The following is a 57,671-nucleotide window of genomic DNA, read 5'->3' on the forward strand; positions in this document are numbered from 1 at the left end:
AAGACCCCTTGAAGACGACGAGGTTGATAGGTTCGGGGTGGAAGCACAGCAATGTGTGGAGCTGACGAATACTAATCGGTCGAGGGCTTATCCTAAAACAACCCCCAAAAAGTGAAGTTAAGCGTTGCAGCTTATTCCGATTACTTTTCGGGGACCCCGCAAGAAACTTAAGGGATTCAAACTTTCGCATCCAGTTTTCAAGGCGCAAGGCCACGTACATATTAAACCTGCCTGTTCTAGGCAGGTTTTTTTGTTGTTTACAGATAAATGTTTGTAAACATTTGTATGGATATATACCGACCATAACTGCAATATATTTTCGAATTAATATAGAGTAATGAGTAATTAGCCATAAATTATGATGAATAATGAGAGTAATATTAGAACGAATGAGAAATTTCTATGAATACCCAATTATTCAGGATAGTTATGGTAAACTCAAAAAACGCGAGTCTAAAGACAAGCAAGCATACATACTGGAGGGATCGCATACATGAAACGAAAGCTTGGCACACTCGTCTTGTTGATGCTGATAGCATCTATCCTCTGCCTGCCTTTGGAGGCGTCGGCTGCATCGTTAAAGGTAGGCAGCAAAGGGACTGAGGTTAAGGATTTGCAGGAAAGACTTTATATGTTGGATTACTATAAAGGCAATATAACGAGTTATTTTAGCATATCAACGAAGTCTGCTGTAGCAGCCTTTCAGAAGGGCGCTGGCTTGAAGCCCGATGGCGTTGCCGGCTCCGCAACGCTGCACGCTCTGCACAAAGTAACCGTAGACCGCTCTGACTTGTCCCGTATGGCGAGAGTCGTTAACGCAGAGGCGGGAGGCGAGAGCTATAAAGGGAAGATTGCCGTAGCGGCCGTTATTTTAAACCGTACAAAAACGAGCGGTTTCCCAAGTACAATTCGAGGAGTTATTTTTGCTCCAAGCGCATTTAGCGTCGTTAGCAACGGGCAGTTCTGGAAGATGCCGACGGTCAGCGCATTGGATGCTGCCAAGGATGCAGCAAAGCGGATTGATCCTACGCATGGCGCCTTGTATTTCTACAATCCCAAAATTACGAATTCCCAATGGATGAAGTCGCGCCCGGTAACCGTAAAGATCGGGAACCACGTGTTCACCAAATAATAAAAAGAAGCCTGCCGTTTACGCATTCGTAAACGGCAGGCTTTTTTTAACCAAAGAAGGTTTTGTATAGCAGGAACACGTTAAGGACGATGATGACAACAGCTACAAACCAAGCGAGTATTTTCATCCATAGCGGATTAACGAAATTGCCCATTTTCTTTTTGTCGCTGGTGAATTGAATAAGGGGAACGACGGCAAAGGACAATTGGAACGACAGAATAATCTGACTGAGAATCAAGAGCTGTGCCGTGCCGCTTTCACCGGAAATCGCGGTAACAATAACGGCCGGAATGATGGCGATCAGCCGCGTAATCAGGCGGCGAAGCCAAGGTTTAAGCCGGATGTTCAGGAAGCCCTCCATGACGATCTGACCGGCAAGCGTGCCTGTCAGCGTCGAGTTTTGCCCCGAAGCAAGAAGCGCTACACCAAATAGAACGGAACCAACCGCCGTACCGAGAAGCGGTGTTAATAAATCATACGCTTGACTGATTTCTGAAACTTCGGTCATACCTGCTTCATGGAACGTAGCGGCTGAGATGATCAGTATTGCGGCATTTATGAATAAAGCGAAGAACAGAGCTATGGTTGAGTCCCATGTCGCGTATTTGATGGCCTCGCGTTTGCCAAGCTCCGTCTGATCGTAACGTCTGGTTTGCACGATGGAAGAATGCAGATACAGGTTGTGCGGCATTACGGTAGCGCCAAGGATACCAATGGCAATGTACAGCATCATTGGGTTAGTGACAATGTGTTGGCTGGGGATTAAGCCAGAGAACAGAGCCGGTGCATCCGGTTTTGCCAGAAAAATCTCGGTAATAAAGCAAGCTCCGATTGTAAAAATTAGAACAATAACAAGTCTTTCGATATACTTGAAACCTTTATTCTGCAGAAGAAGAACAATAAAGACGTCGAGCACGGTTATGATTACTCCGTAAATCAAAGGTACGCCAAACAATAAATTCAGCGCGATCGCTGAGCCGATAACCTCGGCCAAATCGCAAGCGGCGATAGCCAGCTCGCATAGCAGCCATAACGTAAAGACAACCGGCTTACTGTAATGGTCCCGACATGCCTGCGCAAGGTCTCTCCCTGTGACTATACCCAATTTTCCTGCCAATGCTTGCAGGAGAATTGCCATCAGATTTGAGATCAGAATAACCGAAAGCAGCGTGTAACCAAACATGGCGCCTCCGGCTATATCCGTTGCCCAGTTTCCCGGGTCCATATAACCTACGGCTACAAGGTAGCCGGGTCCGGCAAACGCCATAAACTTTTTCAACCAGGAGCCCTTTGTTGGAATGCGGAGCGAACGGTGTACTTCCGGCAAGGAAGGCTGCGTACCTTGCGTACGCCAAGCTTCATCCTGCGACTGCGTAACGGATGTCTCCATCATGAAAATCACCTCTTGTCTTTTCCTTAGCTAATATTGTTGCATCAGTGCAACTTTTCTGTCTAAAAAAACCACATACTTAGGAGTATGCAGAGCGGATTTTTTTGTTTCTTAATTTTATTGTACTCGTGCAACTTTTTTTGTCAATGACAACTTTCAGCCTGTTAGATCGAATACCACATGGTATGGATTCATTTTGCGATGGGTGAAGAGAAAATGCAAAGGGTCGTTCCTTGGAGAGAACAACCCTTTACCAATCTAATCCTCATCATAATGATCACGATGCTCAGTATGTCCGTCGAAAGCATGCTGGACATTCTCCATGAATTCTTCGACGGCTTCGCTGATCATGTCGATTGGACCGGAGCTCTCGTGATCCTTCGGCGTATTGATTCCGGCTACTGTATTCGAGGTTTCGTTATAGAACTCATCATATTCATCATTATGCTTATCTCGTCTGCTCATGAATCAACAACCTCCTCGGCTAACATTCCATGTCTTAAGGTAGTTTACCCAATCTAAATGAAATGAATCAGGCCTTCCACGAGCACGATAAAAATGATTACCCCATACTGTACATGCACACTTAGGCCTATGCCCACATACAATGTAGAACTGACGTATTCGGAGGATGGCTTAGTACGGAGTCTTTCCATTACAGCATGGGGGTGTACAGTATGGGGTTGTTTGCAGCTATTGCGCTATTCATTAAGCAGTTGTCACTGCTTGTATCTTATGTGAAAAATAATGCTTTCCCGCAGCCGCTGCATGAAGAGGAAGAGATGAAGCATTTGCAATTGATGGCCGAAGGCAACGCACATTCGCGCAACTTACTTATTGAACATAACCTGCGCTTGGTCGCCCATATAGTGAAAAAATTCGATAATACAGGAGAAGATCTCGAGGATCTAATCTCGATCGGAACGATTGGTTTGATTAAAGCGATTGAGAGCTTCCAGACCGGAAAAGGCACCAAGCTGGCGACATTTGCCGCTCGTTGTATTGAAAACGAAATACTTATGCATTTGCGCTCTTTGAAGAAGACCCGCAAGGATGTGTCCCTGCATGACCCGATTGGCACGGACAAAGAGGGGAACGAGATTACGCTGATCGATATCCTCGGCACGGAGGCCGATGATGTCGTGGACCGGGTACAGCTGAAAATCGAGAAGAGCAAAATCTATCGCAATCTCGATATTCTCGACGAACGGGAGCAGGAAGTGATCCGCGGCCGGTTCGGCCTGGATCATGGCGGGGATGAACGGACGCAGCGGGAGATCGCGAAGGAGCTGGGGATTAGCCGCAGCTACGTGTCGCGGATTGAGAAGAGAGCACTTATGAAGCTGTATCATGAGTTTTATAAGGCGAAGAAGTGACTAGTAGTTAATCAATAAAATATTGTAATAAGCAAAGACAATCCCCTTGCGAGGTGGATTGTCTTTTTGATACGGACGGATTATGGCTTGCGCATTCGTGTTACAAAATTCTTAAAAAAGAGCACATAGTTCTATAAAAAACACATACCGCTCCCGGAAAGCGCGCTATAGAATGAACTTAATCTTATGCAGCAGTAATTGGGGGAACGCTTGGTGAAGGATCTATTCGATGTAAAAGAATTCGGGGCCGTAGGTGATGGCATTTCGATTGACACGCGCGCAATTCAGGAAGCTATTGATGCTTGTCATGAAGCTGGCGGTGGATATGTTGTACTTGCCGGAGGCACATTTGTTTCAGGAACGATTTTTCTCAGATCAAACGTCTATTTGCGGGTGAATCCCTCCGCAACTTTGCTTGCCAATCCGGATATCGGAGATTATCCGGACGGGACGCATTATAACCGTTACGTAAATGAGAAGGATATGGATAAATGCTTTATTTACGCAGAGGACGCGGAGAATATCGGCGTGGTTGGCCAAGGCGAGATTAACGGCAACGCCGAGAGTTTCCCGAACGTAGGAAGCATCTATCGTCCGATGATGATGCGCTTCCTTCGTTGCCGGAATATTCATGTCAAAGGTCTACGTCTATACAACTCAACGGCGTGGACGACAGCTTTTCTGGACAGCGAAAATATCTGGTGTGAAGGTCTCGATATCCGGAATGACAAACGGTATAACGGGGACGGATTGGATTATGACGGTTGTAAAAACGTGTTTATATCTAATTGCAAAATTCTCGGCACCGATGACAATCTTTGCCTACAGGCAAGCAGCAAGGATTTTCCGATGAAAAATGTCCATATCAGCAATTGCCATTTCACCTCGATATGCGCAGCTGTCCGAATCGGATTGAAGTCTGTCGGAGATATTTCGAATGTGGCTATTCATAATTGCACGTTTGAGAATGTATGGCGGGAAGGCATTAAAATCGAGTGTACGGAAGGCGGGAGTATTACAGACATCGTGGCGCAGGGACTCGTGATGAGAAATGTTTCGCGGCCGATCTTTATTATTCTGAACAACCGCTTGGATGTTATTGGCTCATCGATTGGTCTTGATGAAATGCCGGCGATCGGCACGCTGGAACGGATCACACTGACGGATATCATTGCGGTGGATGATGAAGAGATGCGAAAAACCCATTATCGATTCACCGACGACGTCATGGGCTGCCCGTCATTCAGCGGGATTCGGGTTGATGCGTGCAAACCTTATCCAATCCGTGATTTAACGATAAGGAATATGGCCTATACGTTTATCGGGGGAGTTAAAAAGGAAGATATTCCAAACGAATACCCGGAGGTATGGGATTTGCGTAATAACCATCCGGAGAAGGTATCCGAGAATTATTACCCGACTTGGAGCCGTGCAACGTTTATGGATATACGTTGTGTAGACCGGTTAGTATTGGACGGAATGAAGCTTCATGCGAAATACGAAGATACGCGGGAATCGTACCTGCTGGATAATTGCAATACGTTAAAGATGGATATACTAGAGTATTAACATAGAAGGGCATGCAGGGACGCGATCGAAAGTCGCGTCCCTGTTCCAGCATCGACATGGGCATGTAGTATTGAGCTATAATCTTAAACATAGAGCAAATGAAGGGGGAGGTCACGATGAACGTCACAGTCGTTCTAGCCGACGATGAGCCGCTTATCCTGAAGGGACTGAGCAAGCTGATTCCATGGGAAGAGCAAGGGATTGACATTATTGGATTCGCGTACGACGGGAAAGAGCTTCTTGAGATGATCGAGCAGCGTAAGCCTGATATCGTGATCAGCGATATCAGCATGCCGCATTTAAGCGGAATCGACATTATAAAGGAAGTGAAGCATCGCGAGCTGCCTTGCAAGGTTATTTTTGTCAGCGCCTATCAGGAATTCAAGTATGCCAGAGATGCCATTGCCTACGGTGCAGTCGATTATCTGGTTAAGCCTGTCAAAAAATCGGATCTCGAAGCGGTGCTGGCTAAAGCGCTCTCCCTTATTCTTGAAAAGGGTGAGGAGGACCGCCGGCGCAGCAAGTTGGACCTGCTCGAGCGAAAAAATCATGACGATGAGGTAGACGGATGGGTCGAGCAGCTTGCCGAGGGTACATTGTCGGAACAGTCCGAAGGCTACCGTTATTTGACAGAAAAGCTTTTGGGGCCGCTATATACCATAGGTGCTGCGAGAATTGATCCGGTCGGTAACGATAACGAAAGATGGCCGATGCAGACGCAGAAGCTGGTCCAATTCGCTATTCATAATATTGTGCAGGAAAGTATTGCGGGAATTGGACAAGGTTATTCCTACGAGAAAGCCGGCAGCTTCGTGTTTGCTTTGAGTTATGAGGAGCCCGGCTTGCCGGTTCGTCTGGCGGAAACCATTAAGGACAATATCTTTAAATATCTGAAGCTTAACGTATCCGTCGGAGTTGGGGAATCTGTAAAACAATTGTCTCAATTAAGCCAATCGCGCGAACAAGCAGAGCACGCGCTATCGATGACGTATTTTACAGGATTGCACCGGGTCATCCGATACCGGAAGCCTGAACAGCGCAAAGACAGGGAGAAGGAGCTGTTCATATTACAGTCTGAAATTATCCGCGTTATGACGGAAGGCTCCTGGGACATCGTTCTGCTTAAGGTGAAGGAGCTGCTTCAGGTTATTGAATCCGCCGCAATTGGCAACCGCCAGCTTGCGGTGTCGACCTGCTTCTCGGCACTGCTTTATATCGTGCAGGAAGTGAAAAAGTCCGATGCTCCCATGTCGGACTGGGGCTTTGATATTCAGCATTTGCAAAGCCGGCTGGGGAAATACGAGACTTTCGAAGAGATGTGCGAGGGGGTCTACGATATGATGCAGCTCTTATTCAATCGGATCGGCGATAATCCGGATCACAAGGAGCAGACGATGATTGCCCGAGTGGTTCAATATATCGAGCAGCATTATATGGAAGATATATCGCTGGAGTCTGTTGCGGCGGTTGCCTTTATGAACCCTTATTATTTCAGCAGCTTCTTTAAGAAGCAGATGAAACGGAATTTCAAGCAATATGTAACCGATTTGCGGATGGAGCATGCTCTATCTCTTCTCAAGCACACCGACATGATGGTCTATGAGATTGCGGAGAAAGTCGGCTATAACAATGCAAGGCATTTCAGCGACATGTTCAAGAAACAAACAGGCAGGCTGCCTCAAGAGTATAAGAACGCTCTGAGGGATTATGGCGGAGGGGATTAATCATTCGAAAATGGTGGAACAGCGTATTCGTTAAGTTTTCAGCAGCATTCCTAATGGTCGGACTCATTCCGCTTATCGCTCTTAGCGTTTTTTCGCTGCAGGCGTTCACGGGTCATGTTCAGCAATTCACGGTTAATAATCTGAAGCAGATGTCGCTTTATATGAGTTATAACGTGAATAACTTTTTCTCCGATTATGACGAGATTACCCGCCTTATGTATACGGGAAAGTACGAAGGATATTCGCATAACGAGTCGACGAACCAGACCGTTAATGTCAACCAGAACGAGCAGATCAACAATATTCCGATCGCCGCATTTCTAAGAACGGTCTTGTACAGCGATAAGCATATCAGGAGCGTGTTTTTCATTCGTTCCATGGACGAAAAGATCTACTATGAGACGAGGCAGAGCAAGCCGCTGCAGATAGAAAAGCTGCCGGTCGCAGAATGGCTGAAGCCGCTAGAGAAAGATCCGAACCATCTGTCTATTTATCCGACTCACAGCGAGACTTATTACAATTCGCAGAATCAGAAAGTCATTACATTCGGGCGTAATTTGATTGACATTTCAGGCACATTAACATCAGTGCCGAAGGTTGTGGGAAGCTTATTCATCGAAGTTGATGCCGGTGTGCTGGACAGCTTATTCCAGGAGTTGAATCTTAACAAGGATGACGAGCTGTATGTGCTGGATAGCAACGACCGATTGTATTATAGCAATAAACCGGCTCCGGTTGATTCGGAGCAGGCAGCATCCTTCAAAAGCGTCAATGATACGAGACTTCTTGTGTTTACCAGCGATATTCCTTACTTGGATGGACGTATTCTTATCAGAGTATCTAAGCAGGAATTGTTCAAGCAGCTCACATCCACCCAATCAACCGTATATATTGCGATTGCCGTCTGCGCGATCGTGCTTCTTGGCATGGGTACTTTATTCTCGAGAAGACTAGCTGCCCCCATCCGTCAGGTTCTGCAGCACATGAATAAAGTAGAGATGGGGAATCTGGATATTCAGATTCAGGATTATAAAAAGGATGAAATCGGACGCTTGGCAGTTGGTTTCAATCGGATGTTAGACAGGCTTAAAGTCTTCATTAATGATGCTTATGTTGCGGAAATCAAGCAAAAACAGGCAGAACTGAACGCGCTGAAGAGCCAGATTCGCCCCCATTATTTGTACAATACGCTCGAGGTTATCCGGATGAACGCGGTCTACAACGATGACAGTGAGGTAGCGGATATGATCCTGGCCTTGTCAAACCAATTAAAATACGTCATCGATTACGGGGAAGACTGGGTTTCTATTGAGGAAGAGCTGGATCATCTGAAGGATTATTTCTACATTATCCGGGTCCGGTATGAGAATCGGATCGATCTCAGGCTTCAGGTTGCTGATAATGTAAAACCAAATTACCAGTTACTTAAGCTGTCGTTGCAGCCTATTGTAGAAAATGCCATTCAGCATGGCATTCGCCCGAAGGGTGGCAAAGGAAGCGTGCTTGTTTCCGTCGAGCGGTTGGAGGACAAGCTTTGCGTTACGGTATATGACGATGGGGCGGGCATTAGCGGGGACAAGCTGCAAGAGCTGAATCAGCTCCTGTCGAAGCCGGAAGCGCCAAGCAAAAATGTAGGTCTGAAGAACGTGCACGACCGGATTAAGACGACCTGCGGAGAGCCGTATGGCCTCGAGATAAGCAGCATAGAGAATGTAGGCACCTCCATCCGGCTGCTATTTCCTATCATGGTGAAACATCTTAAATTACCTGCACATGAGGCTTAAAAAACTTCATTCATCGCAAATGCAGGCGATGATAAGCTTAATGGCAAGGAAGTCGACATCCTTGAAGAAGTGCTGATCCTAAAAGGGAGGTTACAGAAAGATGAAAAAGAAATCATTCCTTCAGCTATTTTCCTTGGTCCTGATCCTGTCGTTAGTGCTAACGGCATGCGGGGGTCAAAACAACAATTCAGGTTCAAACAGCGGCTCATCGTCCAACGAACCTCAAGGTTCGAACAATGGGGGAGAGAAGGCTAAGCCCGTAACGATCTCGATCGCTTATGCGACCGGCGATCCGGCGACTAAGCAGGCGATCGAAACAACGATCGATGCTTTCACGGAAGCTAATCCTAACATTACGATCAAGAACATTAGCGAAACAACCAGCGACTCTTATCTGGACTGGCTGAAAACAAAAGATGCCGTTGGCGAGTTTCCCGATCTGGTAGAAATGCGCGACACGAAGGTGTTCGCAGATGCAGGCAAGCTGGCTGAACTTCCGCAGGAGCTCCACGATCTGTTCACTTACCTGCCGGAATACAACGGTAAATATTACAATGCTCCGCTGACAGGCAACGCGCCGAACGGAATCATTTACAGTAAGAAAGCTTATGCAGATGCTGGTGTTACGGAATTGCCGAAGACGTACGACGAATTCCTTGCTATCCAGGAAAAGCTGGCAGCAACAGGCATCTCGCCAATTGTTGTAGGCGGTAAAGATTTGTTCCACATGGGCTTTTGGGTGAACTACTTCCTGATTAATAATGTGTACAATAACGATCCGGACTGGAACTCCAAGCGTACAGCAAAGTCAGCAAGCTTCACGGATGCTGCGGTTGTACAAGCGATAACGGATTACAAAGATTTGTTTACGAAATATGTAGACAAAGGCTGGCTTAGCACGGCTGATAACCAAACGGCATCGATGCTGATCTCCGGCAAAGCCGCTCAACTATACTCCGGTCCATGGATGTTTGGTCAAATTTCCGAAGCAGATCCAAACTTTGAATACGGTTTCTATGCGCTTCCTAACAAAGACGGTTCGGTTATTGTGAACGGATTGCCAACACTGGCGGGCTGGTCTCTCTCGGCTGAAGCAGCCAAAGATCCAGCAAAGGTAGAAGCGATTACAGCCTTTATTAAATTCTTCTTTGATGCGGCGCAATACAGTCCATATCTGGCGACGGTAAATGGTATTCCGACGACTAAAGCCGAAGTTACCTACGAAACAGGCGAGCAGATGAAGGAAGTGCTGAGGCTGATGGCTGATACTTCTGTTAAGAAATCGATGATGATTAACCAATGGTTCGGCGATAATGCGATTCCTCCGCAATTCCGCAACTGGTTCTATAAGTTGCTGCAGGATCTGGTTGTCAAAAATGCCGATGTTAACGAATACATGAAGCAGTCCGATACGGAATACGACAACAATGTGAAGGCCAATAGTCAATAACATCCTAGAAATAAACATGCGGGATAACCTCTGCTTACCCGGCAGAGGTTTTCTTTCTATAAGAGGCAGGAGGAGTGCGTTATGAGTGCCACAGCATTAACTAAGAAAAGAAAGCAATGGTGGCGGAGCTACGCGATATGGTTTATACTGCCGGCTTTTATCCTGTATAGTCTGTTCGTCATGCTTCCCACCTTAAGCAGTATTTATTTAAGTTTTACTTCATGGGACGGAATTAGTGAAAATGTCCGGTACATCGGTATAGACAACTTCAAGGAAATTTGGGAAAGTCCACGGGTTCATAATGCATTAAAAAACACAATCATTGTAGCTATTTCACTTGTAGTCTTGGAGAACGTTGTTGCATTGCTGCTAGCCATATTGGTAGACCAGGTGCGCTGGCTACGTCATTTCTTTCGCAGCATCTTTTATTTCCCGGTATTGATGAGCGGCATCATTATGGGCTTTATTTGGATGATTATTCTGAACTACAATTTTGGGGTCGTTAATCAGGTGCTTGATATGATTGGACTAGGTTCCATTAAAGCGGATTGGCTCGGCGATCCGGATTTTGCCTTGCTATCGATCATATTGTCAACGGTGTGGAAATCTTCAGGCTACTATATGATCATTTACCTTGCAGGTCTGCAAGGAGTTCCGCAGGAGCTGCTTGAAGCGGCAAGTATTGACGGGGCGGGTAAATGGAAGCAGTTCCGTCACGTGACTTTCCCGCTGCTTGCAGGTGCTACAACGGTATGTGTCATGCTGTCGATGATCAATTCCTTGAAGTTGTTTGATCAGATCGCAGTTATGACCAACGGTGGCCCCGGCTTCGCAACAGAGACGTTGACTTATATTATATACAAGGTGGCGTTTGGCGAAGGCAGACAAGGTTTCGGCACCGCACTTGCCATCGTGCTGTTCATTCTCATCCTGATCGTATCGCTGATTCAAATTCGCGTGCTTCGCAAGAGGGAGGTGCAGATGTAAATGAGTAAAAAAGCTAAAACACCAGTGACGGCAGGCAATATTCTTTTGTTCGTTGTCACAATTGTCATCGCTATTGTATTTGTCTTTCCGATCTTCTTCAACATTATGTCCGCCTTCAAATCGAACGCAGAAATTATGAAGGACGCGATAGCTTTTCCGAAAGGATTTTATGTTGAAAGCTTCAAGTATTTGGTGACGAAGACGGACTATCCGAAAGCGATGCTGAATAGTGCTATTCTAACACTTGGTTCTATTGCAGCCATGATTGTTATTATCCCTATGGCAGCTTACGCTATTGAACGGAATAACAAGAAGTGGACGAATGCTGTCTTTGTTTTCTTCCTGTTCGGTATGATGGTTCCGTTCCAGGTTTATATGATTCCGCTGTTCAAGGAATTAAATATAATGGGGCTGTTTGGCAATTTGGTTGGACCTATTATGATTTACATTGCCGGTTCGGTTGGATTCGGTGTCCTGCTGTACACCAGTTTCCTTAAAGGTGTTCCGCGCGAAATCGAGGAGTCGGCAGAAATTGACGGCTGTACCCGGATCGGAATTTTCTGGCGTATCGTATTCCCGCTTCTAGGACCGGTTACAGCGAGTATGGTCGTGCTGCAAGGCTTAGGGATTTGGAATGACTTCCTAATGCCGATGCTTGTTCTCCCCTCTGGGCAGACGAAGACGATGATCGTCGAGCTGTTCTATTATGTCGGCGAGTTCTCTTCCCGCTGGGACATGATCTTCGCGGGCACGACTATGTCACTTGTGCCAGTGCTGATTGCTTTCCTGTCCCTTCAGAAGTATTTTGTTAAAGGCGTCTCTTCCGGCGCAATCAAAGGATAGTAGTAGAGGAGATTCATTATGTTGAATGAGACGGATAAGGTATGGCTGCATGGCGTTATTGCTAAAATCTCCAATAAGATGGAATGGGTAAGCGAGAAGACAAAAGATAAGATTCCTTATACAACGATTAATGGCACATACGATGACCGTTCGGCGCACAATCCGACAGGCGATGCCGCAGACGGACTCTGCTGGTGGACCAACGGCTTCTGGGGCGGCATGATGTGGCTTATGTACCACGAGACTGGCAATGAAAAGTACAAGGGAATCGCCCAAATTTCGGAAGGTAAACTGGATCAATGCTTCCAGGACTACTATGGTCTGCATCATGATGTAGGGTTTATGTGGCTACCTACCAGTGTGGCCAATTACCGGGTAACGGGCAATCCGGAATCCCGTAAACGTGCGATGCATGCTGCGAATTTGCTGGCAGGACGATTTAATCTTGCCGGAGGTTTCATTCGGGCTTGGAATGATCTTGAGGGGCAGGATACAAGAGGCTGGGCAATTATCGATTGCATGTTTAATATTCCGCTTCTTTATTGGGCTTCGGAAGAGACGGGGGATCCTCGCTTTAAGCAAATCGCCATGAAGCATGCGGATACGACGATGTCAGCTTTCGTTAGAGCGGATGGTTCGGTGAATCACATCGTTGAGTTCGATCCGTTTAACGGCGGAGTGGTGAAGACGTATGGCGGTCAAGGCTATGAAGAAGGTTCGTCATGGACAAGGGGGCAAACCTGGGCGCTGTATGGCTTTATGATGAGCTATATTCATACCGGCAAAGAGGAGTACCTGCAGACAGCGAAACGTATTGCGCATTATTTTATTGCTAATATTCCGGATAGCGGAGTTATCCCGGTCGACTTCCGTCAGCCGGCTGAGCCGCGGCGGGAAGATGATACTGCTGCAGCGATTGCTGCCTGCGGCCTGATTGAAATCGCAAAGCGTGTCGGTCCTTACGAGAAGGATTTCTTCTTAAATGCAGCTATTAAATTACTCCGTACGCTCGACGAGTCCCGTAGCGATTGGACAGAATCCACGGATGCAATCCTGCAGAATGGAACCGGTGCCTATCATTCCAAAACACATCATCATGCTATTATTTACGGTGATTATTATTTCATCGAAGCCATTTTCAAGCTGAAGGGCAATGATCTTTATCTCTGGTAGTTAAAATGAATCAGCCTGTATAAATCAAGAAGCCGCCGATCGATCATCCATACGGCGGCTTTTTGTCGAAGGAGATAACCTAATGACCATTATTCATAATCCTGTATTGCGGGGCTTTAACCCTGATGCATCCATGCTTCGTGTTGGCGACGACTATTATATCGCCACTTCAACGTTCGAATGGTTCCCGGGCGTACAAATACATCATTCCCGTGATCTTATTAACTGGCACGTCATATCCCGCCCGCTTGACCAAGCGTCCGTGCTGGATCTGCGTGGTGTGCCAAGCTCCGGTGGTATCTGGGCACCAGCGCTGACTTACGACAATGGCATCTTTTATTTAATGATTACTACCGTTATGGCACGTCGCGGCGTTTTTAAAGATCTGCATAATTATCTGCTTACGGCAACGGATATTAACGGACCATGGTCCGAGCCTCTCTATTTGAACAGTAGCGGATTTGATCCGTTCCTGTTCCATGATGACGACGGGAGCAAATGGCTGCTTAATATGAGGTGGGACTTTCGCAAGGGGAAGAACCGTTTCGCTGGAGTTGTGATGCAACAATATTGTCCGGACCAAAGAAAACTGATTGGCGCGATAAAGACTGTTGCTACAGGGACATCAATTGGCGTAACGGAAGGTCCATTTCTGTTCAAGCGTGAAGGCTGGTACTATCTGCTGCTCGCTGAAGGTGGAACGGGCTGGAATCATGCGGCGACACTGGCGCGGTCACGCTATATTGACGGTCCGTATGAATACGATCCCGATTATCCGCTCATTACGACGGTGGACGTGCAGGATCATCCGCTTCAAAAGGCCGGTCATGGCGCGATTGTTGAAACGCAAAACGGGGAATGGTATTTATCCTACATTTGCGCACGTTCATTACCGGGAAGACGATTATCCCCGCTCGGACGCGAGACCGGTCTGGCAAAGGTCGTTTGGACGGAGGACGGATGGCTGCGTTTGGCAAGCGGAGGGAAAGCACCAGCTTTAATCATGGAGCCGCCGGATTTGCCGCTGCATCCGTTCCCTGTGTTGCCGGCAGTGGATCATTTCGATCATGATAAGCTTAGTGCTCAATTTTTTACGCTGAGAGTGCCTGCTGCTGAAGACTGGCTCAGCTTGACAGAACGTCCGGGATTTCTACGGCTTCGCGGCAGGGAATCGCTTTACTCTTGGTTCCGTCAAAGCATGGTGGCAAGAAGGCTGGAGGAATTCTGCTGCGAAGCGGAGACCTGCCTAGAATTCGAGCCTGAGCATTTTAATCAAATGGCCGGATTGACACTATACTACGATGAATCCGATCATTTCTATTTGCGAATGAGCCGAGATGAAGAGAGAGGCCGGCATGTAGCACTGATCACAACCCGGTTAGGCCAATACGATGAACCAGACGATGCGTATGTATCCGTCGAAGGCTGGAATCGCTGCTATATGAAGATAAGAATCGATTACGAACGCGTACAATTTTATTGCTCTCCAGATGGATTGGCGTGGCAAGCGGTTGGTCCGGTTTTGGATTTGGGACAGTTATCCGATGAATATGAAGGAAAACTTGGCTTTACCGGCACGTTTGTCGGTCTCTGTGCGCAGGACTTGTCAGGGACGATGAAGCATGCGGACTTCGACTATTTCAAATACGTGAACCATGAAGGGACTAGCGTGGAAAGTCTTAATTGAAGTATTAGAAACAAATCCCCTATCCAAGTGCTTGATTGGAAAGGGGATTTGTTATTCCGCACAGTGTAGTTTATGAAGCCGGTAAGCTGCAGGAACCGCTTCAGCATTACAACCGCTTCAGATCAGCGCGACTCTTGTAATCGCCTCCAAATAATGAACTGTTAGTTTCACCACCAAGGAGAAAATAGCACAGCTCTCGTCTTGTTTTCTTAACATCTTCATAATTTAAACCCCTGTCTTTACGCTCAAAATTTTTGCTGAAGATTTCGTTGTGATTATTGTTACTTTTCAACCCTATCATTAAAATTGCAGACTTACCCGTTGTACGCAGGCATGGGAGAATCGGGGAATCTATTATAGGGGAAAGGTGATGTAATGATGCTCAGAACAGAATATCGGGAGAAGCTGGAGGCCTTAGTGAATCGGGCTAAGGAAATTTTGGAGTCCAGAGGAGAGTACTACACAGATGGAGCCAAGTTAGCTTTGGAGGATATGTTGCAGGCAGCCCAACAAGCTCTTGACGGAACAACTAACCTTCCTTTTTCTCGAAGTCGAGAGTTTTATGTACCACGCGAAGATGAGGCCATTCCATTTGCAGCCAAAAGATTTACGATGGTACCTCCCTTTAAGGAAGAGGGGGATGTATATACCCATTACGGTCTTGAGACTGCTATTGAATGGTTTGAAAAGCAGGAATTGCTCGGTAGCGAGGATATGCTCCTGAGTAAGGCAGAATTAGCGATAACAAAGGCTAATGAATTGCTATCGGGAATAAGGTACGGAGATGAAATAGGATTTTATAATAAGGCAGCTGGCAATAAGCTCTTAGATTCTTTACAAGTGTTAGTAAAGAAGAAGGAGTGCTATAGTTCCGGAAATCCCATGCAGGAATTGGCACGGGCTGTCGTAGATTGCTTCAACCGGATTCGGGAGCTCCGTCATTCCCGTGTACTTCGTACGGATGTCGAGCCTACCTCTACCCTTTACTTGGACCAGGAAGGGTTACGTCGGGTGAAATCGATGATCGAGTCGGATGTTCTTATCCGGAAGCAGTATGAAGAAATTAGCCGAATTTCGGACCACTATAGCTTGAATTATATCGAGAATGCCGTTTCCATGCTGATCAACGGTGCATCAAACTACGAAGAGTTAAACCGACATTTTTACTTGTGGAGCTCTACGGATAAAATCGTAAACTTTCGTACGCCAGAAGGTGCAGTTCAAGCTACGTTGTCGTTTATCCTCCCTTCCGAAGACAATGAGCAGGATGGTCTTGGACATGTCTGGATTGATAATCTCGATATCTTATCAGCGAGCGGAGGCAGTCTGACGATCGGTAACCGGGGTTTTGATGCAGGTGCTGGCAAGCCAGACGATTGGGTGCCGGAAGCAAGAAAAGGAAGGCCCATCATGAAGTGGGAAGACAAGTATCCCTATTGTGGCGGAGGTGACCGATACCGGTTGGAGCCTGCCAATACGTCTTCACAAGCTAATCCACGTTATAGGGAAGGGGACTCAAGACGTTCGCTGTATATTTGCAACCCCACGAAGGAGGATGAAGGCTCCTGGCACTACGAAGGAACCTTTATTGTGGAGGGCGATGCCGGATATACCTTAACCTTTGAGGCGAAGCTGGACGGTAAGCTCAAGAAGGGGCTGAAGACCGTCATTACATTCCTGGATGTTGAAGGTAAAGCCATAGGGACATTTGATTATGCGTTTAACAGAAAATCCCATCTTCCCGGTGGGCGTTTCCAAATGGCTATGCAATGCGACGCTATTCGTTACGCGGTGACAGGAGAGTCTGTATACGCTCAAAAAGTTAAACATGCACTTCTGTACATTCTAAATGATTTTTGTCAAGGAGCCGAGCATTGGCTTGTTACGAATCTTCGTCCGGAGGGCAGCGACAGCTACGGTGCTGTGCAAGGGGGAAGACTTCTAAGCAGCGCCGCGGTAAGTTACTCCTTCATTAAGCAGGCAGAGGTCTTCTCCGATGCGGAGAAGAAGCGCTTTTACGGAATGGTCGAATACTTGCTGCGTTATATGCTTGACCTAAGGGACAGGACCGAATGGACAGCTTACGATGCGCAGGCAGGCTGCACAAACTGGCAGACGGACATGTGTGCCGGAACGGGTTTTATGATGATGGTATTAAACGACTTTCCGAATCGGCATACATGGCTGTATAACGCTAACACCATACTGAAAGCACAACTGGAGCTAAACATAAACCCGGATTCGTCCTGGCCGGAGTCGATCCGGTATCATCATGCCGCTCTTGAACGTTTTGCCGGCTATGCCAAGGTACTGCAAAATGTGCAAGGGGAGAATTGGTTTGAAATAACGCCACTAACCCGGATGTTTGGTTTCAGCATAGAGATGCAGACACCTGCATACGAGTATTTCTCCGGACGGATCGGTACGCCGCCTTTCGGCGATCATGCGCTTGGCGGCGGAGAAGAGTTCGGTAGCTTCGCGGTATATTTAGAGGATGTAGAAAAGGTTGACCGCCGTTTAGCGGATCGGATGTACCATACCTGGGTGGCTGCGGGCAAACCTTATAAGAAACTATGGGGCGAGGGCATAGCATTGGAGAATATCATGGGCCCAGGTGATCTATACGTACCTACACGCTCGCTGGAGCTGAGCTCTACGGACCAATTCCCTCAAGCTGGTATTTATATATTCCGCAACCGGTTCGGAGAACGAAATCAAAGCTACTTCGCCATCATGTCGAGTCCGGAACCAATCGGTCACGGACATTTGGATCAAGGCTCATTCATCTTGTACAAAAACTCGATTCCTCTTGTTATGGATTCGGGAATCGAGGGTTACTTCGACAGCAGTACGAGTTGGCATATCAGCTCTTATTCCCATTCCTGTTTGCAATTCGCTACAAAGTTTACGAATATTCCAAAGCAAGGCACAGGCGCAATCAACCTTTCGGCCGGAACCTATAGTCTGGAGCGCGGATGGGCAGATGTACCAAGAACTAGTCGTGTGCTGGAGGTAACAAGGAACGATTCCGTGGAGAGCATTACCATTGAGATTCTTAATCCGGAAGGGAAAGGGCGTCATATCCGGCATGTTTCGTTTGTGAAATCTCCTGAACTCTATGTCATAAGGGACACGGTGGAGGATTTTGATAACCAGGTGTTATTTACATTGCCTGTAGCGTCCAAGCGCTCCGTTCTTAATGGCAACAGGATATATTCACACGGGGTATACGGATTGGATCTAGAGACTGCATTTCTAACTCCGCTTCATACGATCAGGCTGGAGAAAGGACGGTCTACGCCGTTCTTTGACAGCGGGGAAGAGGAAACTTGCATGATGGACTATATCCGGGCAGTCGCCGATGCAAAGGATGGCTTCCTGACTTTACTGCATCCGAAGAAGCAAGGACAGCCGGAAATGCAAGTCGATATTTTGCGGGATGGTACAGTTACTATTCAAGCACAAGACAAGACAATTCGCTTAGTAAGGGACCATTACGGAGTACGTTTGATTGATTCGGCGTTGGAAGGAGTGGTTACGCAATGATCGTGCAGATTGATTTATTGAAGGAGTGGAAGACAGAAGGGACTATTACCGCTAATGGCTTCAACCTGCAAGATAATCTGCTGCTTCGTTTTCCTGCAGCTGCGGATGCCGTAGGCTGGTATCCGATTGGATTCGAGCGGGGAAACGATTCTGCGCTGGATGTGATGGATTGGTACGGTATTCTTTTAAATGTTTTTACGGTCGAAGATTCAGCGGAGATTAGCATTCATGCTCATTTCGCGGATAACCGAACCCTGCAAGCCAAATTATCAATAGCTGGCGCAGGCCATCATGAGGTAAGAGTAAGGCTTGGAGATTTCGATGTGGAAGCAGCTCAGGCTAATATTTGGCGCTTCTTAGACGGCCTGGAGTTTCAAGGGAATGCCGAGCTCCGATCGGCGAAGATGGTTCGGGGTGAGAAGCTATTCGTTCATGCGGACATTAGAGGCAAGTCCGGGGAGGCCGGGGAGTCCGTTGTTTACACAATGACCGTCTATAATTGCACGGATTCGCACCAGCTAGTCTCGGTCAAACAGAAATACAACGGCTGGGAGTCCCTGCATCCACAGCTGTCATCCAAGGAGTTCGTGCTTGAGCCGTTTGGCTGCAAAGAGGTAACAGCCGATATTCAGGTGCACGAGACCATGGTGCCAGGCGGTCATGAAACGACTGTTTTGGCTTTTGTCCCGAACGGGGATGGAGGAAGCGCTAGCCAAATAGAGCTGAAGACGATGCGTTGCCTTCCTCATCCTTATATTTACTGGAACAAAGAGCAGTGGGCGGAACGCAGGTTGATGATCGACCGGCATGATGAGTTCAAGCCTGGGTATGAGCGTATTCTCGCAGATGCTGACGCATGGGTAGCCAGACCGCCAGTTCCCGTAGAGGAGAGGGATTACTGTTACGATACCTATGAAGAGCACTATATTATGTCAGCCGCTTATGCTTATGCGCTCACTAGAGAGAAGCGGTACGCCGAGAAGGTTGCCCAGTTCCTCCGTTATTTCATCGATGAGGAGAACGGTTATCCGAGGAAAAAGAAGGGCTGCAGCCAAAGCTATGTGCAGGAGGGGCATTTTTTTCAACATCTAGCCATCCCGTATGACATTATCTATAATGCCGGGGTTCTGACACCTGAAGAGCACAGAGGGGTGGAAAAAAGCTTCCGGATCTACATGGACATTCTTGATCATCACATCCGGAGAGGACATATCTCCAATTGGCTGATTTCCGAGATTACGGGTGCTTTCTATTGTGCACTGGCTATTCAGGATATGGAGAGAGCACTTCGGTTCGTGTTTGGTCCGGGAGGCTCTATTGAACAGCTGAGATACGGTTTGTTCAACGACGGTTGGTGGCATGAATGCTCTGTTAGTTATAATACCTGGGTATCGTCGATGTATATTCATACGGCACATGCGCTGCTGCCTTTTGGCATGAATCTCCTGCATACGCATTTCCAGATTCCGTTTAATCATGAAGTGAACAGCACTTATGGCGGCCGCGATGCCGAATTGCGCTTTGGAATGTATAACAAGAAGTGGGGCGGCAACCGTAAGAGCTACATTTGTATAAAGGATATGTTTGATGCTACGCTTCCTTTTCTGGATGACAGAGGGGTGCTCTTCGGTATGAATGATTCCAATGAAAGAAAACTGGAGGGCGTGCATTTCGGAGCGACCTACAATTTGGCCTATAAGTACTATAAGGATTCTGAGTACATCCCTGTGATGAGAATGGATCAGGAGACAGATCCGATCTTTGGTTATGCCGATCTTCCGGAGTCGGAATCCTCTTATGCGAGGAAAAATGCTTACGCCGATAATGTTGGAATTGCTATGCTGAGGAGCCAAACGCCGGGAAGAGAGCAAAGGCAGCAGATTCAGGCGGTGCTCAGGTACGGCTCGCATGGTTATGCCCATGGACATTTCGACCGGACTGAGCTTCTCTCCGTCATGCGTTATGGGCGAAGCTTCTACAATCCCGAGCATGTATGGTGGGGCTACGGCCATTTCATGTACAAATTTTACGTGCAAAATTCCATGACGAAAAATATGATCGTGGTCGACGGCAAAGTACAGGTGCCTGCTGATTCCGTAAGAAGCTTGTTCTATAGCGGCAAGGCGATTCAAGCTGCTGCGGTGGAAACGACGGCAACCTGGGCTTATCCTCCGTATGGCGGGATGATATATCGGGACAACGAGACGTTGGAGGAACGATGCGCTATGAACGCAAGTTCGCTGCCAGAGGCGCCGGATGGCGCCAAGTATGGCGAACTGTCGGCGTTTACGGAACCTGTCCGGCAGAAACGGGTTATGGGTGTAACCGATGATTATATCGTCCTGTTTGATTTTGTACGGGGGGAGCAGGAGCATCAATATGACTGTCTGTTCCAAATAAAAGGGTTTAAAGAGCTGAAAGCGGATCAATTGGTTGAGAGAAAGCATACGAGTCAATGGTCGGATAATCCGCTTTCGGATGCCCAATTTATTACGGATTGCCGATGGTACGAAGCAGAAGGAACAAGCGTAGCCCGATTCGAGACGATCTTCGGCGCAGACGAGGATTTGAGAGGGACACGGTCTGCCTATAATATACCAGGCTCGCTCAAGATGGATATTCATACCGCTTGGCCGCGGCATACGGAGCAGATTCTCGGGCGGGCTGCCGAGAATCATGGCATAACCATACCGATGGATTATGCGATTGAAGTAGATGGCAAGGTTATGGCGGAAGGCGGCTTCGGGGCATGGATACTAGGCGAGGGCAAGGTCGAGATTGAGCTTGGTGAACACGTCAACACGTTGACACTGCGGGTGAAGAATCATCCTGTCTACAACGAGCAGAAATATCCGGAACGGACGAAGCAAGGGTTGTTCTGGGGAGAGGCGTATATGATTACCGAGGATGGCGCCAAGCTATGGATAAGTGAATTGTCCCCAGAGTATGAAAACGTTGATGCCGGCTGCGGAATCGGCAAGGATTACGAGGGCGGCCGCGTAACGATTGTAGGGCATGAATATCCCCGCGCGATTCCGACAAGTCCGGTTGACCATGAGCAAGAGGCGATCATAAGGGTTAATATCGCTCATCTTCGTGCAGTCCGCTTTGTGGGGCTGATCGGCGCGGACGCTTTTCCGGGAGACGAAGCGCAAAGGCGAATGACTTACGGGATCCGGTCAAGGGGCAGAATCGGAAGGTTTATTACCATCGTTGAGCCTCATGAAACAACTGGAATGATAGAATCTGTTCATGCCGATGATGAAAATACGGTAACGGTCGAGCTTCGAGATGGCCGTACACAGATTATAACCGTGCAGCAGATGGAATTGGACAGCAACTGCTTGCTGCTGCAGGAATACCGGAACGGTATACTGCTCCGGGAGGAGCTTGCGAGCGGCAATTAACGAAGATTGGCAAAAAGGCATGTAGGGCAGGAGGCGAGCTCTCCTGCCTTTTTCATTTGGGAACTTCTTAAATAACCTGACATCTTGCATAAAAATACCGCATACAAGGCTTCCGCTGCTGTTTCTATAATGAAGGGATAACGAAACTGACTGGGAGGAAGAGCTTATGAAAGCTGTTCGCCGTTTTTTATTCAGAAAGAGCCTATTAATACGAATCATATTATCTTATCTATTTGTTGGTCTCGTTGTGATAGCCGCGCTGACACTTACGATTACTTCGAGGGTTTCCGAAAATTTAAAGACCGAAATAACCCAATCGACGGACCGTTCGCTGGAACAGTCTTACAATACGGCGAATATTTTGCTCAGCTCTACCTATCAGCATTTTGCAAGCGCTTACGGATCGGCAGATATTCAAGCTGGTTTTTATGCCAATGAGTTTGATACGGAAATGATGGGGAGAATCGGCAGCGAGCTGACGGATCTCGCCAATACGAACCCTATGGTTCACTCCGTCTATTTAATCAATACGAGGCAGGAGCTTGTCTTCTCTTCGCTCACGACGGTCAGAGGTTTTTCTGAATTTTATGATCAACAGATTCTTCATCTTCTTGAGAATACAAAGACTCTTCGGGACAGTGTGTTTATTCCCAGGAGTACATCGTTTGTTTACGATACGAAGCCGTTTAACGGCAACCTGATCTCAATCGCCTATATGAGTAACCGAGACGACCATGTATCCAATGGTGCCCTGATTCTTAACTTGGACCAACAGGTTCTGCAGCGTATGATGATGAAGGGCGCCGGAAGCAAGTCTTTCCAATCCATGATTTTGAATCGGCAAGGTGTTGTTATATCCCATTCGGATGAAGCGAAAATCAACTCCAATCTTTCGGAGCTTCCTGCTGTTCAAACTATTTTGAACTCCGAATCCTCGCAAGGCGTGCTAGAAACGGGAATCGATGGAACCGATCACCGCATTTTCTATATAAAGTCCGATAGCTTGGGCTGGATTTTTATCGGTGATATCGATTACGCGAGCCTTCTGAGCAAAGTAAATGAGATCCAGCGGTACATTCTTTTTGTAACTGCAATGATTTTGTTTGTTGTTATTGCAATCGGGTTCATATTCACCCGAATGATTTACGGTCCCATTCACCGAATTATTAAAAATATGAGCAAATCAGCGAATTCGGGGGCGGTAAGCGAGTTCGACCTGCTTTCGGAGACTTTCCGCTACTTGGAACGAAGGGTACAAGACTTGCAAGCGAGCATGGCAGGCTACCATTTTACGGAGAGAGCGGAGACCCTTCGGCTGCTGACAACCGGCGGCTGGAGCAGCGAGTCTGATCTGACAGGCAGACTGTTAAGGCTGGGGTTACAGCTTCCGGCTGCAGGATTTCAAGTTGGTATGCTTTGTCTGGATGATTACGGGGAATTGAAGAGGACTTACAACCCAAATGACCTCAACCTGCTGAAGTATGGCGTATCCAATATTGCGGAGGAGCTTGGCGGCGCTCAGCTACAAACATTCAGTTTTGATGGCGGGGAGGACATAGTCGTTGTTTTGTTTCTGAAACCATTCGGCTTGGCTGCGGAACTGAAGCAGCTTCTGATTGATATCCAGCAGCAAGTGGAAAGCTTTCTTAAGTTAACGGTTACAGCAGCTCTAGGCTCTTATGTTGATGAGCTTCGGCAAATTCCTTTGTCATGGCAGTCAGCCTATCATGCTTCACGATACCGGATAGCATTCGGCAGGAAGTGCTTTATCCCCGAAGACATTGAGGACAGCCGGGAACCAATTGCGGACAGCATTTCCTCTGCGATGGAGAAGCAGGTGACCGACAGCATGAAGCTTGGCGACGCTGTAAGGACTAAGGAAGCCATTAGGCAGTATTTCAGTCTTCTGCGGAAAGCGCCGTTCGATGAAATGATGTTTCTTCTGAATCAGCTTCTCTTCAGCGTCCAGCGAACCTCCAAATCGATGGCTTCAGGAGACTTGAGCGGCATGCTCCATGATATAGGTACGCTCGGGCAGCAGTTGTACAAATGGGAGACGCTGGACCAAATTGAGGAATGGTTCGTTGAGCTGGGGGATGCAGCTATCCGAACAAGAGACAAACAGCACTCCCAGAAGAACGTGCTCATTGTGGAGAAGCTAAAGCAGCATATTCATTGCCATTATGCCGATTCTAACCTGACGGTCGAAATGCTTGCGGAAGTAGCCGGGTTGTCGGTCAATTACATGAGGAAGATTTTTAAAGAGATTGCCTGCGTTTCTCTTAATCAATATATTGCGGATTACCGCTTTGACAAGGCTAAAGAGCTGCTTTTGACTACGGATTTGCCGGCCAATAAAATTGGCGAGATGGTAGGCATCGACAATACGAAGTATTTTTATATTTCCTTTAAAAAACATTGCGGAAAAACGCCGGATCATTTCCGGAAAAGCAGCAATGGACGCGTGGCGGAAGCCTAAATATCAGCTGGTAAGCCCCTTATCTAACAGGAATAGGGGCTTATTAGCTTCTTATAGAGCGTTTTTTCGCATGTTTTGAACGGATGATTTAATTTTGAACCCGTGACATTCGTTTTATTTAGGCATTTTGAGCGTTTTTTGAGGTTTTTCCCAAGTGGTTGAGGAGATACAGTAGGGTCATCCTAAAAGTTGCGAATACGAAGGAGGAACACAATGAGCGCTTCTGAACTCAGCAACCCCAAGCAAGCATATCCGATCAGAAAAAGACGAAGCGTCGCGGGAGCTTTTTTCTATGAATTGCTGAAAAACAAGTTTCTGTATCTGCTTGTTTTGCCGGGCATGATTTGGTTTTTTGTTTTTGCTTATCTTCCTATGGGCGGAATGGTTATCGCCTTTCAGGATTTTAAAGCAATGAAAGGAATGACCGGCAGCGAATTTGTCGGTTTGAAAAACTTCAAGTTCTTCTTTCAATCGGATGACTGGATTCGAATTGTTACGAACACCTTGTTTTTAAACGTATTATTTATCTTATTTAATACCCTTGCTGCTGTCGTGATTGCGGTAATGGTCACCGAGCTTGGAGGGAAATGGTACAAAAAAATCGCCCAGTCGGTGATGATTTTCCCTCATTTTCTTTCGTGGACTGTTGTTGCAATGTTCGTCATGGCATTCGTCGCGACGGACGGCGGATTTATCAATCAAATTCTGTCCGTATTCGGAATACCTCCGGTTCAGTTTCTTTCTTCACCGGCGTACTGGCCGGTCATTCTCGTGTTGTTGAAAGTTTGGCATGGAGCGGGATTCGGATCCATCGTGTACATGGCAACGATCTCCGGCATCAATCCGGATATTTATGAATCAGCGTCTATTGACGGGGCAAGCCGATTTCAGAAGATCCGTTACATTACGCTGCCTTTGCTAAAACCAACCGTTATTCTGCTTCTGATTCTTGCTGTGGGAGGCATCTTCAACGGGGACTTTGGAATGATCTATGCGATTGTTGGACGCAATCCTCCTTTGTACCCGACGACGGATGTCATTGATACCTATTTGTTCCGGGCCATGATGGATCTTGGCGATATGAGCATGTCAGCCGCTATCGGCTTTATGCAGTCCGTGGTTGGATTTGCACTTGTCTTGACGGTCAATTCAATTGCCAAGAAGGTTGCACCGGAATCCGCCATTTTCTAATAAGGAAGTGAATTGTGTTCATGATCAAGGAAAGCTTATCCGACCGCCTGCTTAAAGGCTTTTTTTATGCGGCTATCGGACTGTTCTCTGTCTATTGTCTATTGCCATTCTGGTCGGTCGTGGCCAGCTCATTCGCAAGTGAAGCATCCCTGTTAAAAGATGGATATACTTTTTGGCCGAAGGACTTCAGTACCGAAGCTTACAAGCTGATCTTCAGCAACAATACGATCTACCAGGCTTATGGGGTTACGACCCTTGTTACGCTGATTGGCACGATCCTTTCCATGACTTTTACAAGTGCCATGGCTTACTCATTATCTGTGAAGTCTGTCAAGTACCGTAATCACATCTCCTTTTATGTTTATTTTACGATGCTGTTTCACGGCGGTTTGGTCGCTACGTATTTATTGATCTCAAAGTACTTGGACATGAAGGATACGGTCTGGGTGCTTATTATCCCGAGCATGCTTAGCGCATGGAATATGTTCTTGCTCCGCAACTTCTTTGCTTCCATTGATGATTCAATAGCAGAGTCAGCCAAAATGGACGGAGCCAACGACATCTACATCCTGTTCCGGATTATTCTCCCGATCTCGCTCCCGGCACTTGCTACGATAGGGCTATTCTATGCTCTGAGCTATTGGAACAAGTGGTTCGACGCGGTTCTCTACATTAACGACAAAGATCTATACCCGCTGCAGTACCTGATTCAGCGCATTATGAACAATCTGGACTACATCAATCAAATATCGGCGGATGTTAGCATTCCGAACTTTATTCCGCCTGCGTTGACAGTCCGGCTGGCTACGACGGTCGTTACAATCGGACCTATCGTCTTACTCTATCCGATGCTACAAAAGTATTTTGTCAAAGGACTTATGGTAGGCGCTGTCAAAGGCTAATTCCGCTTCCAAGCGGTTTAGTATAGTTGCAATTTCAAGCAAAGAAAAGGGGATGAACGTTCCATATGAAAGCTAAACATTTGACAACTGTTGTATTATCTGTTGCACTTGCCGGCTCCGTGGCCGCTTGCAGCAATAAGGACAATGAGGTTAGTACACCGGCTGCTCCCGAAAACTCCGGGGTAACGGCATCGGCCCCGCCTAAAGCCGTTACTCTGAAAGGGATGCTGTTTGGCGACGCGCCGAAAGATCTGCCTCTTGTACTGAAGGAATTTGAGAATCGTACGAAGGATACGCTGAATACGAAGATCGATATTCAATGGAATGCGCCTGCCGATCATAAGCAAAAGGTTAAGCTAATGATGACAGCCGGCGAAGAGGTGGACTTCGTATTTGATGCGGATTTTCAAAACTTGAAAGAGCTTATTCCTCAGGGGGCTTATGCCCAACTGGATAAATATTTTAATAATGACGAATATCCCGGGTTAAAACAAGCTTTCTCGCCAGCGTTTATCGAGATGAATAAGCGATACGACAATCATCTGTATACAATACCGTTCACGCAATACTTCTATGACATCCCAGTTGTTTATATCCGTAAGGATTTGCGAGAAAAACTTGGATTCAGCCAGCCGATTTCCAGCTACGATGAGCTTCAGCAGTACTATGAGAAAGTGCTGGCATCGGAGAAAGGCATTACTCCACTTGCGGTAAGAGGGATCGGCGGGTTCCAGGAAATGCTGGCTCCAGAAAGAGACGAGCTAGATACCGTCCGCCCATTAAATCTAGGGGGAATACCTTACTTCGTTCATTTAAGCGACGATCTGACTAAAGTTCTGGATGTTGTTGTTTTGGGTGATCCGGATACGGAATGGGCGAAGCTGCCGGCCCCTTTAAATACGATGAAGTCGACATTCAGTCAATATGACAAATGGGCAGAGTGGAGTAAGTACCTTGAGAAGGATGTACTGAGCCAAAAGGATCACAAAGCTTACTTTATGTCTGGCAAAGCCGCTTCTTATTACGGTACAGTCTCTTCTTATGCTGCGGACCGCAAGCTTCTGCAGGAGACCATAGCCGGCGCAGATCTCGAATTTTTTGTCTTAAAGGAAAAGATTCGCAATATGGAGCCGAAGGCGATCTCGACCAGCTACAAAGCCAATAACTCTATTGCGATTCCCGTATCCTCCAAGAATATTGACCGGACGATGAAATTCTTCGACTGGATGTTCCAAAGCCGCGAGAACCATGATCTGTTCGAATACGGAATTCAAGGTAAGCATTGGGAAGCTGTAGGCGACAACCAAATGAAGCTTTTAGACGAGTCCAAAAACTATATTTTCCCCGGTTATGAATTTACATGGAATCCAACAATGATCCGCTTGCCTGAAGATTTGGATGAGTCGGCTAAAAAGTACTTCGAATACTCGGCCAAAGAAGACAGCTACTATGCTCCCGTGCTTGCACAGTTCGCTTTTGACACAACGAATGTAAAAGGCGAGTTCGCTAATATTCAATCAAAGGCGGATCCATTTATTCAAACATTGAAGGCTGGACAAGTAAAGGATTGGGAAACAGCTGCCGTCAAATTGAACGGCGAGCTAAAGGGTTTAGGTCTTGATAAGATACGTGCAGAGGTTGCAAAACAGGTACAAGCGTATCTTGATGCAGGCGGGAAGTAGAATGATACGGGAGAGGATCTCGAGGATCTAATCTCTATAGGAACGATTGGCCTGATCAAAGCGATCGAAAGTTTTGAGTTTTATAAGGCGAAGAAGTAATAGGGTATTCTTAAATTAAGTGGTACTATGCCAAGTAGTTGATAATGTCAGAAAAGAGCATTGCGTTCATGCAGTGCTCTTTTCTTATGCTAATGTAGATTTTTAATATTAGACCCTTTGTTAATTACCCCATTGATCGGAATAATCCCTTTTCTTTCTAACTTTGCAATCGCTTGTGACTGATTTTCATAGTATCAACTAATTGGTATATACGATCTCGTTTGCGATCTTGTTCATGACTTCCAGCTCGCGATTTGAAAATGTATGTCTTAACTTTCTTTCTTTCTTTCTTTATAGAATTAATGTTTGAAACTTACAAATCAAGTTTAGATTCTCCATGGTTTGTTTGCCGGAAAGCAGATAACATTTCTTATTGTAAGCGCTGTACTTCAGAAGAGACAGCCAAATCAAAGGGGGGATATTAGATGTGGAAAAGGAAGTCGCTGCTTATGTCGTTGATACTTATTCTGCTATTGGCTGCTGGATGCAGCAGCAACGGCGGCAGTAACAAGAACAACAACGCGGGAGTCGACAGTACGCCTATTTCTTCGGAATCGGAAGCCAATGATGCAACTCCTGCTGCAGTTGAGAATGATACCGGAACACCTGAAATGGATTTCGATATGGGCGGCCGAACGATTAAATGGGTCTCCTGGTATGACGAATCCATCAAGGAAGATAATCCGGATAATATCAAGCGAAAGCAGAATCTGGATGAATTAATGAAAAAACATAATTTCAAGATCGAATATGTCACGGTTGACTATGCGGAATATTCCAGTAAGGTTACAGCCTCGCTGCTTGCAGGAGCACCGATCGGCGACATCATCCGGATGGCAAGACCGTGGATGATTCCATCGCTTGTTAAGCAGGAGCTGTTCGCTCCCGTAGATGAATATACGAAGAATAACAAGGTATTTATTCAGCAATATACAAACGATTATTCGGAGTATGCGGGCAGAGGTTACGGATTCCGCTCCGGAATTAACGGCGCATCGTCAGGTATTTTCTATAACCGTACTCTGATGAATAAATTAGGCATGAAGCCACTGCAGGATTATGTGAACGATGATAACTGGAACTGGGATACTTTCATCCAGGTTGCCAAAGAAGCTAACAAAGATACGGACAATAACGGTAAGCTGGATACATGGGGTGTTGCTACAGCCAATATTCTGGTGCAGGCGCTGGCTTCCAATGACGCCAATCTGGTCGCAGCTGATAAACAGAATTTGGAGGATCCGAAAACAAAGGAAACCCTGGAGTTCGTCTCCAAGCTTGCCACGGAAAACGTCGCTAGGCCTACAGAAGGCGGAGACTGGACGGAACCTGGGCAGTTTTTCCGTCAAGGCAACACGTTGATGTACGCGGGAAGCGATTATGAGATGGATGGCTTCAAGAAGGATATGCCGGATATGGATATCGGATTCCTGCCATTTCCTAAAGGACCTAGCGCGGTGGAATATCGTTCGCATTTGACGATTCCGAACTACATGACCATTCCGAAGGTAATCGAGCATCCCGAGCAGTTGGTCTATATCTATGAGAAAATCAATGATATCGATTCGATTTACGATTATCCGAAGCAAGCCTCGCTGGAAACGTTATTTAGCAATGAGGATGATATCAATAACGCCAAGACAGCAGGAGAAACGATTAATAGAGTTGACGGAAAGGATGGTTATCCGAATATGCCTTACTATGAAATGGTCGGCGAAATTCTGGAAGGTGTATCGGTATCCACAGTAATTGACAAATACAAAGAGCAATTCCAGTCGTCTATTGACGAAGTCTGGAAGAAGTAACAGCTCTTTGAACGATAAGGGCAGGTCCCCACTGCAGCAGCAATGGGGACCTCTGTCTTTCATTTGCTTTTCCGTTGTAACACGAAGATCATTTTATTTTGGCGGCAGATGGAGGATATCCCTTTATCTCTTTAAATACTTTGCTGAAATAATAGATATCTTGGATTCCGCAGCGCTCTGCGGCTTCCTTAACGGTGAAATCACCGGAAGAAAGCATCATTTCTGCGTTATTCAACCGGATGCGGTTGACATATTCTTTGAAAGACATTCCGGTATTCTGCTTGAATAGCTTTCCGAAGTAAACAGGATGCAGTCTCAAGCCTTCTGCTATCTCGTTAATAGCCATATGATCCGAGTAATGTTCTGTTAAATATTCTATAAGCTTCTTTATTCGGGGATCAATAGAGGTTGATAAATTTCGGTGAAAGCTGGTTAACAGACGGTGGATGATCAATTCGAATAGTGCCCGTGCCTGAATATGGTAATAAGGCTGCTTGCTCATCCACACATGGTTAAATTCACGCAGATAGCTTAGGATCTCTTTCGTGATAACCTTTTTCGTCAACCCCTGAAAGGGCATTTGAATATGATTATGAGGATCTGCCCAGTAGAAGTTAAAAGGATAGGAATGCATAGGAGAATCTTTAAAGGTATGAGCTTCCCGCACACTGCCGCTGGGAACATAGACGAGATCTCCTGCTTCAGCGGTGAATTTCTTGCCGTCAATATAGTAATTCGCCTTTCCTTCGATAACAAAGGTGAGATCATGAAAGCTGATTCTAGCTTTCTGTATGGTCCAATTAGGATAACATCTTCGATCAACAAACAAAAAGATATTGGGAATAAGGTAGGGATGGTGTTCAAGCTCCAAGATGGTTCGCCTCCTATACAGCATCAGCATATATAGATTACATGCAAAGGGAGATCGTTATGATTACATTAACCGGCTTTGCTGATGAAATCTCATCGGAATTGGATATTCAGCTGGATGTCCTCGAATCGGAACAAATCCATCATCTAGAGCTGAGAAGCGTTTGGGGGAAAAATGTATTACAGCTCACTGATGATGAAGCCGTAAAAGTAAAAGGAATATTAGAGGACAGGGGATTTCAGGTATCTTCCATAGGCTCTCCACTAGGTAAAATTAAAATAACCGACAATTTTGATCTGCATTTCGAAGAGGCCAGGAAGGCAATATGGCTTGCATCGTTTTTTCAGGTTTCATATGTCCGTATTTTTTCTTTTTATATTCCTGACGGCGAACATGATCGCTACCGTTCGGAAGTTCTCTCGCGCATGCAAAGTCTTGTGCAATTGGCGGAGAGAGCAGGTATCGTTTTACTACACGAAAATGAAAGCCATATTTACGGGGACAACGGCAAACGGTGCCGGGATTTGTTACAAGCCATATCATCGCCTTATTTACGCGCTGCCTTTGATCCGGCAAATTTCGTGCAATGTAAGGTGAGTCCAGTAACTGAAGCCTATCCTTTGTTGGATGAATATATCTCCTATATTCATATTAAAGACGCTGTCATGGAGACAGGTTCAGTTGTTCCATCCGGTGAAGGAGACGGACAATTGAAGCAGCTTTTACAAGTATTGAAGCAAAAAGGATATTGCGGATATATGTCGCTGGAACCACATCTGCAGGCCACTGGGAGACTGGAAGGGCTTAGCAAGCCGGAATTATTCATTGTTGCTTCAAGAGCGATCAAACTATTATTAGCAGAACAGAATATACCCTGGGCTTAATAATGCACGGGCAGCCGGTTTGTTGAGACCGGTTTTTTTATTTCTTTCATGATAGGTTTAGATTTAAATGACTTCAATCACTTTCAATAAAGCTCTATAATCGCTAAGGTGAAAGATCTATAATCTGACAGGCAACATCAATTAATTGAATAATTTCGAAAACAAGGGATGGCAGCTCTAGTGAAGTCGCATAAGGTGCGGGGGAATGGAGTGAGTAAACTAAAGCTGTTGCAGAAAATCTCAAATTTGAAAAATCATCTAAATGGCGAAACCGGCAAACAAAATAGTAGACAAAAGGAAGAAAAAATAGGTAAAATTGATACTATAGAATAGCGTTCTATAATATAAAACTTGAAGGAAGACCGAACACATGCCGATTATTCAATCGCTCGATCGGGCATTGTCCATCCTGGACCTGTTCGACGAGCGGAACAGAGAGCTGAAAATCACCGAGATCAGCGCCCGGATGCAGCTTCACAAGAGCACCGTTCATTCGCTGCTCAAGACGCTTCAAATGCACCGGTATATCGAGCAGGACGCAGAGTCGGGCAAATATCGCTTGGGCATCCGCCTGCTCGAAAAGGGACAACTGCTGCTTCAGGGCTTCGACATCCGGGAGATTGCACGTCCCCATCTGCAGCAGCTGTCGCAAGAGACGGGGCAGACGGCGCATCTAGTCGTATTGGACGGCTCGGAAGGCGTATATATCGATAAGGTCGAAGGCGCGAAAGCGGCCATCCGATATTCCCGAATCGGCAAGCGCGTCCCGCTGCACAGCAGTGCGGTCGGCAAAGTACTTGCCGCCTTTATGCCTGTTGCGGAACTCAACCGTATCCTTGCAACCTATGATTACCATGTTCAGACGCCCCATACCATTACGAACGAAGCCGATTTGCGTGCCGAGCTTGAGCGCGTGAGGGCAAAGGGAGTTGGATACGACCGTGAGGAGAATGAACCGGGGGTGCGCTGCACGGCCGCGCCGGTGTACGACCACAGCGGTCAAGTATCCGCCGCCGTTAGCATCTCCACCATGGTGTCCACTGTAAACGACGAGGAGTTCGCAGCGTTCTCCGAGCTGGTTGCGCGGACGGCGGATAACATTTCAAGGGGACTTGGCCGATTGTAAGACTGAGTTCTCACGTACATGCCATTCGGCATGTACAATTTATTGTCGAAATATGAGAACTTAGTTTTATAATATAAAACTAAAATGGAGTTGAACGTATGCGTATCGTTCGTTACCTGGAATCATCGTTTTCGCGATTAGGCGCTTTGACGGAGGAAGGGTCCGTCTATCAATTGGAAGCATCGAACCTGATGGAGTTGGTGGCCGAGGCGAGAGCTAAAGGACTTTATCCTTCCGAGCATATATCCGGTTTGATCGCCGGGAAGGCGCCTATCGCTTTCTCGCTGGATGAGCTCGAACTGCTGACGCCGATCGAAGCGCCGGAAGTATGGGCGGCTGGCGTTACTTATTTGCGAAGCAAGGAAGCGCGGAATTATGAGGCGACAGGGGGAAAGCTGGATGCCACTACGTTCTACGACAAGGTGTATGACGCAGAGCGGCCGGAGCTGTTCCTGAAATCGACCCTTGCACGCACCGTTGGACCGAAGCAGCAAGTATGTCTCCGCAGCGACTCGAATTGGCAAGTCCCTGAAGCCGAACTGGGTCTCGTGCTGGACCGCGAAGGGAACATCATCGGTTATACGGCCGGCAACGACATGAGCTGTCGGGACATTGAGGGAGAGAATCCGTTGTACTTGCCGCAGGCCAAGGTATGGAGCCGTTCCTGCTCGATTGGGCCGACCGTCCGTCTGGCCGAAACCGTTGCGGATCCCTATGGGCTGCAGATCATATGCCGAATTTACCGTAACGGTGAAAAGCTGGTCGACGAGCAGGCAAGTACGAGTCTGCTGAAGCGCCGGCTGGAGGAATTGGTATCGTTCCTGAAACGGGATAACGAGCTCTACGACGGAACGGTACTGCTTACCGGCACCTGCCTGGTACCGCCTAATCAGTTTACACTCGATTCGGGCGACCGGATTGAGATCGAAATCGAAGGTATCGGCATCCTGGCCAATACGGCTGTCTATAAGCATGAGCTGACGCAGCAGTTTTATCAGACCAAGTAGGAGAGGACGAGTGTACATGAGTGAAGTAACCAGAATAATTGACAATTATATTAACGGAGCGTGGACGTCCCCGCTGTCGGGCAAGCAGATACCAAGCATCAATCCGGCAAAAAAACGGGAAGTGATCGGCCAAGTACCCGATTCTAATGCGGCCGATCTGGATAATGCCGTAGCCGCCGCTGAAGGGGCACGGGCTTTCTGGCGAAAGCTGACCGGCGCTCAGCGGGGAGCCCTGCTGTTCAAGGCGGCGGACCTGCTCGAGGCCAGGCAGGAAGAGATCGGAAGAATGATGACGCGGGAGATGGGAAAGACGCTGCCGGAAGCTAAGGGCGAGACGGTGCGCGGCGCCGCGATTCTGCGCTATTACGCAGGCGAAGGCATGCGCAAGATCGGGGACGTTATCCCTTCCACCGATGCCGAGGCGCTCATGTTTACGACACGCGTTCCGCTTGGCGTTGTTGGCGTCATCTCGCCTTGGAACTTTCCGGTTGCCATTCCCGTCTGGAAAATGGCTCCCGCGCTGATTTACGGCAACACGGTCATTTGGAAGCCGGCTACCGAAACCGCTGTCACGGCTTCTCTTGTTATGCAATGCTTCCATGATGCAGGGTTCCCGGCAGGCGCGGTGAACATGATTGTCGGCAGCGGCAGCGTTGTCGGCAGCGGCATTGCGTCGCACAACGGCGTTCACGGCGTGACGTTTACCGGCTCCAACGAGGTCGGCAAGCGGGTCGGGCAGGCTGCGCTCGCGCGAGGGGCGAAATACCAGCTTGAGATGGGCGGGAAGAATCCGGTCATCGTGGCGGCTGATGCCGACCTGGAGCTGGCCGTAGAAGCCACGATCAGCGGAGGGCTGCGCTCTACGGGCCAGAAGTGCACGGCGACCAGCCGAGTTATCGTCGTAAGCGATGTTTATGAAGTTTTCAGGGAGAAGTTAGTGGCCAAAGTAGCGGAGCTCCGGGTCGGCGACGGACTTCAGGAAGGCATCTGGCTCGGCCCATGCGCGAACGAAAGTCAGTTCGAAACGGTCATGTCCTATATCGGCAAGGGTAAAGAGGAAGGGGCGAGACTTCTGGTAGGAGGCGAACGGCCGAGCCAGCCGGAGCTGGCGGACGGCTTCTATGTGACTCCCGCCGTATTCGACGACGTGAAGCCGGATATGGCCATCGCTCAGGAAGAGATCTTCGGTCCCGTGTTGTCGCTCATTCGGGTGGAAAGCTTGGACGAAGCGATTCGTGTCGCCAACAATACCGATTTCGGTCTCAGCGCTTCTATTTATACACGCAATATCGGCAATATATTGACGTTCGTTCAGGATATGGAGGCCGGTCTGGTCCGGGTCAATGCCGAAACGGCAGGCGTGGAGCTTCAGGCTCCGTTCGGCGGGATGAAGCAGTCCAGTTCGCATTCGCGGGAGCAGGGGCAGGCCGCGATTGAATTCTTCACCTCCATCAAGACCGTATTCATTAAGCCATAGGCCTTTGAGAGGGGCAATTCGGGATGAATGAGCAGTTACGAACCGTATTAGGCGGGGATGAAGGCGCCTTCTTCTCCATCAAGACACATGCGCCTGGGCCGGCGGGCAAGCTCCCGCTGACGCCCGACCTTTTGCTTCATGCGCCAAGCGGAGATCTCTTCGGGCTGACGCAAAATGTCGGTATGGGCTGGAGCCCCAGCCATCTCGGCGGGAAGCAGGTGCTGATCATGGGGACGATGGGCGGCATCCGGAACGAGGATGGAAGTCCCGCAGCGCTGGGCTATCATACCGGGCATTGGGAAATCGGGATGCTTATGAAGGCAGCTGCCGACGAGCTGACCCGTGCGGGTCACATCCCGTTCGCGGGCTATGTCAGCGATCCTTGCGACGGGCGCAGCCAGGGCACAACGGGGATGTTTGACTCGCTGCCTTACCGTAACGATGCGGCGATTGTGATTCGGAGGCTGGTGCGCTCGCTGCCTACCCGTTCCGCCGTTATGGGGGTGGCTACCTGCGACAAGGGGCTGCCGGCCATGATGCAGGCGCTAGCCAGCATGCGCGATCTCCCCGTTATTATCGTGCCCGGCGGCGTAACGCTGCCGCCGACATCCGGTGAGGATGCGGGCAAGATTCAGACAATCGGCGCCAGGTATGCCCATGGGGAGCTCAGCCTGGAGGAAGCGGCGGACCTCGGCTGCCGCGCTTGTGCTACGCCGGGAGGTGGCTGCCAATTCCTTGGCACCGCGGGAACGGCGCAGGTCGTGGCCGAGGCGCTGGGCTTGACGGTACCCCATGCGGCGCTCGCTCCTTCCGGCCAACCCGTCTGGGAAGAGATGGCGCGCCAATCCGCGCGCGCCGCGGCGGTCATGGCGGAGCAGGGCATCGCGTCGGCCCATATACTGACCGATGCCTCTATCCGGAACGCGATGGCCGTCCACGCCGCATTCGGCGGCTCCACCAATCTGCTGCTCCATATCCCGGCAATCGCGCATGCCGCGGGCTTGTCGGTTCCGGACGCAAACGACTGGACCGCGATCAACCGCAGCGTTCCGCGGCTTGTTAGCGTCTTGCCTAACGGGCCGATCCCCCATCCGACCGTCCGCGTGTTTCTGGCAGGCGGCGTTCCGGAAGTCATGCTGCATCTGAGGCGGCTCGGCGTCATTGATGATCGGGTACTGACCGTGACGGGATCAACGCTAGGCGAGGTGCTTGATTGGTGGGAAGGCTCGGAGCGCCGCCGTCGGATGCGCAGCTATTTGCTGGAGCAGGATGGGATCGATCCGGACAGTGTCATATACAGCCCCGAGCTAGCCAAAAAGGCGGGACTTACCTCAACGGTGACGTTCCCGACCGGCAATCTGGCACCTGAAGGGGCGGTCATCAAATCGACGGCCATTGACCCTTCCGTTATCGGCGAGAACGGTATTTTCCGGCATGTCGGGAGAGCCAAAGTGTTTACGACCGAGCGCTCGGCCATTCGTGCCATCAAGATGGGCGGGATCGTGGCTGGCGACGTGTTGGTGCTGATCGGCCGCGGGCCGTCCGGTACGGGCATGGAAGAAACCTATCAGCTTACTTCGGCGCTGAAGCATCTGCCTTACGGCAAGCAGGTAACCCTGCTGACCGATGCCAGATTCTCCGGTGTATCCACCGGTGCCTGTATCGGTCATATCGGACCGGAGGCTTTGGCCGGAGGACCGGTTGGCCGGCTGCGCACCGGAGACTGGATCGACATCCGGATCGATACGCGCCGGTTGGACGGCACCATCCATATGGTCGGCTGCGGCGACGCGCCGGAGAACGAACAGGCAGGAACCCTGATACTGGCCTCCAGGCCGCAGCATCCCGAATTGGCTGAAGATCCTGCGCTGCCGGACGATACCCGGTTGTGGGCTGCGCTTCAGGCTGTAAGCGGAGGCACCTGGAAGGGCTGCGTATATGACGTGGACCGAATCCTGGAGGTTCTGTCGGCAGGTATGAATGCGCTTACCGGGAATAAAACGGCTCCGCCTGCAGATTGACGCGAATGGAACCCGGGATTTACCAAGAGTCGCTTCATCGCCTGGGGCTTCGATTTACGAAGAATGGAAGAATAGGGGGCGGGAAATTTCATATCGTTGATTCCGCCGGCCAAGTACTATGGTTAAGTCCGTTTCCGTAACGGAAGTTACCGTCAGCGGACACTCCTTATAACGGGCCGGTAATCGAAAGGGTTATCTTCCGAATCCAATCGACTCGACACAGGATTATAAGAGAGCATTATCATAATGCCTGTATGCCGCCGAGTTGAACTGCGAAACTTGGTATGCTAGAATTGTGTCTAACAATCAAGGGGAGTTGAAAAGGATAATGTAATATTTCTTGCTATGAAACGAATAATAAAACATAACTTCAGTTGTTTTATTCTAGTTAAGCAAGAAAGCGACTTACTTCTTTTCACTCAAATGATAGGATCGATCCCGTGAAACGGGGCGGATTTTGTTTCCGTTAATTTGAGCTGCAAGAAAGGTAACTTTCTTGCGGCTCTTTATTTTTACGCAAGAAACAAAGGAGGATGAATATGAGTACAGACACGGTTGTTACGCATGATTTACTCCGTATAGGTCGGATCGTATCCATTAAACTTATACGGAGCAAATGAGAATAGACGGATATGCGCCGACTTTTTATAAAGAAGCAACGTGTTTATAAAAAGGAGGAACTTACCATGTCAATGATTCATGTACAGAACCTGACATTTTCATATCCCAGCAGCTTTGACCCTATTTTTGAAGAGGTTAGCTTTCAAATAGACACGGATTGGAAGCTTGGTTTTATCGGCCGCAACGGTCGAGGCAAAACAACCTTTTTCAATCTGTTATTAGGGAAATATGAATATAGCGGTCATATTGTCTCTTCGGTGGAATTCAATTATTTTCCGTTTCCGGTTAAGGATAAAAGCAGGCTCACCTATGAAATATTGGAAGAGATATGTCCGCAAGCCGAGGATTGGGAGTTTCTTCGGGAGATATCATATTTGGATGTTGATGCCGAAGTGATGTACAGGCCATTCGAAACGTTATCCAATGGGGAACAAACGAAGGTTTTGCTGGCTGCGCTTTTCTTGAACGAAGGGCAATTTTTATTGATTGACGAGCCGACCAATCATTTGGATACCCACGCTCGAAAGATGGTTTCCAAATATTTAAAAAGCAAAAAAGGGTTCATATTAATTTCGCATGACAGGAACTTTTTGGATGGCTGCGTCGACCATATCTTGTCCATAAACAGAGCGAATATAGAAGTTCAAAGCGGTAATTATTCCTCTTGGAAGCTGAATTTTGACAGGCAGCAGGAGCATGAGGGAAAAACGAATGAGCGTTTGCAGAAGGATATTGGAAGGCTGCAACAATCTTCGAAACGTTCCGCTAATTGGTCGAATCAAGTGGAAGCCACTAAAAATGGCACAACGAATTCGGGTTCTAAATTGGATAAGGGGTTTGTAGGACATAAAGCCGCAAAAATGATGAAGCGCGCAAAAAACCTGGAGTCCAGGCAAAATAAAGCCATTGAAGAAAAGTCAACGCTGCTTAAAAACGTGGAAAAAACGGAGTCTTTGCAATTAGAGCCGTTGGAATACAAATCCAAGGAACTCCTTCAGTTAACGGACGTGTCCGTTAGGTATGTTGGTGAATTCGTGAGTAAACCAATAAGTTTTAAGGTTGAAGCGGGAGACCGAGTCGTGCTGGAAGGAAAGAATGGCAGCGGAAAAAGCAGTATTCTAAAATTAATGCAAGGGATGCCAATCCGGCATACAGGTACGTTGAACCTTGGTACCGGTCTTGTCATTTCTTACGTGCAGCAAGATACCTCTCATTTAAAGGGGACGCTGTCTGATTTTATTGAAGAACATCAGATTGATGAGCCGAAATTTAAATCCATTCTCCGAAAGATGGATTTTGACCGTGTCCAATTCGAAAAAGATATATCCCACTATTCTGGCGGGCAAAAGAAAAAGCTGCTTATCGCTAAAAGTTTATGCGAGAAAGCTCATTTATATATTTGGGATGAACCGCTAAACTTTATTGATGTTTATTCGCGAATGCAAATTGAAGAGCTTATTAAAAGCTTTCAGCCAACCATGGTATTTGTTGAGCATGACCGGACGTTTCAAGAGGAAGTTGCAACGAAAACGGTAACTTTATAGTTATACAATGGAGAGTTGCATACCTTGAAACAACAAGACAGCTGCCGACAAGCGATCGGCAGCTGTCTTTCTTTCAACGATTTTCCTCTGCCGGAGAGACGGGATTTGTTCTTGCCAGCCGTGCCCGATAAGCGCTTGGTGTTACTCCGTGCCATTTTTTAAAATGCGAAGTAAACGACTCGGGAGTATGGTATCCCACTTGTTCGGCTATTGCCCCAATCGTGAGCAAGGTTGCATCAAGCAAGCGAGCTGCTTCCTGCAGCCGGGCTTCTTGCAGCTTATCCCGCAGGGACATTCCGTATTGCTTGCGAACCGCACGTTCGGTCTGCCTGATGCTAAGGCCGAGCTGACCGGCAAGCGTTTTTATCGTGATATGCTTATAGTTGTACAAGAGGTTGTTCTCGATCAACACCATTCGTTTATCGTCCAACGTCTTCAAGGGTTCAGTCTGCAGCGTTGGCCGATTGTTCGTATAATTCCGAACCAGTCCGAAGACCGTCTGCTCTAGTAGAATCGTTATGCAGCGCCGGTAACCTATCGCGCGGGCGTTTATTTCCCAAGCCAGCTTCTCGAAGACAAGCTGCAATTGCTGGTTATCCTGTCCAATCCAGAATGGCGTGTTCAAGAATAATCGCGCGATTTCGCAGACATCCTCGGAATCGTCTCCGCTTCTTCCGTGCAACCGTTCATGGTGATGGCGGCCGCTCGGGAGCGCCTCGAAGAAAATGCAATACTCGAACATCGGGTCTGACGGATCCGTAATCTGCTCGTGCTTGACACCCGGTCCGGTCATGTACAAGCTGCCGGGCGAGAGCGGGAATTCTCTTCCTTCCGCAACCAGGCGTCCGTGGCCGGACGGAATGTAATGGAGCTCATAACTGCCGTTGCTGTGACGATGTTCGGGCATGGAATGGTAGAAGAACCCGGATTTTATATAGAGTACGTTCAACACAAGCTTCCCAAGCATAATCTTAAGATCCAGATTATCTAATTGAATCATCGGATGCCCCATCCGCTGTCCTCCTAGCTGCGCTATTGCGACATCTTTGTCCTAATGGACGTCGCATTTACCCGTATCCCGAGCTATAACGGCTCGCTATGATTGGATTATAGCACACGCGGAAGGAGTGTAAGGATGGATAGAAATGAATATTTAAAACGGATTGACGAGGAGGTCGCATCGGGAAGCTTCAGCGACGACTGGGATTCGCTCAGCGGTTTCCGTGTTCCCGAATGGTACAAGGACGCGAAATTCGGCATTTTCATCCACTGGGGCGTTTACGCCGTACCGGCTTTCGCCAATGAGTGGTACCCGCGTAATATGTACATCCAAGGCACGCGGGAATTTGATCATCACCGCGCGACGTACGGCGACCATCAAACATTCGGCTACAAGGATTTTATCCCGATGTTCAAGGCGGAGAAGTTTCATGCGGACGAGTGGGCCGAATTGTTCGAGCAAGCGGGAGCACGCTACGTGATGCCGGTTGCAGAACATCATGACGGCTTTCAGATGTACAAGAGCGAGGTGTCCAGATTCAACGCATTCGAGATGGGACCGGAGCGAGATGTGCTGGCCGAGCTCAAATCGGCTTTTGAGGCACGGGGGTTAGTGTTTTCCGTGTCGTCTCACCGGGCAGAGCATTGGTTCTTCATGTCGCATGGCAAAGCCTTCGAGTCGGATATCCGCGAACCGCTTGCATGCGGCGATTTCTACTGGCCTTCGATGCCGGAACCGGATCATCAGGATTTGTTCGGTTCCCCGCCGAGCAAGGAATATTTGGAGGATTGGCTGCTTAGGTGCTGCGAGCTGGTCGACCGTTACAAGCCTAGAATCTTTTATTTCGATTGGTGGATTCATACGGCAGCCTTTAAGCCTTATCTCAAGAAATTCGCCGCGTACTATTACAATCGCGCAGCCGAATGGGGATATCAAGGCATTATCAATTACAAGCACGATGCTTTCAAGTTCGGCTCCGCGGTACTTGATATCGAACGAGGCCAGTTCGCCGATCTGCAGCCGTTCTATTGGCAGACCGACACCGCTGCGGCGCGAAATTCTTGGTGCCATGTCGAGGGAATGGATTACAAATCTTCGGTAGAGATTATTCAGGATCTCGTCGATGTCGTGAGCAAGAACGGCAACCTGCTGCTCAATGTTGGCCCCAAAGCCGACGGTACGATTCCGGAAGGCGACCGGCGCATTCTTCTCGATATCGGCGGCTGGCTGAAGACGAATGGTGAGGCGATCTACGGCACGACATTCTGGCGAACGTTCGGCGAAGGGCCTACGGTAGTGGAGGAAGGACAGTTCACGGACGGAAAGGCCAAGCTGTTCACCGGCGAAGACATCCGGTTCACGATGAAGGGGAGCGTTTTGTATGCGCATGTTCTCTCTTATCCGGATGATGGGATCGTGAAGATCAAAACGTTGAAGGAGCGGGCGCACCTTTTTCACGGCCTCATCCGCGGAATCGATGCGTTAGGGTTTGAGGAGAAGCCGGTATGGGAAAGGACCGAAGAGGCGTTGGTTATCCGAACGAGAGAGGTGCGCAGCCCGTATCCCGTCGTCTTCCGAATTCATGTTGACTGAGGCTGCAATCTAAATTATCTTCAGTGTGATTACGCAAAATAATACATGTGCCACATGCGGGTGTAACAACTCCATGTGGTTTCTTTTCGTCTATGCCGCCTTTAATTGCAGACCCGTTGACAGAACGTAAAAAGAGCTCCTATTATGAGAATGATCGATCTCATTCCTGCGCGGGTGAAACATCGACAACAAAGAGGAGAGTGGGATAGCGCTCCGCCGCGGCATTCCACATACCTTACTATGTCCAACGTTTTGGCTTAAGGAGGGAAAGGGAAGATGATAAATAAAAAGGAAGCCATCTTGGAAAACATGATCCAAACGTTTGAACGCTTGAGCGGCAACAGTCCCTACACGACTTTTTCTCGTGACGATAACTGCGCAAGAATGGAATCTGCATTACCGTTAACGATTTTTAATCGCGTGTTTCATTATAATGCGCATGATTACGATAAGCTCAATGCAATCAGGCAGATGCAAACCATTATCGATTCCTATCGGGAACGTGGCGCAACGTGCGTCTGGCATACCTATTCCCATACGCAGGACGAAGTCGTTAACGAAACGCTGAAAGCTAACGGATTCCTATTTGGCGGTACCATGTCCGGCATGGCGGTTAATCTTGAAGAGAAAGCAATTAACCAAGCTAATGGTTCGGGATTAAAAATCGTAATCGTTCAAAGCGATGAAGAATTTGAGAGGTTCAAGCGGGTGTTCGTGGCAGAATACAGTCTGCCGGACGAATTGGCCAAACGCTTTACCCAAGCATTTGCACTTGATCCGGAGGGACGAATGCAGTATTATCTGGCCTATTTGGATGATGAACCCGCAGGAACGGCTATGACGTTCCGCTCGGGTGAAGTGACAGGCCTATACATGGTTGCGACATTAAAGGAATTCCGTGCAAGAGGTATCGGCGGCGCGATCGTAGGTCAAGCTTTGCACGACATGCAGGCCGCGGGGGCAACGTTGGCCGTTTTACAGGCTAGTTCGATGGGACAGACCATTTACCGCAAACATGGATTTGAGGAAGAGCTGACGATAAATTTATTCGTATCACAAAACATGTAGAAAGCTCCGCTTTAACTGCGGTTCCGAAGCTGCGTCAACGATCATTTTCGAGCATTTTTCAAGCGTCAAGCATCGATATGGAAGCATCGGCTATTTGATGCAGCTTCTTTTTATCCGCATAGGTTCGAACTAATACTCTTAATCCGATCAGCGTTGTCTGCAAACTAGCAGCAAGTATTTTTGCATCCTTATCAATCGGAATCTCGCCCGACTCCTGACCTTTTTGTATGAGCTCAACCAGAACTTTCTCCGAGTTATAAAAACCTTCGTTTGTTATTTCGCGTACTTCCGGATCCCTCAAAGCCAGTTCGGTCACAGAATTTACAAATAAGCAGCCTAACGGCCGACCGTCATTCACCTCAATCAGATAATCAAAGAGGAAGCGTATGGTTTGTTTCGCCGAACGACCTCTTGCTACTTCTGCCTGAATAGTTGCTATCTTTTGTTTCTCGTATAGTTCCAGCGTCTTTACAAAGAGGCTATGTTTATCGCCAAAGGTGGCATACATGCTTCTGCGATGTATTCCCATATGCGTAACAAGGTCCTGAAGCGAGGTCTTTTCATAACCCTTTTCCCAAAATAAATGCATTGCCTTTAGAAGCACTTCGTTTTCATCGAACTCTTTATTTCTTGTCATCGATTTCACCTCTTCATTGCGATTTTATCACATTGAGAACAATCGGTAAAATATGATCATGAATAAATCTCAAGTCATTGTCTCTTATACAGTTGTTTAAGCTTGAAAGTACTGACAGGAAAAAAATATGAAATATGAAGATTGGTATAGATTCGTTGACAAAACATTGAAGGAGTTCTTATTATGAGAATGATCGATCTCATTACGCGCAGGTAAAAAAGGCGTGAAAGAGGATGCCGTAAGTACGCTATTTAAGAATGGAGAGCTACGCTATGACGACGACACTTAGACACTATAAAATTTCGATTGACGGAGTAGTGCAAAGCTTTCACATCGCCGGCAAAGGGCCGGTTTGTCTGGTCCATCCAGGCGGTCCCGGCTTCAACTGGAATTACATGCGCATGCCGCTGCTTGAACAAACGATGACAGTTGTTTATATCGAGCCTATAGGAACGGGAGATTCGGGATTGTTGCAGGACGGGGATTACAGCATGCCGCGGTACGCCTATTTCGCGCATAAGATAGCTGAGCACATCGGGGCTGAGAAGCCCTGCTTCTTGGGTCATTCGCATGGAGGCTTTGCGGGAATTCAATATGCTTTAGATTATCCCAATGAGCTCGGAGGACTCATTCTCCATAGCAGTGCACCATGCATGGTGCCGGAGCTTGGAATGGAGCAGACTCGGCAAATCAAGCTCTATGCGGAGCGTTGGCCGGATCGTCCGGAAGCTCAGGCTGCGTGTCAGGCATGGATGGACTTAGGAGCGGGAGCAGCACAGGACAATGAGTCGTTCCTAGAACTGTTGGGGCGGTTGTTACCCGCATTTTTCGGAAATTATTGGAATCTGCCCAAGGAGTTCGAGGAGTGGAGAGATAATTTGAATTTTTACCTTGTTCCTCGTAATCCGCATACGTGGGATGCAAGGGAGGTTTTAGATGCGATTGACGTACCGACTCTTATCTTGGTCGGCGAACATGATTTCAACTGCGGCCCGCGATGGGCCGCGGAGATGGACGATAAAATGCCCAATTCGCAGCTGCATACCTTTGAAGCGGGTGGCCACATGAGCCATGTTGAAAGCCCGGAGGAATTCGTGAAAGTCGTGAGTGATTTTGTCCGTCACGTTCGAAGTGCTTGATATTCTGCTGTGTGTCACGGTTTGGGAAGAGGTTTTATGAAGCCATAATGAAGAAAAAGGACGCCATCGAGGTGATTACTCGTGCCGTCCTTTTCGCTTGTTATTGAGCCTCCAATACCGATATGAACCCGTCGTGAACTTCCTGCGTGATTGATGTGCCACACCCCACTTATTCCTAAAATGGAATTATACTTCCTTAATGACGTGCGATTGCTTATTCTCCTTGCCTAAAACCAATGCGCCAAAAAATTAAAGAAAAATACTTTATTCCACTTTGCAACAAAGTGAAAATCTGATACGATATAGAATATAGCCTATAGATTTAGTAAGGATTAAAGGGAGGCACTTTTTCATGGACAATTTGATGCTTGATTCCATAGATGCAACGACACATCTGGATCAACTCGAGGCTGAAGCGATTTATATTATTCGGGAAGTAGCGGCGGAATGTGAAAATCCCGTCATGCTGTACTCGATCGGTAAGGACAGCTCCGTGATGCTGCATTTGGCGCTGAAAGCATTTTATCCGGAGAAGCCGCCGTTTCCTTTCCTTCATATCGATACGACATGGAAGTTCAAAGAGATGATTGAATTCCGCGACCGCAAGGCGAAAGAATTCGGAATAAAGATGCTTGTTCACTCCAATCAGGAAGGGATTGAGCAAGGGATCAACCCATTCGACCATGGTTCCGCCTATACGGATATTATGAAAACCCAAGCCCTAAAGCAAGGGTTGGACAAATACGGATTTACGGCTGCTTTTGGCGGCGGAAGACGCGATGAGGAAAAGTCGCGCGCGAAGGAGCGGATTTTCTCCTTCCGCAATAAGAATCATGCCTGGGATCCGAAAAATCAGCGGCCGGAAATGTGGAAGCTGTATAACACCAGAATCAATAAGGGCGAAAGCATTCGCGTATTCCCGATTTCCAACTGGACGGAAAAGGATATCTGGCAATACATTCGCAGGGAAAATATTGATATCGTGCCACTCTACTTCGCGAAAGAACGGCCTGTCGTCAACCGTGACGGGCAGATGATTATGGTGGATGATGAGCGTATGAAGCTCGAGCCCGGCGAGAAGATTGAAATGGCAAAGATGCGGTTCCGCACTTTAGGCTGCTATCCGCTCACTGGCGGCGCTCCGTCAGAGGCCGATACGCTGGATGCGATCATCGAAGAAACGCTTGGTGCGGTATCCTCCGAACGGACAACAAGGGTAATCGACCAGGAAGAAGCGGGAAGCATGGAGAGACGTAAACGGGAGGGCTATTTCTAAGATGAAGAGTCTGCTTAAATTTATTACTTGCGGAAGCGTGGATGACGGCAAATCCACCTTGATTGGACATATGCTTTACGAGGCTAAGCTCTTGTTCGCCGACCAGGAGAGAGCGCTTGAGCTGGACAGCAGGCTGGGCAGCCGCGGCGGCAAAATCGACTACTCCTTGCTTCTTGACGGGCTGCTTGCGGAACGCGAGCAGGGGATTACGATTGATGTGGCTTACCGGTACTTTACGACGGATCACCGTTCGTTCATTGTAGCGGATACGCCGGGGCATGAAGAATATACGCGCAACATGGCCGTAGGCGCATCCTTTGCCGATCTTGCCGTTATTCTGGTGGACGCAACCAAAGGGATTATTACTCAAACGAAGCGCCATACCCGGATTTGCGCCCTCATGGGGATTAAGCATCTGGTTCTGGCGGTAAACAAAATGGATTTGGTGGGTTTTGACCCGGAGAAATTTGATGAAATCAAAGAGGAGTTCTCCCGCATCACGACTGAATTCCGGTTTGAGAGCATCCAGGTAATCCCTGTTTCCGCAACGGAAGGGGATAACATTACGAAGAAATCGCCGAATACGCCTTGGTACAAGGGGCTTGCTTTGCTGCCGTATTTGGAGAGTGTTGATGTTCATACAAGCGACGAGGCAAAGCCGTTTATGATGCCCATTCAGCGGGTATGCCGGCCGGACCACACCTTCCGCGGCTTCCAAGGCCAGATTGAGGCCGGCAGCATCGCGGTTGGCGATGAACTGATAACCCTGCCTAGCCATGAGAAGGCGAAGGTTAAACGAATCTTAGTAACGGACCAAGACAGGAATTCGGCTCATGCCGGGCAGCCTGTCACGATTCAATTGGATCGGGAAGTCGACGTGTCGCGCGGCTGCGTGTTTACGAAGGACAATAAGCTCCAAGAGGCGGACAGCTTTAGCGCTACGATTCTTTGGATGGATGATTCGGTCCTGACGCCGGGGAGAAATTATTTGGTGAAGGTCGGCACGAAGATCCTTCCTTGTACGGTGACAGCAATCAATTACAAAATCGATATTAATACTGGAAATACGGTTTCGGCCGATCATGTGGTTAAGAATGAATTGGCTAAATGCGAATTTTCATTATCGGATGGTATTGTTTTTGACTCGTTTGAAAAAAATAAAAGCATCGGCGGGTTTATTCTCATCGATCGCGTAACGAATATGACCTCCGCTTGCGGCGTTATTGACGAAGCTCTTCAAACCTCTGACACTGCTGTCCGGATCGATACGGAAATCACCAGAGATGTTCGTGCTCAGCAAAAAGGTCAGCAGCCGTTAACGATTTGGCTTACGGGCTCCGTTCTGGATAATTCGGCTCTTGCGAAGGAAATCGAGAAACGGTTGGTAGCCAGAGGTTATCATACGATGCTGATCGATAACGGCTCAGGAGAATCCGTGCAGCAAATCGCAGCTTATGCCGCATTGCTAAACGATGCGGGACTTGTTGCATTGGTACCGTTCAGTTCCAAGAATGACAATGACCAAGCCATTGCGCAAGACATAATCGGTCAAGCCCTTTTGCCAATCGAGGTTGCCGCACACTCTTCAATCGAAGAAGCGGCTAGCGATATTGTAAAACGTGTTGTGAAGGCTCTCATTCAAGTATAGTTTCATCAATTTGAGCTATAAGAAAGGAAACTTTCTTGTAGCTCTTTATTTTTTGATGCGTTATGATCGGAAATCTGCTGAAGAAACCGGAAATGCCCTTCTTTTTGGTCTCCACCGGTTTTGGAGATGTCGATTTAGTGGCATGAACACGCGCACCTGCTCGTACACTGTACTAATGAGCTTGTACGATGACGGATTGCCGCGGAGGGATAACGATGAAAATTAAGTCCGGCGGATTCGAAGCCGTGTATTACGGCCGCGTTCTCGCCTACGGAATGAATCCGATCCAAGTCGTGTTGTCGGAAGAGAACGATCCGCTGACATTCGTGTTTTGCATTGAATTCGAATCGGAGCGAGACGACTATATGACGGATATTAGGCTGGTCCGTTACAATGAAGTCCGCATCGCCTGCGTTAATTTTCCGCGAGGCAAGCCGATCGGCAATCAAGACATGATCCAGCTCGGCGTATTGAACAACCGCAAACTATCTTTGCGTTACGAAGTGACTGTTAATTACGATGCGTCGTCTTGGGCCTTGGCCTTCACTTTCTATGCGGGCGAGGAGGCCGGGACGGTATGAACAAAATCGAAATTCAGGATCCGCGGGTAGCCAGCAAGATCATAGCGGTGAACGCGGAGAACGACAAACGCAAAGCGGAGCTTGGCTTCCTTGGCAAATTCTTCGGTTCGGGCGAGAACGTGCGTCTGTATATCGTCGGTACGATAGCCCTCAGCGTTCTTCTCATTGCTCTGGTCTATACGTTGATCCCCGACCAATACCGTTCGCCTGACTTCGGCTTAAAGGAAATATGGACGCTCGTGGTGCTTCCCGTTGAATCGACGATTATCGGTTACCTGATCGGATCGAGGTCGAAGGAAAACGCTTAGTCGCAGCGCCTTGAGATTGAAAAAGGATAAAAGGAAAAGCCGCGCGATTTCATCGCGCGGCTTTCATTTCACTAAAGGTTTACCAAGGAAGCTGATTATTCATAAAGAAGAACTGACCGGTCGCCCCGTCAGCAGGCAGCGAAGCCAACATCACGCTTGTCTTGCTGCCTTCCGCAGCGTCCAATTCGGCGTATTGCCCACCGATTTCGGTCTTCACCCAGCCCGGATGCGCGGAGTTGACTTTAATCGGCGTATCCCGGAGCTCGTGCGCCAAATGAATCGTAAACATATTCACCGCTGCTTTGGACGTGTCGTACGCGAATACCTTCATGTCGTAGATAGGCGCTTCCGGATTGGAATGCAGCGTAAGGGAACCTAGAACGCTGGACAAATTGACGATTCTGCCAGCTGGCGATTTGCGAATCAATGGCAAAAGCAATTGCGTCAGTTCAACCAAGGTGAAGAAATTGGCTTCGAACGTATCACGAACAATATCCGGCGTTACGCTGCTGGTTTCGTTCATCGGTACAAGATGCTCGACCTCCTTTTGCACCCCGGCATTGTTAATCAGGATATCGAGCTTCCCATACTTTTGGTCAAAGAAAGCATATGCGGCTTGACGGTCTTCAGCCAGAAGCACATCGAATTTAATGCTCTCCGCTTGGATACCCTCTGCCTGCAGCGCTGCTGCCGCGACTTTTCCTTTCTCCGCATCGCGTGAACCGATGACGACATGAGCGCCGAGCTTGCCTAATCCGCGTGCCGTCTCCAGACCGATGCCCCGGTTTCCTCCAGTAATGAAAGCGACTTTCCCTTCGAGATTGCTTTGGTTTGCAGTCATGTAGATTGCTCCTTCTCCTTTTGTTTGATGAATCCAATTGATTTTGCCCCTATTCGACATATTTTGAGAATGATCATTCTAAATAGGCCTAAACACATCATACCCTATTGGGAACGATCAGTAAAGAATTTTTTTTGCCGATAACTGATAACTGATTCCGGCGTACATCGGATAAATAATTGTAAGTAAATATATAGTTTGTAAGGTTACGTCCCTCTAAATCGTCATGATAATATTAAACTATGATAACCATGCGACGAAGGGACGATAATGAACGATGAACAATCGGAATGTGACAGCGGTACCTGCCGAATATCTTAGGTCAGTTAATGGTGAGCTTCAAGGTACGATTCAAGAGGTTTCCTATGAGGTAAGCAACTATATTCATTCGTCGCGGCAGCTTGTCACCGATCGGAACATCGGGATCAGCGAAGCGGGAAGAGAAACCGTTGCGGGCGATACCCTATCGAAGAGATGCAATGTATACATGCCTGCGGGCTATGATCCAAACGACACGACCGTCAAATACAATGTATTGTATTTGCTTCACGGCGTCGGCGGTAATCAATTCGAGTGGTTAAGCAGCAACGGTCAGGTTGACGAGCGATATATCATTTGCAATTTATTCGACAATCTCATTGCAAACGGGGACATCGAACCGCTGATCGTCGTGTTCCCCAACGGAAGAAGCGCGCATGACTGGACGGACGCTTCCTTTACGACCGAAGGAACCAATATGCTGGCGTTCTATTACTTCGATTACGAGCTGCGATACGATTTGATTCCGTTTATAGAATCAAACTACAAAACATTCGCAAACATAAATAACACAACACCCGAGGGAATTTTTTATAATCGCATGCATCGAGCGGTCGCCGGGCTTTCGATGGGAGGAATGCAGGCTCTGAATCTGATTGTCGGCGGTTACAGATACGATTCGACGCGATTCACGGGAACCGAGAGTGCCTGGAACAACGGGCTGGACAAAACGGTGCTTGCGCCAGGCTTGATCGATTTGTTCGCTTATGTCGGAGCTTTTTCGAATGCTCCCACGTCGAGTGAAGGCAGCGTTCTTGGAGCAAGCCTGGCCTCATCCGATTATAAGCTCCAGCTGCTGTATATGACCTGCGGAGATGCCGATGGCGTTGCCATTACGAGCTACGCGAAATCGATAGAGGGGCTTATAGACCAAGCGGGAAATCACCTTGGTCCTTTTTATCAAGTTCTGATTAAGGACGGTTTTCACGATTTTAACGTTTGGAATAACGGTGCCTACAATTTTAGCCGTTTGATATTTAGAAATAACGAGGAATATGCAGAATCGGATGTTATTCGGAAGACGCTTTAGAACCAAGGTTCCGGGAGAAAGCTGGTCAATTGCCGGCTTTCTTTTTTTAAGTTTATTCCAACATTTCAGGTTGACACTCATTAAACCTCTGTTATCCTGAATGTACCCCGGTTGTTCTTTCCACATTCCTTGTCCTAATGAAGAGAAAGGAAGAAATGACGAAATGAAAGGATTCTCGAATTATATAGGCGGGATTTCCATTAAGAATAAAATATTCATCTCCAATATTCTAATCATTGTCGTATTTATTTCCACCCAGTCGATCTTTGCCAACACGATATCACAGAAGGCAATTATCGATAAAGCCACAAATAATTCATCCCGGGAGCTTGTGCTCATCAAAAACAATCTTCAAACCTTGCTATCCTCCATTGAAGATTATTCCAAAATTCTAGCCAGCGATTATCGATTGCAGAACGCCCTCTATTACGATTACTTATTAAATAACGAGCCCAATGCGATCAAGCCGGTTGAAGGCTTAAACAACCTCTCGATGAACAAAACCCTTTCCGAGACGATCAGCAACATTGTCGAGCCTAATACCAAAATCAAAGCTGTCAGCATTCTTACCTCCAATCAACATTGGGTGGACGTTGGATTCGCCGACAATGCCTACGCTGCACGTCTATTTGGATACGGTTACGGAGCGGATGACCGGACCTATTTGCCCATTTGGACGGGGTTGATTAAATTCAGATTCTTATACGAAGGGGATGACAACGTATTTGCGGTTTCCAAAACGGTCATCCACAAAGATACGGGAAAAACGATCGGCCGAATTTTTCTGTACGTCAAAGAAACGACAATCGCTTCCATTTACGAGGAGGGGAAAAACAAAGGCGGTGAATTTTATATCGTAGATGCCGACGGCCGGATTATTTCCGCGCAGAATAAAGCCATGCTATACCGGGACTTCAAGGAAGCCGCCTCCATCAGCATTCCCGATGACGGTAAAGACGCAAGCTTTACGCAAGGGAGCGGAAGTCGGGAAATGCTGATCCTCACCCATCGCTTCGAACCGCTGCAATGGACAATTGTAAGCGCTATCCCGATGAATGAGATTACGTCGGAACGGAAGGAGATTAATCAATTGATCATCGGGATCGGGGCGGCATGCTTGCTGCTGGCATTAATGGTCTCTTTTCAATTGTCACGATCGATCACCCGCCCCATCTTCCGGCTTGCCAAGACCATGAGGGAAATCCGGACCGGAAAGATGCAGGTCAGAAGCTCGTACCAATCAACGGACGAAATCGGATATTTAAGCGAGGGCTTTAATAATCTAATGGACCGCATTGAGGCGCTTATGGCTGAGAACGTCGAGAAACAAAGAACAAAGGCGGAGATCGAATTTAAATTGCTGCAATCGCAAGTGAAGCCTCATTTTTTGTACAATACGGTGGAAACGATTATTTCCCTTATTAAGCTGGGATTGGGGAAGCAGGCTATAACAGCCGCCCAATACATGGCAAACTTTTATAAAATCTCGTTAAGCAAAGGCTACGATATTATATCCATCGGCGAAGAGATGCGCCTTACGGAAAGCTATTTGGAAATTCAGCAGCTTCGTTACGTGGAATATATGGCGTACACGATGGATATCGACGATGAGATTTTGACCTATTCGATACCGAAGCTGACCTTGCAGCCCATCGTGGAGAATGCGATCTATCACGGGTTGAAGCTTAAACAGGAGAAAGGAATCATACGCGTCACGGGGAGGCGCTCTGGCAATCATATCGAAATCGAAATTTACGATAACGGGGCCGGCATGCACAAGGATCAGACGAAGGCGATAATGTCGGAATCCGGCGTCTCTTCGGAAGGCGGCGGGTTTGGGATCAGAAGCGTATCCAATCGGATCCGAATGCTGTACGGGGACCGATACGGTTTGCAAGTTGAAAGCGAATACGGCGTTTACACGAAAATTATCATCCTATTGCCTCTTCGTCCGCAAGAGCTACCACCGCATTCATAAGGCTCTTTTCAATAATTCGCATGTCAAGGATGGAATTGAACAGGAGGAACGGAACGTGTACAAAGTGCTTATCGTCGATGATGAATTCTACTTCAGGCAAGCCTTAAAGATTTCGCTGCCCTGGAGCGAGCTGGGATTCCAAATTGCGGGAGAAGCCAAAAACGGGGCGGAAGCGCTGGAGCTGATGCCCGAGGTAGAGCCGGATGTTGTGTTAGTCGATATGAATATGCCGATCATGGACGGATTGGAGTTTATCCATAAAGCCAAGGAGCGCGACCAGAAAACAAAATTTCTGGTGTTGTCGGGTCACAGCGAATTTGCGTATGCCAGGCAGGCCGTGCAATTGGGGGTTGTGAACTACGTGCTGAAGCCGATTAATGAAGAAGAGCTCCAGGGCTCTTTGCTGAATATAAAGGAGCTGATACGATCGGAGCGTCTGGGAGAGCTTGAACTGGACGATTTGAGAAAGCAGGCTAGCGAGGGCTTGTCCTTCATGAAGGAACAAGTGCTGAGCGGTTGGCTGCGAGACAGCGGCAGCTCCAGATCGCGGCCGCAGCCGGATCGATTGCACGATCTGGGAATACCGCTGGAAGGGTTGCATTACCGGGCGGTTGTCGTCGATCTGGATGCAGACGATCAGAGCCATCCTGACGAGGGGATGCGCATTCATAAAGCCATGGTGCAGGAAATCGCTAAGCGCTGCATGCAAAGCGCCTATCACAGCGTAAGTTGCCAGGATCAAGACGGGCGTCTCGTTCTGATCTTAGGTGAGCCAGAAGGCTCCTTTAACAATCTGGAAACGATTTGCGAAAGGATAAGATTAACCGTACAGAGCGATACAGCCTGTACGGTTACAATCGGCTTAGGCACCGGCTGCGATACGATTGAGTCCATCCCGGATTCGTATAAGGAAGCGATAATGGCCTTGAGGCATCGGTTTGTATGGGGCGGCAACAAGGTTTTCGTTCATTCCTCGCAGGTGGATCCCGGAACGAAAGCCGGGCTGTACTCGGTGGAGAAGAGGAGCGGCTTGCTGATGCTCATGCGGATCGGAAATATCACCGAGACGGAAGAATGGCTCGTCCGATTTTTTCGTGATGCCCGCGATCAAAAAGCCTCCATGGAAATGCTGCTGCTTGCCGGAATCGAGATCGTTTCCACATGCCTTGAATTTTTGGCCGAAGCCTCGCAAAGCTTTGAGGATGTTTTCCGGGATACGACGCAGCCCGACATGATCCAGCACGTTCAGCGAATGAAGACGTTCAAAGAATTGGACGAGTGGATACATGCTTTAATTCTAAAGGCGATGGATCACGTGCATAGCCGCAAAACCAATAGAGCCGCCAAAGTGATAGAGGAGGTTAAAGCGTACATTTCGAATCACTATGGCAACGAGGAATTAAGAATAGAGGATATAGCGAGAAGCGTCCATATGAATTACAATCATCTCTGCTTCGTATTCAAAAAGGAAACGACCTTTACGATCAATGACTACCTGACCGAAATAAGGATCATTAAAGCGAAAGAGCTGTTTGATCAAGGAGAGAAGGTTATCCAAAACGTAGCGAACCGGGTGGGCTATGCCGACGCCAATTATTTCAGCAAATGCTTCAAAAAGCATATGGGAATTACGCCCAGCAAATATGTGAATCAAATCCAATAGCCTATTTAAGGCAGAGCTAGACGAGAGGGAAAGTTTTCTCTATCGTCTATTTTTTTGCCGTTAATTTTACTGCCGGACTGAGAATACTCTCTGTACGAAATTTAGGAAGATTCGTAAAATTAGCTCAAGGTTAAGGTTGATACCGCTTACAACGGCTAGATTCAACCGATATCCGTTTCGACAAATAGGGGAGGTATAACAATGGTAACGAAGTCAAAGGCAGCGGCCATGGTCCTTATGGCAAGTACTCTACTGGTTTCATCGGCATGCGGAAGCGGGAACAACACAAATTCCAACAAGCCGTCCAACAATCCTTCGCCGTCGGCAGCAAGCACGGAAGATAACAAGGAGACCGCGGCTCCGGACGGCAAAAAAATCAAGATGAGGGTTATCACGATTACGACGGACGAGAATCGCAATAACATTATGGAAAAATACATCAAGCCTAACCTTGCCGCTGCGCTTCCCAATCTTGAAGTCGAGTTTGAGCCCGGCGGCGGCGGCGAGGATATGGCAAACAAATTGAAGACGCTGAATTCTTCCGGGGATATGCCGGACGTATTCTGGAGCGATGCGGGCTACTTTACCCCGCTGAAGAACACGGGCAGCATCCTGGATCTGACGCCTTATATTTCGAAAGACGGCTTCATTGACAAATATGCGGTGCCGGATGCGTTAAAGCATGTCGATAACGGGATTTACAGCCTATCCTCCGGAGCGGATACGTATTTCACCCCCGTCATCTTTTACCATAAAGACATGTTTGAAGAAGCAGGGGTGAAGGTGCCGACCACGTTCGACGAGCTGCTTCAAACCTCGAAGACGCTCAAGAGCAAAGGCATGGTTCCGGCCGTAACCCCAGGCAAGGACGGATGGGGGCCGAAGCTCTTCATGCTGCAGCAAATGATTCAAATCGGGGACCCGCAGGCGATGGCGGATCTCGTCAGCAACAAAACGGATTTTACCAATCCATCCGTCAAGGAAGGTGCGGCCCGAATCGAAACGATGGTCAAGGAAGGCGTGTTCCCAGACGGCATAGCCAACCTGGATTACGGTCCGGCGATGGAGATGTTCACGTCCAAAAAGGCGGCAATGCTCATGATGTTTACTTGGGAACTGCCGAATCTGGCAAAAGACGAAACGGTTGATTTCTTCCCGTTCCCAAGCGCAAGCGATAAGTACGACCCTGCACAGACTGTGCAATTCTGGGGTTCTCCGGTTAACGGATACGCGGTAAACGGCAAAACCAAGCATCCGGAAGAGGCCGTCAAGCTTGCCGAATTCCTGGCCATGCAGGATGCGTTATACTTCGAATCCACGGGAGCGCCAATATCCTTGCAGACGGGCAATCAGGCAAATAACAGAAGTCCGCTCATGCAGAAGTTCGTTGACTGGTATAATCCGATCCCGAATAAAATCGCGTCCTTTGCTCTTAATTCGATAGATGCGAAAACCTCTGCCGAATTGTCTACGCAAGGAGCGAACTTATTGACGGGCGAATACGCCTCCGAAGATTTTAATGCCGCGATGAACAAGATTTGGAGCGAGAATACGTGGTTTAACAAGTAGAAAAGACGAGGATAACAGCTAAATCCCCTTCGGCTGAAACCGGGGGGATTTAGACACAAAATTAAACGGTGGAGAGAGCGATGAACAAGTACTTTAGCACCAAAATGTCCATATTCGTATTTGCTTCCCCGGCCTTGCTGCTGTTTACCGTATTCTGCGTATACCCCTTGCTGCCGGAGATCTGGATGAGCTTGCATAAGCATGACGGATTTCGAAATTTGGGATTTGTCGGTTTGGATAATTACAAAGACGTGATGGCTTCGCCTTCCTTTTGGAGCGCCCATAAAAATACGTATCTTATCGTAGGCATCTCCTTATTGCTGGGGCTGCCCCTCTCCATGATGCTTTCGCTTTTTATGGATGCTCAAACCCCAAGGTTTCGCCGCTTCTTCAAGACGGCGGCGATGTTCCCCGCTATCTTGTCGGTCACGGTGGTTGCCCAGATCTGGCTGGCTTTCTACGAACCGAATTGGGGATTGTTTAACAGCATACTCGACTCGCTTGGTCTGAGCTCCTGGACGCATTCGTGGCTGACGGAAAAGCAAACGGTCATGCCCAGCATCGGGGTGACATTCCTGTGGCAATATATCGGTCTCAACGCGATGCTGTTTTATACGGGGATCAAGACCATCCCCAAAAGCTACTATGAAGCGGCTTTGATCGACGGTGCCAATTTTGTTCAAGTCTGTTTGCGGATTACGATCCCCTTGCTGCAGAATGTCATCAAGTACGTACTTATTCTGTCTACCTTAGGCTCGATGGCCTTCTATTCGCATGTGCGAGTGATGACGGCAGGAGGCCCGGGGGACACATCCAGGACGGTCATCTACCAGATGTATTATACGGCATTCGATACTTCCGAGTTTGGCAAAGGTACTGCGATCGCCGTTATTTTTATTCTGGAATGCCTCTTGATCTCCTTTGTCATCCAAAGGTACGTAGCTAGGGAAAAACTAGAGTTTTAAGCTGGGGGGGAGTCTTCTGAAAGTATTAAGCCGGGTGTTTTGGATCGCCGTCGGATGCACGTTTCTGTTTCCTTTGTACTGGATGGTAACGATGTCGTTGAAGTCCAAAAGCGAAGCTTACGACAATCCGTTTGGCGTACCGTTTTCCTTGGATTGGCTGAACTTCAGCGAAGCGTTGTCCAAATATCATTTTTATACGTATTTCGAGAACAGCTTGATTTATACGGTAGGGACGATCGTCATAACGCTGGCGACGGGAAGCATGCTGGCCTATTGCCTC

Annotated in this window: 42 protein-coding genes and 1 rRNA gene (1 of these 43 running past the window's edge); 37 read left to right on the forward strand and 6 right to left on the reverse strand. The window is 48.0% G+C overall.

Annotation, left to right across the window (positions count from 1 at the left end; genetic code table 11):
• Both FHT67_RS07120 and FHT67_RS07125 read left to right on the forward strand, forming a co-directional pair.
• Positions 1-95, forward strand: a 23S ribosomal RNA gene (locus tag FHT67_RS07120); the annotation flags it as partial.
• A 398-nt stretch (positions 96-493) separates the two neighbouring features.
• Positions 494-1,132 carry a cell wall hydrolase gene (locus FHT67_RS07125; RefSeq protein ID WP_167196897.1) on the forward strand — a complete coding sequence of 213 codons (639 nt, stop codon included), beginning with the start codon at positions 494-496 and terminating at the stop codon, positions 1,130-1,132.
• 46 nt (positions 1,133-1,178) lie between these two features.
• Here the strand turns inward: FHT67_RS07125 and FHT67_RS07130 are convergent, their stop codons facing one another.
• Positions 1,179-2,525, reverse strand: a complete 1,347-nt coding sequence (locus FHT67_RS07130; protein WP_132307131.1) for an Nramp family divalent metal transporter — start codon at positions 2,523-2,525, stop codon at positions 1,179-1,181.
• Between the two features lie 255 nt (positions 2,526-2,780).
• Positions 2,781-2,987: a hypothetical protein gene (locus FHT67_RS07135; RefSeq protein WP_167196900.1), complete on the reverse strand. Its 207-nt coding sequence runs from the start codon at positions 2,985-2,987 to the stop codon at positions 2,781-2,783.
• Positions 2,988-3,199: 212 nt separating this feature from the next.
• Between FHT67_RS07135 and sigK the strand changes: the two genes are divergently transcribed.
• The 16 genes from sigK (at position 3,200) to FHT67_RS07220 (ending at position 30,226) form a co-directional block, all read left to right on the forward strand.
• On the forward strand, positions 3,200-3,898 hold the full coding sequence (sigK, locus tag FHT67_RS07140) for an RNA polymerase sporulation sigma factor SigK (RefSeq protein WP_015845870.1): 699 nt from the start codon (positions 3,200-3,202) through the stop codon (positions 3,896-3,898).
• Between the two features lie 213 nt (positions 3,899-4,111).
• Positions 4,112-5,467: a glycosyl hydrolase family 28 protein gene (locus FHT67_RS07145; RefSeq protein ID WP_167196903.1), complete on the forward strand. Its 1,356-nt coding sequence runs from the start codon at positions 4,112-4,114 to the stop codon at positions 5,465-5,467.
• A gap of 116 nt (positions 5,468-5,583) precedes the next feature.
• The gene (locus FHT67_RS07150) at positions 5,584-7,191 is read left to right on the forward strand and encodes a response regulator (RefSeq protein WP_167196906.1); all 1,608 of its coding nucleotides are present in this window, start codon (positions 5,584-5,586) and stop codon (positions 7,189-7,191) included.
• A gap of 53 nt (positions 7,192-7,244) precedes the next feature.
• On the forward strand, positions 7,245-8,975 hold the full coding sequence (locus tag FHT67_RS07155; RefSeq protein WP_167196909.1) for a cache domain-containing sensor histidine kinase: 1,731 nt from the start codon (positions 7,245-7,247) through the stop codon (positions 8,973-8,975).
• Between the two features lie 100 nt (positions 8,976-9,075).
• Positions 9,076-10,425, forward strand: coding sequence for an ABC transporter substrate-binding protein (locus FHT67_RS07160; RefSeq protein ID WP_167196913.1), 1,350 nt, complete (start codon positions 9,076-9,078; stop codon positions 10,423-10,425).
• An 81-nt stretch (positions 10,426-10,506) separates the two neighbouring features.
• Entirely contained in the window at positions 10,507-11,412 is a 906-nt protein-coding gene (locus tag FHT67_RS07165) for a carbohydrate ABC transporter permease (RefSeq protein WP_167196916.1), read from the forward strand.
• Positions 11,413-12,255, forward strand: a complete 843-nt coding sequence (locus FHT67_RS07170) for a carbohydrate ABC transporter permease (protein ID WP_132307124.1) — start codon at positions 11,413-11,415, stop codon at positions 12,253-12,255.
• Positions 12,256-12,273: 18 nt separating this feature from the next.
• Positions 12,274-13,428, forward strand: a complete 1,155-nt coding sequence (locus FHT67_RS07175) for an AGE family epimerase/isomerase (protein WP_167196919.1) — start codon at positions 12,274-12,276, stop codon at positions 13,426-13,428.
• 82 nt (positions 13,429-13,510) lie between these two features.
• Positions 13,511-15,115, forward strand: a complete 1,605-nt coding sequence (locus FHT67_RS07180) for a glycoside hydrolase family 43 protein (RefSeq protein ID WP_167196922.1) — start codon at positions 13,511-13,513, stop codon at positions 15,113-15,115.
• Between the two features lie 882 nt (positions 15,116-15,997).
• Complete coding sequence (locus FHT67_RS07185; RefSeq protein ID WP_243867015.1) at positions 15,998-18,661, forward strand: heparinase II/III domain-containing protein; 2,664 nt, start codon at positions 15,998-16,000, stop codon at positions 18,659-18,661.
• Positions 18,658-22,068, forward strand: a complete 3,411-nt coding sequence (locus FHT67_RS07190; protein WP_167196925.1) for a hypothetical protein — start codon at positions 18,658-18,660, stop codon at positions 22,066-22,068. Before FHT67_RS07185 ends, FHT67_RS07190 begins: the two co-directional genes overlap by 4 nt.
• 166 nt (positions 22,069-22,234) lie before the next feature.
• Complete coding sequence (locus tag FHT67_RS07195; protein WP_167196929.1) at positions 22,235-24,547, forward strand: helix-turn-helix domain-containing protein; 2,313 nt, start codon at positions 22,235-22,237, stop codon at positions 24,545-24,547.
• Between the two features lie 213 nt (positions 24,548-24,760).
• Entirely contained in the window at positions 24,761-25,738 is a 978-nt protein-coding gene (locus FHT67_RS07200) for an ABC transporter permease (RefSeq protein WP_132307116.1), read from the forward strand.
• Between the two features lie 20 nt (positions 25,739-25,758).
• Positions 25,759-26,640: a carbohydrate ABC transporter permease gene (locus FHT67_RS07205; RefSeq protein ID WP_167196931.1), complete on the forward strand. Its 882-nt coding sequence runs from the start codon at positions 25,759-25,761 to the stop codon at positions 26,638-26,640.
• A gap of 65 nt (positions 26,641-26,705) precedes the next feature.
• Positions 26,706-28,322: an ABC transporter substrate-binding protein gene (locus tag FHT67_RS07210; protein WP_132307112.1), complete on the forward strand. Its 1,617-nt coding sequence runs from the start codon at positions 26,706-26,708 to the stop codon at positions 28,320-28,322.
• A gap of 524 nt (positions 28,323-28,846) precedes the next feature.
• Positions 28,847-30,226 carry an ABC transporter substrate-binding protein gene (locus FHT67_RS07220; protein WP_167196934.1) on the forward strand — a complete coding sequence of 460 codons (1,380 nt, stop codon included), beginning with the start codon at positions 28,847-28,849 and terminating at the stop codon, positions 30,224-30,226.
• A gap of 88 nt (positions 30,227-30,314) precedes the next feature.
• On the opposite strand, the gene FHT67_RS07225 is transcribed toward FHT67_RS07220, so the two are convergent.
• On the reverse strand, positions 30,315-31,097 hold the full coding sequence (locus FHT67_RS07225; protein WP_208403180.1) for an AraC family transcriptional regulator: 783 nt from the start codon (positions 31,095-31,097) through the stop codon (positions 30,315-30,317).
• Positions 31,098-31,156: 59 nt separating this feature from the next.
• Between FHT67_RS07225 and FHT67_RS07230 the strand changes: the two genes are divergently transcribed.
• The 6 genes from FHT67_RS07230 to FHT67_RS07255 all read left to right on the forward strand — a co-directional run bounded on the left by FHT67_RS07230 (position 31,157) and on the right by FHT67_RS07255 (position 39,777).
• Positions 31,157-31,981, forward strand: a complete 825-nt coding sequence (locus tag FHT67_RS07230; RefSeq protein ID WP_167196937.1) for a sugar phosphate isomerase/epimerase family protein — start codon at positions 31,157-31,159, stop codon at positions 31,979-31,981.
• 370 nt (positions 31,982-32,351) lie between these two features.
• A complete protein-coding gene (locus tag FHT67_RS07235) occupies positions 32,352-33,107 on the forward strand; it encodes an IclR family transcriptional regulator (protein WP_167196940.1) in 756 nt (251 codons plus the stop codon).
• Positions 33,108-33,205: 98 nt separating this feature from the next.
• The gene (locus tag FHT67_RS07240) at positions 33,206-34,114 is read left to right on the forward strand and encodes a fumarylacetoacetate hydrolase family protein (RefSeq protein WP_167196943.1); all 909 of its coding nucleotides are present in this window, start codon (positions 33,206-33,208) and stop codon (positions 34,112-34,114) included.
• Between the two features lie 16 nt (positions 34,115-34,130).
• Complete coding sequence (gene gucD / locus FHT67_RS07245; RefSeq protein WP_167196946.1) at positions 34,131-35,591, forward strand: alpha-ketoglutaric semialdehyde dehydrogenase GucD; 1,461 nt, start codon at positions 34,131-34,133, stop codon at positions 35,589-35,591.
• Between the two features lie 23 nt (positions 35,592-35,614).
• A complete protein-coding gene (locus FHT67_RS07250; protein ID WP_167196949.1) occupies positions 35,615-37,612 on the forward strand; it encodes a YjhG/YagF family D-xylonate dehydratase in 1,998 nt (665 codons plus the stop codon).
• 686 nt (positions 37,613-38,298) lie between these two features.
• The gene (locus tag FHT67_RS07255; protein WP_167196952.1) at positions 38,299-39,777 is read left to right on the forward strand and encodes an Lsa family ABC-F type ribosomal protection protein; all 1,479 of its coding nucleotides are present in this window, start codon (positions 38,299-38,301) and stop codon (positions 39,775-39,777) included.
• Between the two features lie 73 nt (positions 39,778-39,850).
• On the opposite strand, the gene FHT67_RS07260 is transcribed toward FHT67_RS07255, so the two are convergent.
• Entirely contained in the window at positions 39,851-40,789 is a 939-nt protein-coding gene (locus FHT67_RS07260) for a helix-turn-helix transcriptional regulator (RefSeq protein WP_167196955.1), read from the reverse strand.
• 123 nt (positions 40,790-40,912) lie between these two features.
• On the opposite strand from FHT67_RS07260, the gene FHT67_RS07265 reads away from it, so the two are divergent.
• On the forward strand, positions 40,913-42,370 hold the full coding sequence (locus FHT67_RS07265; RefSeq protein ID WP_167196958.1) for an alpha-L-fucosidase: 1,458 nt from the start codon (positions 40,913-40,915) through the stop codon (positions 42,368-42,370).
• Positions 42,371-42,646: 276 nt separating this feature from the next.
• Complete coding sequence (locus tag FHT67_RS07270; RefSeq protein ID WP_167196961.1) at positions 42,647-43,438, forward strand: GNAT family N-acetyltransferase; 792 nt, start codon at positions 42,647-42,649, stop codon at positions 43,436-43,438.
• Positions 43,439-43,496: 58 nt separating this feature from the next.
• On the opposite strand, the gene FHT67_RS07275 is transcribed toward FHT67_RS07270, so the two are convergent.
• The gene (locus FHT67_RS07275) at positions 43,497-44,075 is read right to left on the reverse strand and encodes a TetR/AcrR family transcriptional regulator (protein ID WP_132307090.1); all 579 of its coding nucleotides are present in this window, start codon (positions 44,073-44,075) and stop codon (positions 43,497-43,499) included.
• A gap of 257 nt (positions 44,076-44,332) precedes the next feature.
• Between FHT67_RS07275 and FHT67_RS07280 the strand changes: the two genes are divergently transcribed.
• The 5 genes from FHT67_RS07280 to FHT67_RS07300 all read left to right on the forward strand — a co-directional run bounded on the left by FHT67_RS07280 (position 44,333) and on the right by FHT67_RS07300 (position 49,027).
• Positions 44,333-45,214: an alpha/beta fold hydrolase gene (locus tag FHT67_RS07280; RefSeq protein ID WP_208403181.1), complete on the forward strand. Its 882-nt coding sequence runs from the start codon at positions 44,333-44,335 to the stop codon at positions 45,212-45,214.
• 352 nt (positions 45,215-45,566) lie between these two features.
• The gene (gene cysD, locus FHT67_RS07285; RefSeq protein ID WP_243867017.1) at positions 45,567-46,490 is read left to right on the forward strand and encodes a sulfate adenylyltransferase subunit CysD; all 924 of its coding nucleotides are present in this window, start codon (positions 45,567-45,569) and stop codon (positions 46,488-46,490) included.
• A 1-nt stretch (position 46,491) separates the two neighbouring features.
• Positions 46,492-48,138, forward strand: a complete 1,647-nt coding sequence (locus FHT67_RS07290; protein WP_167196967.1) for a GTP-binding protein — start codon at positions 46,492-46,494, stop codon at positions 48,136-48,138.
• A gap of 215 nt (positions 48,139-48,353) precedes the next feature.
• Entirely contained in the window at positions 48,354-48,719 is a 366-nt protein-coding gene (locus tag FHT67_RS07295) for a DUF6864 domain-containing function (RefSeq protein WP_132307084.1), read from the forward strand.
• Entirely contained in the window at positions 48,716-49,027 is a 312-nt protein-coding gene (locus FHT67_RS07300; RefSeq protein ID WP_132307082.1) for a hypothetical protein, read from the forward strand. The genes FHT67_RS07295 and FHT67_RS07300 overlap by 4 nt, the downstream gene beginning before the upstream one ends.
• Positions 49,028-49,106: 79 nt before the next feature.
• On the opposite strand, the gene FHT67_RS07305 is transcribed toward FHT67_RS07300, so the two are convergent.
• Positions 49,107-49,868 (reverse strand): SDR family oxidoreductase, encoded by a 762-nt coding sequence (locus FHT67_RS07305; RefSeq protein WP_167196970.1) that lies wholly within the window; start codon positions 49,866-49,868, stop codon positions 49,107-49,109.
• 277 nt (positions 49,869-50,145) lie between these two features.
• Between FHT67_RS07305 and FHT67_RS07310 the strand changes: the two genes are divergently transcribed.
• From FHT67_RS07310 to FHT67_RS07335, 6 genes are all read left to right on the forward strand, one after another.
• Entirely contained in the window at positions 50,146-51,216 is a 1,071-nt protein-coding gene (locus tag FHT67_RS07310; protein ID WP_167196973.1) for an alpha/beta hydrolase, read from the forward strand.
• 163 nt (positions 51,217-51,379) lie between these two features.
• A complete protein-coding gene (locus FHT67_RS07315) occupies positions 51,380-53,194 on the forward strand; it encodes a cache domain-containing sensor histidine kinase (protein ID WP_167196976.1) in 1,815 nt (604 codons plus the stop codon).
• Positions 53,195-53,249: 55 nt separating this feature from the next.
• Complete coding sequence (locus FHT67_RS07320; RefSeq protein ID WP_167196980.1) at positions 53,250-54,857, forward strand: response regulator; 1,608 nt, start codon at positions 53,250-53,252, stop codon at positions 54,855-54,857.
• Between the two features lie 201 nt (positions 54,858-55,058).
• Complete coding sequence (locus tag FHT67_RS07325) at positions 55,059-56,426, forward strand: ABC transporter substrate-binding protein (protein ID WP_132307072.1); 1,368 nt, start codon at positions 55,059-55,061, stop codon at positions 56,424-56,426.
• An 80-nt stretch (positions 56,427-56,506) separates the two neighbouring features.
• Positions 56,507-57,391, forward strand: a complete 885-nt coding sequence (locus FHT67_RS07330) for a carbohydrate ABC transporter permease (RefSeq protein ID WP_132307070.1) — start codon at positions 56,507-56,509, stop codon at positions 57,389-57,391.
• Between the two features lie 34 nt (positions 57,392-57,425).
• Positions 57,426-57,671 carry the beginning of an ABC transporter permease subunit gene (locus FHT67_RS07335; protein ID WP_132307068.1) on the forward strand. 549 nt of this gene lie beyond the right edge of the window, so 246 of the gene's 795 nt are visible here — the first part of the coding sequence; its start codon is at positions 57,426-57,428; its stop codon lies off the right edge, out of view.

The organism is Paenibacillus sp. BK720 (assembly GCF_011761545.1).
Lineage (GTDB): Bacteria > Bacillota > Bacilli > Paenibacillales > Paenibacillaceae > Pristimantibacillus.

What these genes read in the sequence shown, in the direction of transcription:
- FHT67_RS07125 (WP_167196897.1), top strand. Translation starts at nt 494, where the DNA reads ATGAAACGAAAGCTTGGCACACTCGTCTTGTTGATGCTGATAGCATCT.
- FHT67_RS07130 (WP_132307131.1), bottom strand. Translation starts at nt 2,525, where the DNA reads ATGATGGAGACATCCGTTACGCAGTCGCAGGATGAAGCTTGGCGTACG.
- FHT67_RS07135 (WP_167196900.1), bottom strand. Translation starts at nt 2,987, where the DNA reads ATGAGCAGACGAGATAAGCATAATGATGAATATGATGAGTTCTATAAC.
- sigK (WP_015845870.1), top strand. Translation starts at nt 3,200, where the DNA reads ATGGGGTTGTTTGCAGCTATTGCGCTATTCATTAAGCAGTTGTCACTG.
- FHT67_RS07150 (WP_167196906.1), top strand. Translation starts at nt 5,584, where the DNA reads ATGAACGTCACAGTCGTTCTAGCCGACGATGAGCCGCTTATCCTGAAG.
- FHT67_RS07155 (WP_167196909.1), top strand. Translation starts at nt 7,245, where the DNA reads ATGGTCGGACTCATTCCGCTTATCGCTCTTAGCGTTTTTTCGCTGCAG.
- FHT67_RS07160 (WP_167196913.1), top strand. Translation starts at nt 9,076, where the DNA reads ATGAAAAAGAAATCATTCCTTCAGCTATTTTCCTTGGTCCTGATCCTG.
- FHT67_RS07165 (WP_167196916.1), top strand. Translation starts at nt 10,507, where the DNA reads ATGAGTGCCACAGCATTAACTAAGAAAAGAAAGCAATGGTGGCGGAGC.
- FHT67_RS07170 (WP_132307124.1), top strand. Translation starts at nt 11,413, where the DNA reads ATGAGTAAAAAAGCTAAAACACCAGTGACGGCAGGCAATATTCTTTTG.
- FHT67_RS07175 (WP_167196919.1), top strand. Translation starts at nt 12,274, where the DNA reads ATGTTGAATGAGACGGATAAGGTATGGCTGCATGGCGTTATTGCTAAA.
- FHT67_RS07180 (WP_167196922.1), top strand. Translation starts at nt 13,511, where the DNA reads ATGACCATTATTCATAATCCTGTATTGCGGGGCTTTAACCCTGATGCA.
- FHT67_RS07185 (WP_243867015.1), top strand. Translation starts at nt 15,998, where the DNA reads ATGCAGGAATTGGCACGGGCTGTCGTAGATTGCTTCAACCGGATTCGG.
- FHT67_RS07190 (WP_167196925.1), top strand. Translation starts at nt 18,658, where the DNA reads ATGATCGTGCAGATTGATTTATTGAAGGAGTGGAAGACAGAAGGGACT.
- FHT67_RS07195 (WP_167196929.1), top strand. Translation starts at nt 22,235, where the DNA reads ATGAAAGCTGTTCGCCGTTTTTTATTCAGAAAGAGCCTATTAATACGA.
- FHT67_RS07200 (WP_132307116.1), top strand. Translation starts at nt 24,761, where the DNA reads ATGAGCGCTTCTGAACTCAGCAACCCCAAGCAAGCATATCCGATCAGA.
- FHT67_RS07205 (WP_167196931.1), top strand. Translation starts at nt 25,759, where the DNA reads ATGATCAAGGAAAGCTTATCCGACCGCCTGCTTAAAGGCTTTTTTTAT.
- FHT67_RS07210 (WP_132307112.1), top strand. Translation starts at nt 26,706, where the DNA reads ATGAAAGCTAAACATTTGACAACTGTTGTATTATCTGTTGCACTTGCC.
- FHT67_RS07220 (WP_167196934.1), top strand. Translation starts at nt 28,847, where the DNA reads ATGTGGAAAAGGAAGTCGCTGCTTATGTCGTTGATACTTATTCTGCTA.
- FHT67_RS07230 (WP_167196937.1), top strand. Translation starts at nt 31,157, where the DNA reads ATGATTACATTAACCGGCTTTGCTGATGAAATCTCATCGGAATTGGAT.
- FHT67_RS07235 (WP_167196940.1), top strand. Translation starts at nt 32,352, where the DNA reads ATGCCGATTATTCAATCGCTCGATCGGGCATTGTCCATCCTGGACCTG.
- FHT67_RS07240 (WP_167196943.1), top strand. Translation starts at nt 33,206, where the DNA reads ATGCGTATCGTTCGTTACCTGGAATCATCGTTTTCGCGATTAGGCGCT.
- gucD (WP_167196946.1), top strand. Translation starts at nt 34,131, where the DNA reads ATGAGTGAAGTAACCAGAATAATTGACAATTATATTAACGGAGCGTGG.
- FHT67_RS07250 (WP_167196949.1), top strand. Translation starts at nt 35,615, where the DNA reads ATGAATGAGCAGTTACGAACCGTATTAGGCGGGGATGAAGGCGCCTTC.
- FHT67_RS07255 (WP_167196952.1), top strand. Translation starts at nt 38,299, where the DNA reads ATGTCAATGATTCATGTACAGAACCTGACATTTTCATATCCCAGCAGC.
- FHT67_RS07260 (WP_167196955.1), bottom strand. Translation starts at nt 40,789, where the DNA reads ATGGGGCATCCGATGATTCAATTAGATAATCTGGATCTTAAGATTATG.
- FHT67_RS07265 (WP_167196958.1), top strand. Translation starts at nt 40,913, where the DNA reads ATGGATAGAAATGAATATTTAAAACGGATTGACGAGGAGGTCGCATCG.
- FHT67_RS07270 (WP_167196961.1), top strand. Translation starts at nt 42,647, where the DNA reads ATGATAAATAAAAAGGAAGCCATCTTGGAAAACATGATCCAAACGTTT.
- FHT67_RS07275 (WP_132307090.1), bottom strand. Translation starts at nt 44,075, where the DNA reads ATGACAAGAAATAAAGAGTTCGATGAAAACGAAGTGCTTCTAAAGGCA.
- FHT67_RS07280 (WP_208403181.1), top strand. Translation starts at nt 44,333, where the DNA reads ATGGAGAGCTACGCTATGACGACGACACTTAGACACTATAAAATTTCG.
- cysD (WP_243867017.1), top strand. Translation starts at nt 45,567, where the DNA reads ATGGACAATTTGATGCTTGATTCCATAGATGCAACGACACATCTGGAT.
- FHT67_RS07290 (WP_167196967.1), top strand. Translation starts at nt 46,492, where the DNA reads ATGAAGAGTCTGCTTAAATTTATTACTTGCGGAAGCGTGGATGACGGC.
- FHT67_RS07295 (WP_132307084.1), top strand. Translation starts at nt 48,354, where the DNA reads ATGAAAATTAAGTCCGGCGGATTCGAAGCCGTGTATTACGGCCGCGTT.
- FHT67_RS07300 (WP_132307082.1), top strand. Translation starts at nt 48,716, where the DNA reads ATGAACAAAATCGAAATTCAGGATCCGCGGGTAGCCAGCAAGATCATA.
- FHT67_RS07305 (WP_167196970.1), bottom strand. Translation starts at nt 49,868, where the DNA reads ATGACTGCAAACCAAAGCAATCTCGAAGGGAAAGTCGCTTTCATTACT.
- FHT67_RS07310 (WP_167196973.1), top strand. Translation starts at nt 50,146, where the DNA reads ATGAACAATCGGAATGTGACAGCGGTACCTGCCGAATATCTTAGGTCA.
- FHT67_RS07315 (WP_167196976.1), top strand. Translation starts at nt 51,380, where the DNA reads ATGAAAGGATTCTCGAATTATATAGGCGGGATTTCCATTAAGAATAAA.
- FHT67_RS07325 (WP_132307072.1), top strand. Translation starts at nt 55,059, where the DNA reads ATGGTAACGAAGTCAAAGGCAGCGGCCATGGTCCTTATGGCAAGTACT.
- FHT67_RS07330 (WP_132307070.1), top strand. Translation starts at nt 56,507, where the DNA reads ATGAACAAGTACTTTAGCACCAAAATGTCCATATTCGTATTTGCTTCC.